We start from the raw sequence: 42,373 nt of genomic DNA on the forward strand, positions 1-42,373 counted from the left end.
GAGACTATGTGACGAATAAAAACTGGTCGGTAAAGCCTATCTAACATAATCTCAGGAAAATTTAAACAGGCTCTTAAAAGAACCTTACCTCTTGAAAAATCTTATTTCTCCTTTGCCAGTGTAAAAACAAACTCCAGTCCGCCGCCCTGATTATTTTTGGCAGAGATGATGCCGCCATGGATAATCACTGCATTCTTCACGATAGCTAGTCCCAGACCCGTTCCGCCTAACTTCCGTGAGCGACCTTTGTCTACCCGGTAGAAGCGTTCGAAGAGACGGTTCAGATGTTCGGGTGACACACCTACGCCCGTATCGGCAAAGCTGAAATAGTAGTAACTTTCATCTTCACGGAAACAGTTGATATTAATCTGAATGTTTGTGCCTGCATATGCAATGGCATTATCCATCAGATTACGGAAAATAGAATAAATCAGGGAATAATTTCCTTTGACCTGTATGCTCTTCTTTAAAGAATTAACCACCGTGATATGCTTCTCGTCTAGTTCCAGTGAAACTTCGTTGATGATATTTCCTACCAGTACACTGATATCCACCCGTTCCATATCAATCATGTTGGCAGCCTCATCCATGCGGGTAAGTACGGAAATATCACGCAACAAGCGGCTCAACCGATTGCTTTGCGCATAGCAGCGTTCGAGGAATACATTAACCTTTTCGCGCGGTATATTCTCGTTATTGACGATAGTCTCCAAGTATCCTTGAATACTGCTGACAGGCGTTTTCAACTCATGCGCGATGTTCTGTGTCAACTGCCGTTTCAGATTCACTTGTTCCTCTTCCTGGGTGACATCATTGATTGAAATCTCAAAGCTTGCATCTTGGAAGATGATACACTCGACGATAAACGTGCGTCCGTTCTTGTTGATGGTGATAGACATTCGCTTCTCGTCTTTTCCTCTTGAACGCTGTTGCTGATTCTTATTTATAAAATGTATAATCTCTTTCAGTTCGCTGATGGCAAAGACCTCTTCCGTAGTTTCCAGGTTAGAGTCGGAAATCAGGTTGCTGTATTGGGTAAAGAGATTGTTGACAAGAATCTCCTTTTTGTCTTTTGTAAATACTCCCAGTCCTTCGTGCGAAATCTGAAGATGGGTAATCAGTTTCTCGCGTTCGATATAGAGAGCTTCTTTCGTTTCGTGCAGCCGCTTGTAGATTTGGATGATATGCTGCGATATTTCTCCCAGCTCATTATGCGGGAAAGCCGATTGCATCGTCATCTCGATAGGTTCGTTCCGGTCGGCACGCATGGCAAACTCCCGAAGTTGGCTGATGGAAGTCCCCAGTTTGTTCGTGAATTTGTAGAAGATAATCATCAGCAGCAAAGTTACGATTACGGTAAACCATAAGTAATGCGGGTCTGCTTGCAGATTATTGATAAGGCTTACATTATAAGGTAATGCCGAACGGAGAATATAATCTTTATAACGTGTAGCCGAATAAAAATAAGGAACTCCGGTTGTTTCGGAAGTACGGCGCACGTCATACCCGTTTCCGTGTTTAAGCGCCTTCTGCACTTCAGGACGGTTCAGATGGTTTTCCATCTGTTCGTCATGGTTCGGATAACTGTCGTAAACCACATTTCCATCCAGGTCGATGAGGGTAACACGCAAGTCTTCCAGAATATGATTATTGATATAATCGTTGATAATCCCGTCGTCAAGCGGTTGTTCATCCATCCGCTCGTAGAGACGGCTGTTGTAATCCTGCAATTTGGTATTCAGCAGTTCTACTTTATACTCCCGTTCACGTTGGTACTGGTATGCAATGAAGCAGATGACGAATACCAGAAATAACGAGATAACCGAAAGGAAAAGCTTCCGGCTGAAAGAAAGGAAATGTCTTTGAGTTACAGGCAGGTTCATGATAAATAGTTATTCAGTTTCAAAACAGTATCCGTATCCGAGACGTGTGACAATGCATTTGCCGTACACTCCTATCTTTTTGCGCAAACGGGTGATGTTCACGTCGATAGTGCGGTCCAGTACATACACTTCGTCGCTCCAGATACGTGCCAGAATATCTTCACGCGAGAATACGCGTCCTTTATTCTGTACCAATAGAAGCAGAATTTCAAATTCTTTTTTGGTCAATGACACTTCTTCGTCGTCGATACTCGCTTTCTTCTTGGTGATGTCGATGACAAGTGTCTGGTAAGTAAGCCGTTCGGGTGCTCTTTCCGTTTCCGTTGTCGCCGTACGTCTCAGTACGGCTTTCACACGGGCTATGACTTCGCGTAGAGAGAAAGGCTTCGAGATATAATCGTCCGCGCCCAGGTTGAATCCTGTTATGGTATCGTTTTCAGTATCTTTTGCCGTGATGAAGATGATAGGCACTTTGGCTGTTTTCTTGTCTTTCTTCAGCATGTTCGCCATTTTGAATCCGGAGATTTCTCCCATCATCACATCGAGGAGAATTAAATGGTAGCTGCTGATGTCCATCTTCAGTGCTTCTTCGGCAGAGTTTGCGGTATCTACCTCATAACCTTCGTTCTCAAGATTGAATTTCAGAATCTCGCAGAGGTCTTCTTCATCGTCGACAACTAAAATACGGGTTTCATTCATAAGATGTATCTAATTAATGTGATATGACAAAGTTACGTTTTTATTTTATTCGATGCAAAGATGAGAAGGCTTTGTTACGGTCAGATGAAACAGATGTTACAATCGCGTTACATTTCTTGGTTTATGGGAATTGATATGGAATATGGAAGTTTTTATGGATTGTAAGAGGAAAAAACGCCTGCTATTTGTTATCTTTGTTAGCGAGAAATGATAGAAATGTTTGATAATAGAAACTACAAACGATGATAAAAATTGACTTGAAACGGCATAAGCGCGAAGTAATAGGTGCGGTTATCGTACTGTTGCTCCTGCTTGGCGGTGTGTCCGTCTTTAAATATACCTCTTTCAATACAGGCTTTGAGATAACAGATGATTTGGGTGGAAACATCTTTCCCTCGGCTATTCTATCCGTAGCCACTACCGATGCACAAGTTATCATACCTTCGGATTCCACCTATTTAGGAAATCCGAAATCATGTATTGCTGTCCGCTTGAAATCAAAGACAGCATACAGCCGTGTACGCATTGAAGTGGCCGAAACTCCTTTTTTTTCCCGCTCCGTATCGGAGTTTGTATTGAACAAACCGCGTACGGAGTATACGGTTTATCCGGATATAATATGGGATTACGAAGCGTTGAAGAACAACGTGCAAGCCGAGCCGGTAAGCGTTGCCGTGACCGTCGAGATGAACGGGAAGGACTTGGGACAACGGGTACGTACTTTCTCTGTTCGCAGTATCAATGAATGTCTGCTGGGTTATGTGGCGAACGGAACCAGGTTTCACGATACAAGCATCTTCTTTGCCGCCTATGTCAATGAAGAGAATCCGATGATTGACCAATTGCTCCGCGAAGCATTGAATACCCGTATTGTCAATCGTTTCCTTGGCTATCAGAGCAAGGCTAAAGGAATGGTAGACAGGCAGGTGTATGCACTTTGGAATATTTTGCAGAAACGCAAGTTCCGTTATAGCTCCGTTTCCAATACCAGCCTTTCAAGCAATGTCGTATTCTCGCAGCGTGTCCGTACGTTTGACGATGCGTTGGAATCCTCGCAAATCAACTGTGTGGACGGTAGTGTATTGTTCGCGTCCTTGCTTCGCGCCATTAATATCGACCCTATCCTTGTGCGTACACCGGGACATATGTTTGTGGGTTACTACACGGATAATTCGCATACCGACAAGAACTTTTTGGAGACAACGATGATTGGTGATGTTGACCTGGACGATTTCTTCCCCGACGAACAACTGGACTCCACAATGGTCGGCAAGTCGCAGAACGAAATGTCATTGCTTACCTTCGAGAAATCCAAACAATATGCCAATAAGAAGTACAAAGAGAATGAAGAAGGCATCCATTCCGGCAAGCTGAACTATATGTTTTTGGAAATTTCCAAAGAGGTGCGCAGGAAAATACAGCCGATAGGTAAATAGTTTCTTATCTATCTTCATGCAATTTCCCTATTTTATTGTATTTTTGCCAAGTAATCATTTAATGAAAAAGGATGCAAGGCAAGAAATTTATCTCCCCCGGAGCATGGTTTTCCATGAACTATCCATCGGACTGGAATGAGTTTGAAGATGGCGAAGGCTCTTTTCTTTTCTATAATCCCGATGTATGGTCGGGCAACTTCCGTATTTCCGCATTTAAAGGCAAGGCCGGTTATGGCAAAGACGCCATCCGCCAGGAACTGAGTGAGAACGATTCGGCTTCATTGGTAAAAGTTGGAACGTTGGAATGTGCGTACAGCAAAGAAATGTTTCAAGAAGAAGGAACCTATTATACTTCCCATGTCTGGATTACAGGCATTGACAATATTGCTTTTGAATGTTCCTTCACCGTCCCTAAGGGCGGAAGCGTGCAAGAAGCTGAAGATATAATCAAGACTTTGGAGATACGCAAAGAAGGGGAGAAGTATCCTGCCGAACTGATACCTGTCCGTCTTTCGGAGATTTTCCAGATTAATGAAGGATACGAATGGGTGGTATCTACCGTAAAACAAGAATTGAAAAAAGATTTTCAGGGCATAGAAGAAGACCTCGAAAAACTTCAGCAAGTGATTGATAGCGGTAAGATTGGCTCGAAAAAGAAAGAAGAATGGTTGGCAATCGGCATCACAGTCTGTATAATTTTGACGAATGAAGTGGAAGGTATGGAATGGAAAACATTGGTTGATGGCAACCGTGAAGCCCCTGTGCTCCAATATGAAGACCGGATTATCGACCCGATGAAACTGGCATGGAGCAAAGTAAAGGCAGGAGGACCTTGTAATGTCATTGAAGAGTATAAATCCGTGATTATTAATCACTAACTACTAACCGACTAATCACTAAATTACGTGGCTGTACCTTATTTACAGATAGATAACCTGACCAAGTCCTTCGGCGACTTGGTTCTTTTTGAAAATATATCTTTGGGCATTGCCGAAGGTCAGCGTGTAGGGCTGATAGCGAAGAACGGCAGCGGCAAAACCACCTTGTTGAATATCATCGCCGGAAAAGAAGGTTATGATAGCGGCAGCATTGTTTTCCGTCGCGATCTTCGTGTAGATTACTTGGAACAAGACCCGCAATACCCCGAAGAGTTGACCGTGCTCGAAGCCTGTTTCCATCATGGCAACAGCACCATAGAACTTATAAAGGAGTACGAACGTTGCATGGCAACCGAAGGGTATCCGGGACTGGAAGACCTTTTGGCGCGTATGGACCAGGAGAAAGCCTGGGAATACGAACAGAAAGCCAAGCAAATCCTTTCGCAACTCAAAATCCGTAACTTCGACCAGAAGGTGAAGCAACTGTCCGGCGGACAGTTGAAACGTGTCGCCCTAGCCAACGCCTTGATTACCGAACCGGAACTCCTGATTCTCGATGAGCCCACCAACCACCTCGATCTTGATATGACCGAATGGCTCGAAGACTACCTGCGCCGTACCAACCTCAGCCTGCTGATGGTGACCCATGACCGCTACTTCCTCGACCGTGTCTGCTCGGAAATCATCGAAATAGACAATCAGCAAGTCTACCAATATAAAGGTAATTATAGTTATTATCTTGAGAAACGCCAGGAACGTATCGAAGCTAAAAGCGTAGAAATAGAACGTGCCAACAACCTTTACCGTACGGAACTCGACTGGATGCGTCGGATGCCGCAAGCACGCGGACACAAAGCCCGTTACCGGGAAGAGGCTTTCTATGAACTGGAAAAAGTGGCAAAACAGCGTTTCAATAACGATAACGTAAAACTGGAAGTAAAGGCATCCTATATCGGCAGCAAGATATTCGAAGCCGACCATCTGTACAAGAGTTTCGGCGACCTGAAAATTCTGGAAGACTTCTCTTATATCTTCTCCCGCTATGAGAAGATGGGAATCGTAGGAAACAACGGAACCGGAAAATCGACTTTCATCAAGATACTAATGGGGCAAGTACAACCCGATAGCGGCACAGTGGACATCGGCGAAACGGTCCGCTTCGGCTATTACTCGCAAGACGGGCTTCAGTTTGACGAACAGATGAAAGTGATTGACGTCATTCAGGACATTGCCGAGGTAATTGAACTGGGTAATGGAAAGAAACTGACTGCTTCGCAATTCTTGCAGCATTTCCTGTTTACTCCCGAAACGCAGCATAGCTATGTCTACAAACTGAGTGGGGGAGAGCGCCGCCGTCTTTACCTGTGCACCATCTTGATGCGTAATCCAAACTTCCTGGTGCTTGACGAACCTACCAACGACCTTGATATTATCACATTGAATGTGCTCGAAGAATATCTTCGGAACTTCAAAGGCTGCGTCATCGTCGTTTCCCACGACCGTTACTTTATGGACAAGGTAGTAGACCACCTGATGGTGTTCAACGGACAGGGAGATATCCGCGATTTCCCCGGAAATTACAGTGACTACCGCGACTGGAAAGACGCGAAAGCTCAAAAAGAGAAAGAAGCCGAAAAACCGCAGGAAGAAAAGACAGCCCGTGTCCGCCTGAATGACAAGCGGAAGATGAGTTTCAAGGAAAAGCGCGAATTCGAACAACTGGAAAAGGAGATAGCCGACTTGGAAGCGGAAAAAGCCCGGATTGAAGAACTCCTTTGCAGCGGCACGCTCTCCGTTGACGAACTGACCGGGAAATCGAAACGCCTGCCCGAAGTAAATGACTTGATTGATGAGAAAACAATGCGCTGGCTGGAACTTAGCGAAATAGAAGGTTGAACCGTGCCGCTATATTGGCACGCTTGTGCCTGTATAGTGGCATCGCAGTGCCTATATAGTGGCACAGTTATGCCAATTCGTTGGCACAAACATAGTTCGGTATATTGCTGTGGCAACCTGATAATGATAATAACCCTGATAACATAATCTTTATATGACGAACCTAACCAATTACCATAGCCATTGTCTGTATTGTGACGGACGAGCCAATATGGAAGACTTTATACGTTTTGCCATTAGTGAAGGCTTTACTTCCTATGGCATCTCTTCCCATGCCCCGCTGCCGTTTTCCACTGCATGGACTATGGAATGGGACAGGATGGACGACTATCTTTCCGAATTCTTCCGTCTCAGAAAGAAATACGCGGATAAGATAGAGCTTGCCATCGGTCTTGAAATAGATTATCTGAACGAAGACAGCAATCCCGCTTCATCCCGTTTCCGGGAACTGCCGCTCGATTACCGGATAGGCTCCGTGCATATGCTATATTCCCCGGAAGGTAAGATTGTCGACATTGACACTCCGGCAGCTCATTTCCGTGAATTGGTTGATGCACATTTTGATGGCGACCTTGATTCCGTTGTCCGCCTTTATTATAAGAACCTGCTTCGTATGGTCGAATTGGGCGGATTTGATATTGTCGGTCATGCGGACAAGATGCATTACAATGCTTCCTGCTACCGTCCCGGATTACTGGACGAACCGTGGTATGACGCTTTAGTCCGTGATTATTTCTCAGCGATAGCCCGTCATGGATATATTGTCGAAATCAACACCAAGGCTTATCACGAATTAGGCACATTCTATCCCAATGAACGTTATTTCACCTTGTTGAAAGACTTGGGTATCCGCGTACAAGTGAATAGTGATGCCCACTATCCCGAAAGAATAAACAATGCTCGTCCCGAAGGCTTGGCAGCTTTGAAGAAAGCAGGCTTCACGTCGGTGGTGGAGTGGCATGGCGGAAAGTGGGAAGATAGAGGCATACTGTAGATAACATGTTTTTCGTCTACATATCTTCCAATGAATAGCCTTTGTATTCTATGTGGTATCTTTTTAATTCACTGATTACCTTTTTTGCCTTTTCTTCAAGTACAGGGATGGAGATTTTAGTATGGTTGATTTTTACTTCTGCTATTGTGGCAACTCGTTCGATGCGATTTACTGCCACAATATCTATTTCATTTCCGCCCAGAGCTGGATGATTGCTTTGTTATATCCATACTTTACTGCTGCTTCGTTTATGTTTATCCATTTCGACATGATGCTTCTTTTCTACGGTTTTCTTACATTGGAAATAGCATCTTTATAATCTTTAGATAAGATTTCATCACACTGGTCTGCTACTTGTCTGATAATTGATAATCCTTTTTTCTTAGGAATACGGATGCTTTCTCCAACTACTAACATATCTTCAATTGTCGGTTTTCCGTGGTTATTGACGGACGTAGCGTGTTCGCCGTTATATCCGGAACATAAAGTAAGGTCGTAGGCGGGAGCCAAGTGCCATTTGTTTCTTTTATAGATGAAACTGAAATTCTTGGCATGGTCATCCTTGTTGTCTGTCAAGATGTTGAAAACCATACGTCGAAACATTTCGTCTACTTGAAGAGGGTCTTGTGTGAGGAATCCGGTAAGGTGTAACAGGGTTTTATAATCTAATCTTGGCTGCAGAATAGATTCATTCAAGAGTGCTCTGGCAGTTGCAATGTGGATGCGTTGTCCTGCTTCTATATCAAAACGTTTGGTGGCAAAATATTTATCATCCAGCAGCTTGAAATCAGATACGTTAATTCCGCACTGGCGTGCTATCTCATTATATCGGTACTCCATTAGCCCCATATCTTTAGGGTCGTAAGTATGCCTGAATTTCACCAACCACGAACCTTCGGTATCATGGAAAAGGCATTTCGGACGACAGCCACCTGAGTTGCCGCTGTTGAAGTAGAGTATATCTTCGTCTTTATCCGATTTTTCAGACAATACGTCCAATGCCATTTGTTGAAGGTCATCCAAATCTGGGAGTGACTTTTCTCCTCCGATATAAGTCTCGGGGATATAGCATAATGCTCCCATACCCGAACAACCAATAATGCTTAACCGCTGAATAGGGGTTAAATCCATATCGTTCACTCCTTGCTTTTTTAATAGGCGATTCAGTAAGTAGCGACCATATCCATCGGGGAGACTGTCCTCGAAGATGCCGAAATTACCCCAAAAAGGTTCGGGTTGAGCAATAAATAAATCGGGCTTTAAAGGTAACTCTAACGGAGAGATGGAGAAGCCGTTTGCCAACCATTCTTTATCATATTGGAAGGCGCAAAGACGGTTGTCGGGAGTCATGGTTAACTCTCCCACGGTCTGTTCGTGGTAAGTTACCGTTAGCTTATTTATCAATTTCATTACGCCCTCTCTTTCTGTTTTTGTTTCGGTTAATAGTATCCAACTCTTCCATAGTGTTATAAAGTGGCTCTGCTAGCAGCCCTTTGATGGCTTTAGAATAGCCTAATGCTTTTGCCAGCGCCACGTACGAAGCCAAAGATATGGTATGCTTTTGTTCGAACTTTGCGATTGTTGGCACAGGAACTCCGCTCAATATGGATAAAGCATCCCTTGACAGACCTTTTTCTAATCGGCGTTGTTGAAGATTTTGCGCTAATATAGTCAGCAATTCTTCCGGGGTATCTATGTCGAAATTGTAAAGCAAAGGCATATTATTGTATCTGTTAATTTTGTTTTATGCTATTATCGAATATTATTATATCTGATACAAAGATAATCTTGCTGTTTGAGTTTTCCAAATAAATCAGATGCTATTTAGCAATTTGCAGGGTATGATATGGGTATTAGGCTTAACTATTTGATTATAAACTCTGCCACATTTTTGTATTTCCCTCTATAATACTTAAAAGTAATACAAAAATGTGGCAAGTTTATTCGGTTCGTTTGCAGGCATTTGCCAGGAAGAACTCGTTCAATGCATCTTCATAGTTTCCATGAACCAGAATATGGTGATTGCCCAATGGATTCTTCAGGAAGTATTCAGCCGGAGTATTCATGCGGATGCGTACTTGTGTACGGCACATATTGATATAATTCGTATTTTCGGATAATGTCCCGGTAGACAGATAATATTCGTCCAGACATTCGCCGCCGCACTTTATGATAGTAACGTCTCCTGTCGGGAGCAATCCCTGGATGGCAATTCCTTTTTCCGTTTCGAAATGATTGCGGATAATATACCTTTCCGTTTGTTTGAGCCCGATGGTACAGTGAGCCAATATAAGTTCGTTGGTACGTGCATTAATCATGGAAGGGTTTGCCATGAATCCGTCTTTTCCGGTCAGTGACTTCACGGCGAGCAGGGTGAATATGGATTGAAGGTCACCTTCGCAGCCCGCCATTATTCCATCGTCGTTTAGCAAGGACAATGCCAGACAGCCGGTAGTGTCGATTTGCTCAATCAGTCTGAAGCAACTCAATGTCAGTGCTTCCAGTTTCTCTTCCTCGCATACCTTCTTGATAGCTCGGTATAGCCGCATCGCTTTGATGATATCTTCGGGAGTTCCCTCGCGGCAGGCAAGAGCTTGCGAAGCGACTGCGGCACAGGAAGCACCTACCTGTTCATCCGTGATTTGTTGAAAATGTTCATAAATCCGTTCCAACGGAATGTCTATGTATTCGATACCCCAACGGCGTTTTGCCAGCAGATAGTCAACATTACTGGCAACCAGCCAGGATGAAGGAGTTCCGATGACTCCGATACGTTTGCCGAATAAGGAACGTTGTGCTCGGAAATTATTATAAAGTGTATGGATACGCAAGATGATAGCTGGTAGTTCACCATGTAGAATCTCACTTTTCATTCCACGTCCTCGCAACCATGTGGAGATTTCCAATGCGGCAGCAAGAGAGTTTTGCATGCCGTCTGCCAATAAAATGGCAGGGCGGGGAAGGCGTTCGAAATGTTGTATGACCAGTCTTTCCACCCCACCAGTAGCAATAAAAATGATTTTGAAATCATCACTACTCAGCTTGTCCATATCTTGATAATCAACAAACTTTACGGTATAATATTTTTCAATTTCGCTTAAAATAGCTTCGTGTGAGCTACGTAGCGAAACTTGTTTGTGAAGGATTGAGGCGAATGAGATAAGGTGTATGGTCATTATGATATTGTTTTAAGTTTTCTGTGTTACAAATGTATAGCTTTCTTTTCATAAAACCATAACGATTTTAACCTTGCTAAGGTTTTTAAAGTTTTTATGTCTCTGTATTCAAATTATTGCGTACATTTGCAGCTCCAAGTAGATAAAGTAAATAGTAATTAAGTAATTTGTAGTTAAAATTATGCCAACTATATCCATTCGCGGAAATGAGATGCCTGCATCTCCTATCAGAAAACTGGCTCCTTTGGCAGACGCTGCCAAGCAACGCGGAGTCCATGTATTTCACCTGAACATCGGACAGCCTGACCTGCCCACTCCTCAGGCCGCGATTGACGCGATACGCAACATTGACCGCAAGGTGCTGGAGTACAGCCCCAGCGCAGGTTACCGTAGCTATCGCGAAAAACTGGTAGGATATTATGCAAAGTTCAATATCAACCTGACGGCAGACGATATAATCATTACATCGGGTGGTTCGGAAGCGGTATTGTTTTCTTTCCTTTCCTGCCTGAATCCGGGGGACGAGATTATTGTTCCGGAACCGGCTTATGCCAACTATATGGCATTCGCCATCTCTGCCGGAGCGAAGATTCGCACTATTGCCACGACTATCGAAGAGGGTTTCTCACTTCCGAAAGTGGAGAAATTTGAAGAGCTGATAAATGAACGCACCAAAGCGATACTGATTTGCAATCCGAATAACCCGACCGGTTATCTGTACACCCGTCGCGAGATGAATCAGATTCGTGACTTGGTGAAGAAGTATGATTTGTTCCTTTTCTCTGACGAAGTATATCGTGAGTTTATCTATACCGGTTCTCCTTATATCTCTGCCTGCCATTTGGAAGGCATCGAGAATAATGTGGTACTGATTGATTCCGTTTCGAAACGTTATTCGGAATGTGGAATCCGTATCGGTGCGCTGATTACCAAGAACAAAGAGATACGTGACGCTGTTATGAAGTTCTGCCAGGCTCGTCTGAGTCCCCCTTTGATTGGACAGATTGCTGCTGAGGCTTCATTGGATGCTCCGGAAGAGTATTCGCGCGAGACGTATGATGAGTACGTGGAACGTCGTAAATGCCTGATTGACGGCTTGAACCGTATTCCGGGTGTTTATTCTCCAATTCCGATGGGCGCTTTCTATACAGTGGCAAAACTTCCGGTAGATGATTCGGACAAGTTCTGTGCCTGGTGCCTTTCGGACTTCGAATACGAAGGACAGACGGTATTCATGGCTCCGGCTTCCGGTTTCTATACGACTCCGGGTTCCGGCATCAACGAAGTCCGTATCGCTTACGTGTTGAAGAAAGAAGATTTAACCCGTGCGCTTTTTGTCTTGCAGAAGGCTTTGGAAGCGTATCCGGGAAGAGTGGATTAATCTTAATCACTAACCGTTAATCACTAGAAATTGTCTCTGTCACTTTTCATAGCCCGGCGTATCTATCGTGAAAGCGATGGCGGAAAGCAGGTGTCACGTCCTGCGGTCCTCATTGCCATGGCGGGTATTGCTATCGGGCTGGCTGTGATGATTATTGCTGTGGCGGTGGTCATCGGGTTTAAAAGTGAAGTACGGAATAAAGTCATTGGATTCGGTTCGCATATCCAGATTACCAATCTGGATGCGGCGAGTTCTTATGAGACTCATCCGGTTATGGTAGGGGATAGCATGATGGCAGCCCTTGCCGCCTATCCTGAAATAAGCCATGTGCAGCGTTTTTCTACTAAACTGGGCATGATTAAGACGGATGATGCTTTTCAGGGCATGGTGCTGAAAGGTGTCGGTCCGGAATTTGACCCTCGTTTCATGCAAGAGTATCTGCTGGAAGGCGAGATTCCCGTTTTCAGTGATTCGGTTTCCAGCAATCAAGTGCTTATCTCCAAGGCTTTGGCTACGAAGATGAAGTTGAAACTGGGAGATAAGATATATACTTATTATATACAAGACGATGTCCGTGCGCGTCGGTTGACTATTGCCGGAATTTATCAGACAAATTTCTCCGAATACGATAACCTCTTTTTATTGACTGACTTGAATCTGGTGAACCGCTTGAACGGCTGGAAACCGGAGCAGGTGACCGGGGTGGAACTTCAAGTGAAGGATTATGATAAGCTCGAAGATACAACGTATGAAATAGCGGTCGATACTGATAACCAACAGGATGAACTGGGGGGCGTGTATTATGTGCGTAACATCGAACAGTTGAATCCCCAGATATTCGCATGGCTTGATTTGTTGGACTTGAATGTGTGGGTGATTCTGATTCTGATGGTAGGCGTTGCCGGCTTTACTATGATTTCCGGGCTGCTGATTATCATTATCGAACGCACGAATATGATTGGTATCCTGAAGGCTTTGGGAGCGAATAACTTTACGATTCGCAAGACCTTCCTCTGGTTTGCTGTTTTCCTGATAGGCAAAGGCATGCTTTGGGGAAATGTTATCGGGCTGGCGTTCTGTATCCTGCAAGCCCAGTTCGGTATTTTCAGGCTCGACCCGGAGACGTATTATGTAGATACTGTCCCGGTTTCTTTCAATATCCTGCTTTTCCTTCTGATTAATATCGGTACATTACTGGCTGCCGTCTTGATGCTGATAGGTCCCTCGTTCCTGATTACCAAAATCAATCCGGCTAGCTCTATGAGATACGAATAACTTTCTAATCTGAGTCTTTGGGGATGCTTTCTTAATTTATCTTCTCATAAAATCCCCTTTGCCACGGAAGAAACGGCACAGCTTGAATTTTAATGATTGCATTGGTTGGAGAATATCGAATACAGGTAATGAGAAATAATACTTCCTGTTGCCACCCATTTCTTTGGCCGTCTGATTGATGATAATGGCTTGCACGGTGTAGCGAATCAGCCAAAGCAACAACGCAATGCCTGCTGCTAACCATTGGAAGTTGAGGATGCCGAATACGATACCAGTGATGCAGGCAACGTAGAATAACAAGCGTGAAAAGGTTTCAAAGCCTAATAAGTAACGTTGTGCTCCGCGGTAAAAGTGTGAGGTGGCTACATAACTGACTTTTTCTTCTTTCCAGTCTTTATAACGGTAAACGGGTTGTATCCGCATGGTTGCGTTGAAGTCCGTTTCTACGCGGGTATTGGAGTTGTTTCCCGTCTGGTTGACGAAGAGGTCATCTTCTCCACGTTGAAGGTTCAGGTATTTGGAATACCCTTTCTGTTTGAAGAATAATTCTTTGCGGTAAGCCATATTGCGTCCGATGCCCATGTATGGTTTTCCGGCCAAGGCGAAGCCCAGGTAACGTAATGATTGGAAAAAGGTGTCGAATGCGACACGTTTGTGCAACCAGCCTTTGGTGCGGTCGTAGCCACTGTATCCCAATACGATTTGAGTTTGCGAAGTGAAGTTGCGTGCCATCAGTTTCAGCCATTGGTTGCTTGCGGGCAGGCAGTTTGTCTCCGTGAACACGAGCCAGTCGTGTTTGCTGGCCTTGATGCCTAAGGTCAGAGCCAGTTTCTTATGGCTGATATAACGTGCGCTGTCCGGTGTGAAGCTGTGGTAGAGATGAGGATATTTCTCTTCCATATATCCCAGTACATCTTCTGTCTCGTCGGTGGAAGCGTCATTGATGACAATGACTTCAAACTGTGGGTAATCCTGTTCCAAGATAGCCGGAAGGACTTTGCGCAGGTTATCAGCTTCGTTGCGTGCACAAATGATAACGGAAAGTGGCGGTAATTCCCGAGTGAAGTGAGTTTCTTCTTTACGTACTGCTTTGTTGCGTAGATGTATCCGGTTGTATAATCCCAGATAGTAAATAAGCTGAATGATAAAAAGAATCCCTGCCGCTGATAACACAATCAGTTCGACAGGATTGAATGTAAATGCTTCCATGAATTATAGTGTCGTTTTTACGCTCACAAAAGTACGCATTTTTTCGATAGTTCTTTCATTTTAGAAGAAGCTTATTTCGCGAATCCAGATATTCTTTTTTGAACATATCGACCAAAAGGAAGAATAGCGATAGCAACAGCGGCCCGAAAATGACTCCCATAAACCCGAATATTGGCAAACCGATGACTACGCCGAAAATAGTGATGAGCGGATGTATGTCTGCCATCTTCTTTTGGAGGATAAACCGGATAAGATTATCGGATTGGGAAATGACTATGGCGCCATACGCAAACAGACCGATTGCATTGAACCAGTCGCCCGTCAGGGCAAAATAGACAGATACCGGAATCCATACCAATGCAGTACCTACCATCGGAATAATAGTGGCGAAGCAAGTGAAGAAGCCCAAAAGCCATATATTGGGGGCGTCGAAGATGAGGTAACCTATCATCGCGACCCCTCCCTGGATAACTGCCAGCAGAGGGATGCCTATGGCATTGGAACGCACAATCATAAATATCTCATTTGTTACTTCCTGCGTATTTTTGTCATTGAAGGGAAGGATGTCATCAATGTAAGCTTCCATTTTTCTTCCACCCATGAGCATGAAATAAAGGATGAATATCATGACGAACAGGTTGATAGCGAGGCTGCTGATACTGCCCATGATAATTTGCCCGATACGTGGTGCTAAAGAAATGAGGAATGACAATGTATCGTTACCCAAAACGTCGTATCCGGTTTTTGTCTTGATGGCTTCTGCGGTTTGCTGGATTGGCCCGATAAAGGTTTGAGGGTCAAGATTAATGTTCTTCAGTAAGTCGACGAGTAGCCATACCGTCAGCCCCACGGGAACTAGAAAAACGAGAATTGTTTCTACGATAATCAATAGTGCGGCAATGCTGCGTTTCATATTTTTCTTGTTCAACAGGTAGCCCATTTGCCCGCGTACAAGAATATAAATGGTAAGTGCGCCCAGCAATCCCCCCATAAAAGGAGTGATTTGTCGGAAAATAATGACTCCCATTAATAATATAATGACAATGAGTGAATATCTCCAGTATTTTTCTTTCATGCTTTTTATGTAATAAGTTCTTTACACAATAACACATAAAAGCATGAAACGGTTTGTTTTATAGCGGTATATCAATGTGAAAAACTGTTTTCCCGGGGGAGCTTTCCTTGACGGTGAGATGTCCGCCGTGAAGGCGGATGATTTGTTTGCAGAGACTTAACCCGATGCCGCTGCCTTCTGATTTGGTGGTAAAAAAGGGAATGAATATCTTTTCCTGTAATTCGGGTGGAATGCCCGGGCCGTTGTCCGCAATGTCGATGGATATGCGTTCGGTTTGTAGTGCGTGGATACTGATTTTCCCTTTTTCTGTTCGTTCCAGTGCTTGTATGGAGTTTTTCAGAAGGTTGAGCAGGAGTTGGGAGAGTTGGTTTTCGTCGCCTTTCATATAAATCGTTTTGGGATGACAGGTCAGTGTAAAGGTGATATTGCTTTCTTGGAAGTCACCGGACAAGAGTTCACGGAGATTCTCCAGGGTTGCCGTAAGTGAGAAAAGTTTCTTTTCGGGTTGCGGCAGGTAGGAGAGATGGCGGAAGGATTCGGTAAATTGCAACAAACGTTCGCTTTGTGCCTGAATGATGCGAAGTCCGCGAACCGCTTTCTCGTTGATGTCCGGATAAGCGGACAGTGTTTGCGACAGGGAGATAATAGGGGCGATGGTATTCATTATCTCATGGGTGAGTACATGGCTTAATTTGTTCCACGATTCACTTTCCTTGTCGCTAAGTTCGTCACCGATATCCTTGATAGACAGAAGGGTAATTGTTTCATTTTGTAGTTTCATCCGGTTTTGCGAAAGGCTGAGATGCTCTTTTCTGCCTTTTTCTTGCAGCAGGGATTCGAGTTGTCGGTATTGGGTTAATTGCTGGCAGCCTAATAAGGAAAGGGCGGTACTGTTTGCCATAATTATCTTTCCGGTAGAATCCCATGCCAATACACCGATGGGTACTTCTTCCAAGAGTGAGTGGTAGAAATGTTCCTGTTTGGAGTATTCTGATTGGGTTTTGGCAAGCAGAAGGTTGATGCGATTGAGAGAGCGGTTCAGCTTTTCCTGTTCTTTGCTGACGTTTTGTTCAGGGAAGTAAAGCATATTGTCCTTATCTTCTATGGCGTCGAAAAAGATACGCAGTTTTTGGTTGAATGAATTCAGTTTGTTTACCAGTCCGCTGATTTGGAGGAAGGAGCAGATAATTAATAGTGTGCCTATCACAAATCCGCGTTGGGAGATGATAAGCCAGATGCCTGTTCCCGCGTTGGCGAGAATAAGCACAACGTGTAGCAGTATAATCCAATAGAGGTGTCGGCTGAATATCATGCAGTTCAGGGTTTGAAGCGTTTTAGTTTGTTGTAGAGTGTCTGACGACTGATTCCCAGTTGTTCGGCAGTCGCAGTCAGGTTTCCGTTGTTTTGCAGGATGGCTGTTTCAATGGCTTGCCTTTCCACTTCTTCCAGATTGGGGACGGTGCTGGTGGTTTGCGGTTTCCAGGTCTGTTTTACCAGAATGTCTTTGGGACGTATCACGTTGCCTTCACATAAGATAACGGCTTTTTCGATAGCGTGCTGCAACTCCCGGATATTGCCTGGCCAGTGGTAAGAACGTAGTTTTTCTATCGTTTGCTCATGCATCCGCATTTCCGGACGTTGGTATTTGGAAGCGAAACGGTGGAGAAAGGTTTCGATGAACAGAAGTATATCGTCTCCCCGTTCCCTCAATGGAGGGATTTCCAAGTGGATAGTGTTGATACGGTAAAATAAGTCTTCGCGGAATAATCCTTGTTTCACCATTTCAGGAATGTCTTTATTGGTGGCGGAAATGAGTCGTATATCAACGGGGACGACTTTATTGCTTCCAATTCGGGTGATATTTCTGTTTTGTAGTACAGTCAGCAATTTGGCTTGCAGTGCAAGGGGAAGATTACCAATCTCATCCATAAAAAGAGAACTGCCGCTGGCGGCTTCGAACTTTCCCGGACGGCTTTCGTAGGCGTCCGTAAAAGCCCCGCGCTCGTGTCCGAAAAGTTCGCTCTCAAAAAGGGATTCGCTGATAGCTCCCATGTCAATACTTAGCATTGAGCGGGGATTACGTGGTGACAAGCGGTGTATTTCCCTTGCCAGCATTTCCTTTCCGGTTCCGTTTTCTCCGGTTATCAGGATATTGGCGTCTGTCTTGGCTACTTTATTGACTACCTTTATTAATTGCAGCATGGCGGGAGAATGTCCTATCAGCATTTCCGGTTTGTTCGGATTGACGGAACCGGTGGTTTGGCTTTTTGATTTTGGGGAACTTTTCCCGTTTGATTTATGATTGTACGCTTCCTTTATTTTTTGAACCAGTGTCCGGTTGTCCCATGGCTTGAGAAGGAAATCGGTAGCTCCGTTCTTCAAGGCTTTCACGGCCAGTTCCACATCTCCATAGGCGGTTAGCATCACCACAGGCAGCGTGGGACGGATTTCGTGAATACGTTTCAGCCAGTACAATCCTTCGTTGCCGTTATTGATGCCTGCCGAGAAATTCATGTCAAGGATTACAATATCAATGGAAGTGGTGGTGAGCAGTGTTGTTATTTGGTTAGGATTGGCGGCAGTACGGACTGTGCTGAACTCATTTTCGAGCAAAAGTTCCAGTGAAGCCAACACACTTTTATTATCATCTACTATCAAAATAGTTCCGGTTTCCATATATGTAAGATTGGGGGTATCTGTCTGGGGTGAATGATTCTTTAAGTTTTCGGGTAAAGATATTCGTTTTTGCTTTTTCCTGCAAGGGAGTGTCCAATAATTAGACGTTTTATGATAGATTTCCTGAAACATGGCTTTATTCTATGTTTTTCGTAAGGAATGATAGGAGTTTGAATGTTGAATAATTGTTGTTTGTATGCAATTTATGCTGGCTCTTTTTTGATAACGTCCAATTTTTAGACGTTATGGTGTTTAAAAATTGGACGGAAACGGTAAGGTGTTTCTTGTTATCTATCTTGTAATCAGTGAATTATATATTGTGGCATTATGTTTGCTTTATTATTCGTATAGAACACAACCGCATATATACTGAAGAATGAGGAATATATTCTTTTTATTGTTTTTATTACCCGCCATTGCATATGCTCAACCGGCAATGAGTCTGGACGAATGTATCCGCCTGGCATGGAAGCAGAACCCTTCTATACGGAACAGTGCTATCGGCATAAAGGAAGCACGGGCGGATTATGCTGCTGCTATCGGTACATTTCTTCCCCGCATAGTAGCCGACGCAGAAACAGGAAAGCGTTTCGGGCGTTCGATAGACCCGGATACCAATGGATATACGGAAAAGACTTTTGAAGAAGGAACAGTAGGTCTTGATATGACTTTGTCTTTGTTTGAAGGATTCTCACGTATCAATCAGGTTCGTTTTCGGAAAATAAACTGGGAACGTAGTGAGTGGGAACTGAAAGACAGGCAGAATGAACTGGCTTATCAAGTGACGGATGCTTACTACAAACTGGTTTTGGAAAGAAAACTCTTGAATCTAGCTTTGGAACAAAGAAGGTTGAGCGAACGATACTTGAAACAAACCGAGACATTTGTGGAACTGGGCTTGAAATCCGTTTCCGACTTGCAAGAGGTGAAAGCCCGCAGGGAAGGGGATATATATCGTTATCAGTCCCGTGTCAATAGTTGTCGGTTGGCATTGCTACATTTGGAACAGTTGATGAACTTTCAGCAGGGCGACACACTTGTCGTTCAGGATACGATTGTCGAATTGAGTAAACTCCCGCTGCTTTCACTCCCCTCTACGGAAACATTGTATGGGCAATCCTTGGAAACACTTCCTGCCCTGCGTATGATTAGCTTGAAGCAGAAAGCCGCGCGCAAGGAATATGCGATGGCAGGCGGAGCTTTTTCTCCTTCTGTGTATGCCCGCTTTACGATAGGTTCCAATTTCTACAATACTGCATTTTCCGCCAGACAATTACGGGATAATATAGGAAAGTATATCGGCATTGGTATCTCTTTTCCTTTGTTGAGTGGTTTTGAACGTCTGACGAATCAGAGGAAGCTGAAACTGAACCTGTATCGCCTGAAGAATGAGGAAGAACTGGAGAAGCAACAGTTATATACCGACATTGAACAAACCCTTCTTTCTCTTCATGCCGGATATATGGAACATCAACAGGTATTGCAGCAATTGAGTGCGGAGAGTCAGGTTTTGAAAGAGTCCGAACGGAAATGGGAAGAAGGGCTTATTTCTGTCTTTCAGTTAATGGAAGTCCGCAATCGTTTTATCTCCGCCAAAGCAGAACTGGTCCGTGTGCGCTTGCAGGTAGAGATGATGCTGAAACTGGAGAAATATTATCGGGAAGGAACTTTTTTATAAAAACAGAATTAATCTTATGGATACACCTATTGAACGCAAGTCCGGCATTACCCGCAAACACCTATATATAATAGGTGGCATAACCTTTGCCATTGCCGTTATTTTATATTTCATGTTCAGAGATACTGCCTCTACCATGACTGTGGAGAAAGAACGTCTGACGATTGCCACCGTTGAGCGTGGTGAATTTAACGATTATATCCGTGTCATCGGTCAGGTAATGCCCAACCGTATTATTTATATGGATGCCGTGGAAGGCGGACGCGTGGAAGAACGTCTGAAAGAAGAAGGTGCCATGGTGAAGGCAGGCGACGTGATTCTGCGTCTCAGCAATCCGCTGCTGAACATTGGCATTATGCAGAGTGAAGCGGATTTGGCTTATCAGGAAAACGAACTCCGTAATACCCGTATCAGCATGGAGCAGGAACGCCTGCGTTTGAAACAAGAGCGTATCGGTCTGTATAAAGACAGGATGATGAAACAGCGCCGTTACGAACAATACAGTCGTCTGATAAAGGAGCAACTTATTGCACAAGAAGATTATCGTCTTGCCAAGGAAGAGTATGATGCGGCCAAGGAACAGTTGGAGGTCATTGACGAACGCATTCGGCAGGATAACATTTTCCGTGAAAGTCAGGTAAACAGCTTGGATGAGAACATACGTAATATGAAGCGGAGCCTCGCCCTGGTGCGCGAACGAATTGAGAACCTGAAAGTGAGAGCTCCTATTGACGGACAGGTAGGTAATCTGGATGCACAAATAGGGCAATCAATAGCGGCAGGTGAGCATATCGGGCAGATTATAACTTCTGATTTGAAGGTGCAGGCACAGATTGACGAACATTACGTGGAGCGTGTTGTACCCGGACTGCCGGCCGACTTTACACGTGACGGTGCCAGCTATAAACTGGAGGTGATAAAACCCTATCCGGAAGTAAAAGAAGGACAGTTCCGCACCGATTTGCAGTTCACTGCCGGACGACCGGAGAATATACGTGCAGGGCAAACTTATCATATTAATCTACAGTTAGGCGACCCCGCACAGGCTATTCTGGTGCCGCGTGGCGGATTTTTCCAAATAAGCGGTGGGCGATGGATGTATGTTGTGGATGAAAGTGGTAAATTTGCTGTTCGTCAGCCCATCCGTATCGGACGACAAAACCCACAGTATTATGAGGTTACTGAAGGATTGAAGCCTGGTGACCAGGTGATTGTTTCCGGATATGAACTGTTTGGCGATAACGAGAAACTGATACTGAAATAACTCCATGATATGATAAATTATCTCTCACAAGTAATACGTAGTCAGCGGGTTAAGAAATCTCTGACACTGATAAATATAACAGGATTGTCTGTCTGTATTGCAACAGCACTGCTCATCATACTTTATGTATGGACGGAGTTGAGCTACGATTCATTCCATGATTCCGAGCGTGTATATCGTGTCGAAAGTCGGTTGTATGAAGGTGAGACGCTGACAGACAACTGGGCGACTACGGCTTACGGTCATGCACCTGCAATGGCTCGTGAAATTGCCGGCATTGAGAAGTATGTCCGTGTGACGGCGCAAGACCGCGAACAAGTGGTGAATTATTTTGAAAGGAGGTTTGCCGAAGAGCATTATTGCTACACCGAACCTGCTTTTTTTGAGATATTCAATTTCCCGGTAATTAAAGGGGATAAGGTCGGGCAACTGGTGCGTCCTAATACGGTGGTGCTGACCGAGAGTGCGGCAAACCGTTATTTTGATGAAGAAGACCCAATAGGCAAGGTGTTGACTTTCAGTACGTCTTCATCGCAGCAGAACTTTGAAGTAACTGGTGTGATAGCAGATATGCCCGTCCGTTCCCATCTGCAATATGATTTTTTACTTTCATATAGTACGATTCCCAAAGAACGGCAGGATATTTGGTACATTCATGGAGTTTACACCTATGTCCGTCTGATGTCCGGAAAGTATCCGGCGGAGATTGAAGAGGCTTTTCTCAATATATCTGATAAGTATAAGACCGATGCACTGAAACATAAGACTTGGGCGGTGGAGCTGATACCGCTGAAAGACATTCACCTCACTCCACAGAAAGCCTACGAGAAAGAAGTAAAAGGGAGCCGGACTGCGGTTCTTATACTATTGGTGATGTCCGTTGCCCTGCTACTGATAGGTTGGGCAAATGCCTTGAATCTGACTGTGGCGCGTTTCTTGGAACGCGGGCGTGAGTTCGGGTTGCGTAAAGTTTTTGGTGCTTCGCGCCGTCAGATTATAATTCAGGGACTTCTAGAATCCGGTTTTATGAATCTGTTGGCTGTGTTGATAGCCCTTGGCTGGCTGGAACTCCTTTTACCTCTTGTATATCGTTGGGCAGGGCAGAACTTCGGGGCGGATATACTGATTTCATCAGCTTTTTGGGGAATTGTAGCCGGAGTGGTTGTTGTCGGCACATTTGTCGTGGGGCTTTATCCTTCTTGGCTGATGGTTACTATACGTCCGTCGGAGATTATGAGGGGAAAACTGTTACACGGCAAACGTGGCAACCGTATAAGGAAAGTGCTGATTGTGGTTCAGTTTATGGCTTCTTTTGTCCTAATTACCGGCACGTTCACAGTGGTTAGGCAGGTGTGCTATATGCAGAGTGAAGATTCCGCCGATTCTCATTCACATATGTTGGTCATTAAGTACCCTTCATTTACCGAGGGGCTGGCGTTGCGTCTGGAAAGTTTCACCAAGCGTCTGAAACAGCGGGCAGACGTAAGCTACGTAGCCGTTTCGGGAGCGGTTCCCGGGGTGGAGGTAGCCAATTATTTCACCAATCGTCCTTACGGAAGCGACCCTTCACAAGTGAAACTGATACAGATGTTTGCCGTAGATTATGATTATCTATCTGCCTACATGCCCGCCATGATTTGCGGGCGGTGTTTCTCTGAGGACTTCGGCGGCGATCTCAACCGGATAGTACTTAACGAGGAAGCGGTCAGGTTGTTAGGTTACGAGTCGCCCGAAGCTGCATTGGGACAGCAGGTTAAAATGGAGGTGGTGGGCGACCCGCTCGAAATAATCGGGGTGGTGAGAAACTATCACCAACAGTCGCTTTCTGTAGCTTACAAACCTATTATATTCTTTTTGAAAGAGCGGGTACCGTTTATTGCGACACCTTATATTTCAATCCGCCTGACAGGTGACGGAGGAGATGGTACTTTGGCGGAAATCGAGCAAATGTATCGTGAATACTTTCCGACTTCTTTGTTCTCTTATTTCTTTTTGAGTGACTTGAATACTTTCTTATATAAATCAGACCGTAATTTTGGTTGGATATTTGCCAGTGCTTCTTTACTTGCGGTGTTTGTGGCATGTCTCGGATTATGGATTGTGACACTGTTTTCAACCTTATCGCGCTTGAAAGAAGTAGGTATCCGCAAAGTGCTTGGTGCAAATAAAACCTGTCTGTTCTTTATCTTGACTAAAGAATTGATGTTGCTTACGGTGTTGGCATCTGCCATCGGCATACCCGTGTCGGCTGTGTTGATGAACGGATGGTTGGAAACGTATGCTTTCCACATTTCGTTGCCTTGGTGGATATATCCGGCTGCTTTCGTGCTGCTGTTGCTGATTGCGTTCCTTACCGTTTTTCAACAAGTATGGCGCATTATCTGTCTGAAGCCGATGCGTATTTTAAAATATGAATAATTAATAAATATTGAACTGATTATGATTAAGACTGAAAAACTGACAAAACTCTTCGCAACCGAAGAGGTGCAGACTAAAGCATTGAACGAAGTCACCTTGCAAGTGGAACAAGGGGAATTTGTTGCTATAATGGGTCCTTCGGGATGTGGCAAGTCAACACTGCTGAATATATTGGGTACGCTCGATTCTCCCACTTCCGGCTCTTATTTATTTGAAGGGAAACAGGTGGATAAAATGAACGAAAATCAACTGACTGCTCTTAGAAAAGGTAATCTCGGCTTTATTTTCCAGAGTTTCAACCTGATTGATGAACTGACCGTATATGAGAATGTGGAATTGCCCCTTGTCTATATAGGTGTCAAAGCCGACAAGCGCAAAGAAAAAGTAAATAAAGTACTCGAAAAAGTGAATCTGTTGCATCGTGCCAACCATTATCCCCAGCAACTGTCCGGCGGACAGCAACAGCGTGTAGCGATTGCCCGTGCTGTAGTGACGGATTGCAAATTGCTTCTTGCCGATGAACCTACGGGAAATCTGGACTCGGTGAACGGTGTGGAAGTGATGGAACTGCTGAGCGAACTGAACGGCCAGGGAACTACTGTTATCATCGTTACCCACTCCCAACGGGATGCTATGTACGCACATCGTGTCATTCAATTGCTGGACGGACAGATTGTAGCCGAAAACATCAACCGCCCGCTGGAAAAGAATATGTCATCTAAAAAAGAAACTGTATGATAGGAAATTATTGGAATAGTGCTTGGCGGAATCTGATGAAACGGAAAAGGTTCAGTTTCATTAATATATTCGGACTGGCGATTGGCATGGCGTCGGCACTGCTGATTCTTACCTATGTGACTTTTGAATTCAGTTTTGATAAAATGCATTCAAAATATGACCGTATCTATCGGGTGCAAAGTACGTTCCATGAAGGGGAGGTGCTGACCGACTATTGGGCAAGCAGCTCCTTCGGATATGGCTCGGCTATGAAAGAGAACCTTGCCGGAATAGAGGATTATGCCCGTATCGGTTCCCTGTTTCAACCAGAACAAATAGTGAAATACGGTGAACTGACCTTGCGGGAGAACCAGATAGCCTATGCTGAACCCGGCTTTTTCCGCCTTTTCGATTTCGAACTTCTGAAAGGCGACAAGAAAACCTGTCTCTCCATGCCGGGACAAGTGGTAATCACCGAACGCATCGCCCGCAAATATTTCAAGGACGAAGACCCTATCGGAAAGATATTCATCTTTACCGGAGCATACGATAAAATATCATGTGAAGTGACCGGAGTGATGAAAGAAATGCCTTCAAATTCACATATACATTATAATTTTCTGATTTCGTATAAGTCTCTGCCCAAGTATGTACAGGAATATTGGTACAAGCACGAGGCTTATACCTACGTCCTGCTCGACTCTCCCGAAAGGAAAGTGGAAATAGAGAAAAAATTTCCCGTAATGGCGGAAAAGTACAAGACGGATGAAGCGTTGAAAAACAAGATATGGGGGGTCTCTTTAATTCCTTTGGCGGATATACATCTTACTCCGCAAGTAGGATACGAAGCGGAGACAAAGGGAAATCGTTCTTCGATGATTGCTTTGATTTTTGCTGCCATTGCTATTTTGGCTATTGCATGGATAAACTATATAAACCTCACCGTAGCCCGTTCGATGGAGCGTGCCAAAGAAGTAGGAGTGCGGCGGGTAGTGGGAGCTTTCCGCAAGCAGTTGATTCACCAGTTCCTGTTTGAGGCATTAGTGATGAATCTGATAGCTTTTGTACTTGCCGTAGGATTGATAGAACTGATTCTTCCGTACTTTAACCAACTGGTAGGCCGTACCGTTACTTTCTCCGTTTGGCTGATGGATTATTGGTGGATTCTATTGGTTCTTGTATTCATCGCCGGAATATTCCTTTCCGGATATTATCCGGCACTGGCTTTGCTGAACCGGAAACCGATTACATTATTGAAAGGAAAATTCCTGCATAGCAAATCTGGCGAACGGACACGGAAAGTATTGGTTATCATTCAATATACGGCTTCGATGATATTGCTTTGCGGTACATTGATTGTCTTTGCGCAATTGAACTTTATGCGTAACCGGTCTTTGGGAGTTAAGACGAATCAGACATTGGTGGTCAAGTTCCCCGGTCATACCGAAGGGTTGAATACGAAACTGGAAGCGATGAAAAAGACGATTGCACGTCTTCCGTTGGTGCATCGGGTCACTTTCTCCGGTGCTGTGCCAGGTGAGGAAGTGGCGACCTTCCTTTCCAACCGCCGCACCAACGATGCCCTGAAACAGAACCGCTTGTATGAGATGCTTGCCTGCGACCCCGATTATGTGGATGCCTATGGATTGCAAGTCGTAGCCGGAAGAAGTTTCTCGGAAGATTATGGAGACGATGTAGATAAACTGGTGATTAACGAAACGGCTGTACGTAATCTGGGCTTCACATCTAATGATGAGGCGATAGGGGAGTTGGTGACCGTTGAATGTACCGATGCTCCGATGCAGATTATCGGAGTAGTGAAAGATTATCATCAACAGGCATTGAGTAAGAATTACACACCTATCATGCTGATTCATAAAGATAAGATTGGCTGGCTGCCACAACGTTATATCTCTATTGTGATGACTTCCGGAGACCCTCGTGAAGTGCTGTCACAGGTGCATGAAATTTGGAGCCAATATTTTGCAGATTCCAGTTTCGACTATTTCTTCCTCGACCAGTTCTTCGACCACCAATATCGTCAGGATGAAGTATTCGGTGTGATGATTGGCTCTTTCACCGGACTGGCAATTTTCATTTCCTGCTTGGGACTTTGGGTATTGGTCATGTTTTCATGTTCCACACGTACCAAAGAAATGGGAATACGTAAAGTCCTCGGAGCTTCCCGTTGGACACTCTTCTATCAGTTGGTTAAGGGATTCTTCCAGTTGATTCTGATAGCGGTTGTCATTGCCCTTCCGATAGCTTGGTTTAGTATGAATGTCTGGTTGAGCCATTACGCCTTCCGCACGGATTTGAAAGCATGGTTCTTTATTGTACCTGTATTGCTGATGCTGTTTATCTCATTCGTAACGGTAGCTTTCCAGACCATGAAGATAATAATGAGCAAACCTGCCCGTTCTTTACGATATGAATAATCTCTGAATCACTCCATCGGGTATTCGTTAATATCCGATAGATTTATGTTAAATGTTAACGAATCTATTGCTTTTATTAAACCATGTTATAAGATGCGCCGCTTTGGTCCGAAAATTTGGAGATATGCGGAAAGTCCGTATCTTTGCAATGTGTTTTTCATAGTATTAGATTTAAGGTTAACAAAAAAGATTGGCTGTCTGGGATAGATAGCCTTTTTTTATGCCCTTTACTCTCCTTCTATTTTTCACAAGTATATCTCAGGGGCAGTCTGAAAATTTGGGGGATTTGATTCAGTATACAGCCATATCCCTAAAAAAAGATTGATTCCGGTGCGGGGCTGAATCAAAGCAGTACTGAAGTAAGCCGAACTATGTACTTGAGTTCCTCAAGTCTCCTATATCATTTCATTAAGTGTAGTACTTGTTGCAGTCAAGTCTCCTACCAAATATAAAAAGTAAAAAACCGCCTTCAGCTCTTCCAAAAAGTCCCTTTTCATCGGTGTTTTGGGCTGAAGGCACTCCTGAATGCGGAAGTGTATAACTTTCCCTTCTTTTTGCTATAATTACTTTCAACAGAGGCTCTGTTTTGTCCAGCCCACGTGCCACCCACTTTTACCTGGCTGATGAATATATATACCCCGCGTGGTGGGCATATAGATCCAGTACGGTGAGTATATATACCTACCACGATGAATATATAGCTCTACTGTCAAGTCTGAAAAAGCTGAATGCGCTGAAAGCACTCCCCCCTGTTTACAGTCTATTCTCGCGGGGGTGCTTTTTCTGCCTTCAGCCGCTATCGCCTTCCAGCAAGGCGTTTGCGAATAAAACTGAAACGGCTGAAACCGGATTATAGCATAAAGAATCAGTAAGAGAGTTTTTAGCCGGTTTGGATACAGATAATTGGAGATTTGGTTCATCTCCGCACGGGAATGAATCATTTTTAAACTTATTCTTCGTATATTTGCTTCGAAATACATTCTAACATTATCATGAAAAATACATTTATGAAGATACTTCGCATTCTGATGCTCTTAGTTTCTCTTTTTTCGGGAGCTATCGGTTATGTAATTTACGAAAATACATTGTCTGAATGGTGGATACCTGTCGGAGTAGCATTGATGATAGCAGCTGCTACATTTCCTTTTTATAAAAAATGGTCATGGCTGACAACAGATGATAGCAAAATATTAAATTTTCTGTGTCATTTGATATGTGTGGGAACTATGAGTTATGCATTGTTTCTTGCAGGCAACTACTGGTTGGTAGATCCAGCTTCCACACAAGAAGAAGAGGTTGTCGTACAGAAAAAATATGTAGAAAAACATAAGAAAACACGTCGGGTAGGTAGGAGGCGCTATGTGGCGGACGGTGTGCGTAAGGAATACTATATGGAAGTGACTTTTGCGAATGGTACGGTAAAAGCATTGCATGTATCACTTTCTACTTATAACAAGACGCGACAAGGTGCTACAAAGACACTGACTTTGCAGAAAGGTTTCTTCGGGCTTCCGGTAATAACGAAGGGACTTTAAGAAAACTGTTTGAAGCCTATAATTTAGAATACCCTTATCCAATATCAAAATTAGAATACAATGAAAAATAAAAAGAACCTATTCGGAGCAATCACCCTTGGATGTTTATTGATTTCATGCGTTGATAATAAAGAAATTCAGATTTCCGGAACAGTGCGAAACATGGAAGGCAGGCAAATCGTTTATTTTCAATCAATAGACGGAATGTTCAATTCGCAATCGTACGATACATTAAGGGTGAATCCGGACAGTACCTATACATTGACTCTTCCTGCCGAGCCATATAAACGAGTGCGTTTTGTTTTATGGGGAAAAAGAGAATTGGGTAGCGTAATTATGAACAAGAGTCAAATTGAGGTCCATCTGGATGGGGCAGCCAAACAGAGCATTGAAGTGAAGGGGCTCAGTGAAAAAGAAGCGGAGATTTCCACTTTATTGAACCGGTTGGATGGTGACGTTTGGAACTTGCGTGCCCGGCGTGGCGACCGTTGGAATATTGCTAAAGATACAGTAGTTGCTTCGGTGATTGCAAAACTTAAGGCTGATGCGTTGGATATGGATGAAAAAATGAAAGGTGTGGATGAGGATTTGTATAAGAAAGCACAACAAGATGTCCGAATGCAACTTATGCTGGCATTTCAGAACCAACTGTTTGGTGTAGAATGGAAATGTTCGGATGCAACAAAGCAACAATGGTTTGACGAATGGAAGAATATGAAAAATTTCTGTTTAGACAATGACTCAAACAGTCCGTTCTCTCCAGCTTTTTATGATGTAGTCTACAACAATGCCGGAATCATTCATTTTGCCAAGGGTGAAGAGGGAGCTGAAGGTGTCGGTAAAGGTCCTAATGAATTGTCTTTCCATTACTACGAACACCATCTCTCCGGAAAAGCTCAGGAGGCTGCGATGGCTCAGTTATTCCTGCGGGATGAAACAGAAGAACAAAACGATCCTGTCATAGTTTCTCTGTCGGAACGTTTTAAAAAGCTATATCCGCAAAGTGCGTGGATGCCGTTGATAGACAAGGCGGTTGCTAAGAATAAAGCGTTCAATGAGACGAAGATTCCTGATTACATTCATTTTCCGAACATAGAGAAAGCAAAGACTTTCAATGAAGTAATCGACAGATATAAAGGTAAGGTAGTCTTTATGGATATTTGGGCTACTTGGTGCGGACCGTGTCGAAGTTCGTTTGCTTATGTCAAACCATTGCAAGAATATGTGAATCACCATGATGACATAGTTTTACTCTATCTGAGTCTTGATCGTCCGAAAGATGATGCAAAGTGGCGCAAGATGGCTGCACATTACGACCTGATGGGCGAACATGTACGTATACAAGAAGCTTTCCATGATGAAATCTATAAAATATTCGGAGATAAACGGGGAGCTTTGTCCATACCGCATTGTGTCATTTTCGATAAAAATGGAAAGGTTCGTTTCAGCGTAGCGGCTTCTCCCGAAAATATGGAGAAACTGAAATTGCAATTGGAAGAAGCGGCAAAGAATAAATAAAATGATTCGTATTCTAAAACGATTTCCGGTATTGTTATTGTCTGTGATATATGTGTTATCGGTTAATGGACAGAACATATCCGAGGAATTGGCGTACCTTCAACTGGATAAAAGTATTTACGAAACAGGTGAAGACCTTTGGTTCAAGACATATGTATTTGACCGCAGTACGCTTACTCTTTCCGGTGAAAGCAGAGCACTGTTTGTTGAGATGATAGACAGGAAGGATAGCATAGTATGGTCTTGAGGGAAAAATGCGTGGGGTGATGTATTGCATGGCCGAAGGCACATGAAACGAAATCCTAAAAGTAAAAATCCCAGTAAAAGAGTTCCCTCTACAGGGAATAGCAGAATTAACGTTGTACAATGAAGCCAAGCAGCCTATGGCGGAACGTTTGGTGTTTTTGCACCCTGGAAGGCAACCTATCAAATCTGCACACCTTTCTTTCGGATGAAATCACCGGAAGACAGATTGTAGGAAAGAAAAGGAAACAGAAGGAAACTGCAAACATCCGGCAGTTGCTTCAAGTTTCAGGGCCGAATGCCGACCCACAGTTCGTCATGACCGATTCTTTAGGACAATTAGAAGGTACGGATGGTATGGGGAATATAGGTTCATCCCATTGCAAGTTTAGGGTAATGAAGAACGACAAATAGCGTGAACTCACGTTAAAAAACATCCTTTCTTCTTTGGAAAAGAAGAAAATAACCATTATTTTTGCCGCGATAAAATGAGTATTCACCCTTTAAAACTGTTGGAAAGGGTATAAATTATGCTGGAACAATAATATTTTCAAATTAGGACTAAGTTGTCTCATCGGGAGGATGAGGCTTTGCAATTTATTCCGTTCATATTGAACGGATAGTTCTTATATTGACCGCCATTCTACTAACGGCGGTAATGGTTGATTAGTCCTGCAATCACATTTTTTATTTTTTGAATAATTCACTTCAATGCTGTGAATGGATGTTTTGTATCCGTTTCTGAGGCATTGGTAATATCGTGTATTACATTATCTGCTGCCTGTGAGGCAGGTAGGGAGTGCTGTATGCGAACAGAAAAAAGTATGGGAATACGATTAAAAGATTTAAGTAAACTGGGATACCGGGATAATGTAGCTCGTAGTCTGGTAGTGGATATTGTAAGTAAACATTGCAAGCATGCCACCAAAGAACAGATTGAAATGACATTGAGCGATATACTTGAGCATCCCGAATCTTACAAAAACAATGAAATATGGAATAAGCTTGCCGAACGCCTTTCACCGACTGTGATAGCGAATGACTTTAGGGCTTATGATTTATCGGACGAGCCGCTGATGTATAAAACCTACGGGGGAAAATTTATTGAGACGCTCGCCAAACAACAAATGAACCTGGCGATGCGTCTGCCTGTGACGGTAGCCGGAGCACTGATGCCCGACGCCCACGCCGGCTACGGATTGCCTATCGGCGGGGTGCTTGCCACGGACAATGCGGTGATTCCGTATGCCGTAGGAGTTGATATTGGCTGCCGGATGAGCTTGACGGTATTTGATGCCGGTGTAGATTTCTTGAAACGGTATTCGTATCAGATGAAGGAAGCCTTGAAGGATTTCACTCATTTCGGTATGGATGGCGGATTGGGTTTTGAGCAGGAACATGAAGTGTTGGATAGGGAGGAATTCCGTCTGACGTCTTTATTGAGGGACTTGCATGGAAAGGCTGTACGCCAGCTTGGAAGTTCCGGTGGTGGCAATCATTTTGTAGAGTTCGGCGAGATTACTCTGCAAGAAAATAACGTGTTGAACCTTCCGGAAGGAAGTTACTTGGCGTTGCTGTCCCATTCCGGTTCACGAGGGTTGGGGGCTGCAATTGCAAAACATTACAGCCTGTTGGCGCGTGAAGTATGCCGGCTTCCCCGTGAAGCGCAGCATTTCGCCTGGCTGGATTTGGATTCCGAAGCAGGGCAGGAGTATTGGATGAGCATGAATCTGGCAGGCGACTATGCCCGTGCCTGTCACGAACGGATTCATTTGAATTTGGCGAAAGCCTTAGGGTTGAAGCCTCTCGCTAATGTTAATAATCATCACAACTTTGCTTGGAAAGAAGAAATTGCTCAGGGGCGTATGGCAATCGTCCATCGTAAAGGAGCCACTCCGGCGCAAAAGGGACAAGCGGGATTGATTCCCGGAAGTATGGCCACCCCGGGTTATCTGGTGTGTGGCAAAGGAGTGGAAGACGCTTTGAACTCTGCTTCTCACGGTGCAGGTAGAGCCATGTCCCGCCAAAAGGCGAAGGATAGCTTTACGCAATCGGCTTTGAAAAAGATGTTGTCGCAAGCCGGAGTGACCTTGATTGGCGGAAGTGTGGAAGAAATGCCGTTGGCATACAAAGACATCGACCGGGTGATGCATACGCAAGAGACGCTGGTGGAAGTGCAGGGTAAATTTATGCCTCGCATTGTACGAATGAATAAGGAGTGATGCCGATGAAAGAGAAAGTTTATTTGCAGATAACTTCCGGCAGGGGACCTGCGGAGTGTTGCCGGGTGGTGGCATTGGTGCTTGAACGAATAGTGAGACAGGCACAGGCGAAAGGATTGAAAGTAGAGATGATAGGACGGGAAATTGGTCCGGTGAACCGGACACTACTTTCGGCTATAATCTCTCTTCAAGGTGCGGCTAGCGGCGAATTGGTTGATGAATGGGAAGGAACGGTACAATGGATTGCCCAAAGCCCGTACCGCATTTATCATAAGCGTAAGAACTGGTTTGTCGGTGTACATTCCTTTGTCCTGTCCGAAAATCAGGAGGCAACAGAGCGTGATTTCCGTTATGAAACCCTGCGGGCTTCCGGTCCGGGCGGACAACATGTCAATAAAACAGAGTCTGCTGTCCGTGCAGTGCATATCCCGACAGGGATGAGTGTGGTAGCTTCCGACCAACGCTCGCAATGGCAGAACAAGAAATTGGCTACGGAACGCTTGCTGGTGAAGCTTTCGTCTTGGACAATGGAACAAGCCATGATTCAGGCACAGGAGAATTGGAGCAACCATAATCATCTTCAACGGGGAAATCCGGTGAAGGTGATTCAAGAGCCGCTCATCTAACTGTGCGATTTAAGAATTTAGTAATTAATTAAAGAAGAAGAAAATGATATCAGAGAAATATGGTCGTACCTATCACTATCCGTTCTCTCCCGGAACGACTAGTGATGACCGGATTAATCATACGTATTGGGAGGACATCCAACGGATTGGGACATTGGTACATACCGAAAAGTTGGACGGAGAGAATAATTGTTTGAGCCAGTGGGGCGTCTTTGCCCGTTCGCATGCGGCTCCCACCACTTCACCGTGGACGAGGCAACTGCGTGAACGTTGGGAGCTGATAAAGAATGATTTAGGCGATATAGAAATCTTCGGAGAGAATCTGTATGCCGTACATTCTATTGAATATCAGCGGTTGGAAACGCATTTCTATGTGTTTGCGGTCCGTTACATGGACAAATGGCTGGCATGGGAGGAAGTGAAGTTTTATGCGGCTTTATTTGATTTTCCTACTGTTCCGGAGTTGAAGATAGAGCCTGTTTCCGGTTTGACGCCGGAGCTTCTGAAACAGGAAATCATCCGTATGTCACAAGAACCGTCGGTCTTTGGTTCTTGTGACCCGTGGACAAAAGAAGCTTGTACCCGCGAAGGGGTAGTCAGCCGTAATATCGAAGAGTATCCGGTGAGCGGATTTGCGCAGAATGTATTTAAGTATGTGCGGAAAGGGCACGTCAAGACAGATGAGCATTGGACGCGTAACTGGAAACGTGCCCGGCTTACCTGGGAATTTGCTAATGAAAAGGAGGAATAAGTTATGGATTGGAAATTGATAGAAGATAAATCGTGGAGCTCACTTGAACAACAGTTCGAGTGGGTGCGCGAAATGAATACCGTTCCGCAGGATACTCGTTATCATGCGGAAGGGAATGTAGCAGTACACACCCGTATGGTGTTAGAAGCATTGCAGCAATCTGCTGTTTATCAGTATCTTTCTGTTTTGGAGAAAGAAATAGTATGGACAGCCGCATTATTGCATGATGTGGAGAAACGTTCGATCTCTGTGGATGAGGGAGAGGGGAGAGTGTCTGCCAAAGGACATGCCCGGAAAGGGGAATACACTGCCCGTACTATTCTATATCGGGATTGTACCGCCCCCTTCCATATCCGGGAACAGATTGCGTCTTTAGTCCGTTATCATGGGCTACCCATTTGGTTGATGGAAAAGCCGGACTCTGTAAAAAAGCTCTGCGAGGCTTCTTTGCGGGTAGATACTTCATTATTGAAGATGCTGTCCGAAGCCGATGTCAGGGGACGTATCTGTGACGATAAAAAAGAGTTATTGGAAGCTGTGGAGCTATTTGAGATTTTCTGCCGCGAACAGGATTGTTGGAACAAACCGAGAGAGTTCGCCACTGATTATGCACGCTTTCATTACTTCCATACAGAAGGTGGTTATATTGATTACATCCCTCACGAACAGTTTAAATGTGAAGTCACGATGTTGTCAGGGCTTCCGGGAATGGGAAAAGATTATTATATCCAATCTTCAGGCATGGATATGCCGGTGGTGAGCTTGGATGCCATTCGTCGAAAACACAAATTGAGTCCTACGGATAAATCAGCAAACGGGTGGGTAGTGCAAACGGCAAAGGAAGAAGCACGGACGTATCTTCGCAAAGGGCAGGATTTTGTTTGGAATGCAACAAACATTACCCGTCAGATGCGTGCACAACTGATAGACTTGTTTGTGGATTATGGTGCAAAAGTGAAAATTGTATATCTGGAACAACCCTATCACATTTGGCGTCAACAGAATAAGAACAGGGAATATGCACTTCCCGAATCCGTATTGGATAAGATGTTGGATAAACTGGAGGTTCCTTTGTTGACGGAAGCGCATGAGGTGGTGTATCATGTGGTATAGTCAAGGAGTATTATACTCCGGCTTTTCAAACTATTCGCAAATCAATTTGCAGGATATTAGGAGAAAAGCCGGAGTTATCTATTTATTTCTTGAGTATTCTTTTTTTATAGTTGGTATTCGTTAAGTTCATTGTCTCGAAAACACCTTTATAAAACACGGCGGGGTTATTGAATACACAAGGCTAGTCTTTTGTCTTTTGAAGTCACAGGTCATTTAGTCTTTTATCTCCGGTACCAATATAAACTTCGTTTCTGGAAAATAATCCTTTAGCCAGCTTTGAATGAAGTTCATCGTATCTTGCTGAATAGTTTTATCTTTTACTGTAGGATAGAGATTATATAATACTGTATCCAGTATAATACCACGTTTTTGTATTGCTTCAAGACTAAGAAGGGTATGATTAATGCTTCCTAATTTTCCGGAAGTGACAAAGATTAGTGGATATTTCTCTTGGGCGATGTAATCTATTGTCAGAAGTTCGGTGGTTAATGGAACCATTAGTCCGCCTGCTCCTTCAAGTAAAACAGAGTCATATCGTTCACTCAATTCTTCAGTAGCATGTTTGATTTTATCGAAGTCGATAGGGCGGTTATCTAGTTGGGAAGCGAGATGCGGAGAGGCAGGATAAGAGAAGATTTCCGGCATAGTGAGTCCTTCTTCATCTTCTTTAGTGAAGGGGATTCCCATGATACGACGATGTAGGTCTATATCTTCGGAATGACCGACGTTTCCTGTTTGGATCAACTTTTGAGTAATGGTACGTTGTCCGTTCTTGTTCCATTCACGGGCTAAAAAACCGGTGGCATAGCTTTTCCCGGCATCTGTGTCGATACCGCTTACGAAATATACATTCTGTTTCATACATTTTTCTTTTTTGCGATGATATAAATAGGGTGATAGGTCAGGGACACTGAAGTGCCTTGGGCAAATTCTTGTGTGTAACGTTCGCTGAATAACTGCAAGTCACGACGTGTCCGCAGTTGTTGGGAAGATGTACCGGATATGCCGGTTACTCCTGTCTGCTTCAAATGATAAAGTACTTTTAGTGGGTTATCAAATGAAAGAGGAATAAGTTCTTCTTCCGAATGGAGTATGTCAAAGTGAGTCGACAAGGCTGCTACAAGCTCTTCCCGTGAACGATAAGGAAGTCCGTTTCCCGTTAGCTCTCGTATTTCTTTCATATTCTCTTTCCCGAAAGTGCTGAAAGCGAAATAGCCTTGTTTGTTGAGTAAAGCATTACATTTTTTGAAAAAGTTCTCGGGAGATTCAAACCATTGCAGAGCCGAGCAGGAAGTTATCAGTGTGCTTTCAGCAGGGAAAGGAACTGTTTCTGCATCTCCCGGAAGAAAGGATACTTGCTCTTTTCTTAATATATCCTCACAGCAGTACTTCATTTCCGGGCAAAGGTCGTTTAGGAATAACTCTTCCGGTCGTAGAGCCTGAAGCAGCATCCGGGAATAAATGCCCGTACCGCATCCGAATTCAATTACTTTAGAACAAGGAAAGGATATGTATTCTGTAAGCAGGTGAATCATTTTATCTGCAATTTGCCGCTGTACGTTTGCTTCCTGCGGATAAGTGGGAATGGCTCTAGAGAAACGTTCGGCAATTAGTTGTTTATCCATAAATCAATAATTAGTTGATTTGCATGATTACATTATCAAAAAGTTCCACTTGATAGTGGGCGGCTTCTGCATATTCAAGGGAATCCACTTTGTTGCTCCATGCCAGCCATTGACTATCCGGCAGAAAGATACGGTCGTTCTTTCCTATGATGGCTTTTTGCCATGCAAAATCCGACGGTGGCAATGATAAGTATTGCTTTTGTATGGCGGCAAGTTCTTCTTTGAGCTCTTCAACGGGACGTTGGGGAGCTACTGTCTGAAAAGCTTTGTAAGCGGCTATTGAACCACACATTCGTCTTTGAAACTTTTGCAGGGATTGGTCGTTCAATCCTTGCAGGGTTCCTTCGAAAATGGCAGGAGCAATCCCTTTCGTTTCGTGTATAGGATAAAGAGTGCCATTGATAGCGATACTTTGGGAAAGGGGCAGGGATGGATATTGTTTCATTATCTGAGAAGCTGCCCATACTCCCATTGACCAGGCAATGAGGGTGATCTCAGAATATTCTTGCAAAATGCCGGCATCGAACTCTAATGAACGATAATCATAACAAACCATCCAGTCTTTATCGGTTGGGTGAATTTGCAGGAATGGAGTTTCATCCATTCCCCAGCCGGCGAAGAAAAGCAATAGATGCTTCTGATTATTCTTTATGATAAAATGCTGTTTCATCCGTTTATCAGTTTGATGAGTTGGTCAATTTCATGTTCTGTGATGTCTGCTGTCAAGGAGAAGCGGATACGTGAAGTCCCTTCGGGAACCGTAGGCGGGCGTACCGGCAATGCATAGAATCCTTTGCGTTGAAGTTCTTCTGCTTTCAATATGGTATCTTCACTTGCTCCTACAATCATTGGGACAATATGGCTAACCGAAGGGCAGTTGTATCCTTTATCAGCCAGTGCAGTCTTTAGTTTGTTGCTGATTCTCAGTAAATGAGTTCTCTTCTGTTGGAGAGCGGGCAGATGTTTTAATATCCACGAAGTCCATTGAATATTTATGGGCGGAAGGGCTGTTGTGAATATAAACGTGCGCATCTTGTTGATTAGATATTCCCGGATAATTTGTCGGCATACAATGTATGCACCTGCTGAGGCTGCTGCTTTTCCGAATGTTCCTACCAGAAAGTCTATATCGTTGATGCAGTCCTGTTCTTCAGCGCATCCTAATCCATTCTCGCCCCGTACACCGAAAGCATGGGCTTCGTCCACATAAAGAAGAATATTGGAATAGCTCTTTTTTAATTGGACGAGAGCGCGAAGGTCGGCTTCATCGCCGTCCATGCTGAAGATGCTTTCGGTGACAATAATGATTTGCTCATACGCATTGTGATTTTCAGAAATCAGTCGTTGCAGTTGGGATAAGTCATTATGGCGATACCGGATACATTTCGCAGATGACAATCTGATTCCGTCTATCAGACTGGCATGTACCAGTTTATCCGCAAGAATCAGTGTTTGCGCATTACTGACGGCAGGAAGAATCCCTGTATTGGCATGATAACCACTATTAAAAATGAGTGCACTTTCTACTCCGAATATGGTTGCCAGTTGTTGTTCCAACTCCTGATAATCCGTGAAATTGCCTGTAAGCAATCGGGAAGAAGAAGTAGTAGGCAGAAATGTTTCGGGGGTTACTGTCTTTAAGAATTCCTCTCTAAGTGATAGGTCGTTAGCCAGTCCGAGATAATCGTTGGAAGACAGGTTCAACATCCGTTGCCCGTTCAGAATAACATTCCGCCCGTCGTGGATGAGGGGTGGGAGAAAACGATAATTCTTCTTTTCCTTTAGAGTCAGAAGTTCTTGGTCTATATGGTTTGATATCATAAGTTACTGATGTATATTATTACGTTTTCCACTGATTACTTTGAGTAATCCAGCAGTTAATTTGCTTAATTGTTCGGGAGTAATGATGAAGGGGGGCATCAGATAAACCAACTTTCCGAATGGGCGTACCCAAATCCCTTCTTCCACAAATCGGCGTTGCATAAATGCCATATTTACCGGACGCTTCATCTCAATAACTCCGATTGCCCCTAATATCCTGACATCGGCTACTTGTGGAAGTTCCCGGGCAGGTGCCAACTCTTCTTTAAGTTGTGCTTCGATTCGTTTGACCTTTTCTTGCCAACCAGATTCCAACAACAAACGTACGGATGCGCAAGCTACCGCACAAGCAAGCGGATTACCCATGAAAGTCGGCCCGTGCATGAAAGCTCCCGGTGCATGATTGGAGATAGTATCTGCCACATGATTACTAGCCAATACGGCAGAAAGCGTCATATATCCACCGGTCAATGCTTTCCCGATACACATAATATCCGGCTCTACTCCGGCATGTTCCCAAGCGAAAAGTTTACCTGTCCGTCCGAACCCTGTTGCTATTTCGTCGAAGATAAGAAGGAGTCCATGTTCCTTGCAAAGTTTTTCCGCTTCACGAAGATACTGCGGATGATAAAACCACATGCCGCCCGCTCCTTGCACAATCGGTTCAAGAATCAGTGCCGCTAATTCTTCCGAATGTTTTTCAATCGTCTCCCGCAAAGGGACAATATCTTCAGGATTCCATTCCCCGTCAAATCGGGAAGCCGGAGCCGGAACAAAATGGCGGACAGGGAGTGCCGAGCCGAAAAGACTATGCATTCCCGTTACGGGGTCACATACGGACATGGCATTCCATGTATCACCATGATAACCGGAGCGGATAGTTACGAAATTATTCTTATCCGGTTTTCCGGTGGCATACCAATATTGTACAGCCATTTTCAAAGCTACTTCCACAGCTACCGAACCGGAATCCGCATAGAATATCTTCTGCATCGACGGTGGAACCAATGGCAATAATAATTTCCCCAATTCAATGGCCGGGTCGTGGGTCAGTCCGCCGAACATGACATGAGACATTTTATCCAATTGGTCTTTTGCCGCTTGATTCAATACCGGATGATTGTATCCATGCACTGCACACCACCAGGAAGACATTCCCTCAATAAGTGTCCGTCCGTCTTCGAGAGTGATAGTGGCTCCGTCCGCCCGTTTCACTTTATATACAGGCAGTGGGTCAGTAGTAGAAGTATAGGGATGCCACAGGTGTTCCCGGTCGAATTGAGAACCTGCGAAATGATAACCCTCTTCCTGAATCATTTGCTTGTCTTCCGATACTTTAGAACCGAGTGTTGTCAGTAAATCGCCTACAATAGCAGAATTAATGCCGATATACAATGCCTTGCGCATAGCTTCGGTAGAGAGTTGTGAACGTCCGCCGGCAAAACGCAGAAAAGCTGTCGGATTGATGAAACGGAACAAGGCAATTGTCCTGAGGATTTCTTCTTCACTCAGAGGCTTTTCGTTTTCCAACGGTGTTCCGGGTATCGGACTTAGCAGGTTGATAGGAATGGACTGGACATTTAATTCTTCCAGAGTGAAAGCGAACTCAATCCGTTGTTCCATTGTTTCTCCCATGCCAATGATGCCCCCGCAACAGATATCCATTCCTACACGACGGGCGGCATCGAGAGTGGCAAGTTTCTGTTCCTGCGTATGAGTGGAGCAGAGTGTTGAAAAGTAGGAAGGTGCGGTTTCCAGATTACAATGATAGCGGGTTACACCTGCATTATGCAAAGAACGCAGTTCTTCTTCGTTGAGCAGACCCAGCGAAGCGCAAAGCTGAATGGAAGAGTGGCGCCGCATATGGCGGACAGTATCACAAAGTTGGGTAATCTGTTTGGGAGAGGGTTTTCGTCCGCTGGTGACGAGGGAGAAACGGTTGACGTCCTGAGCTTCATTATATTTTGCCTGTCGGAGACATTCTTCGGCGGGAAGGAGGTCATAGACCTCGGCTTGCGTCTTGTAGTGAGAGGATTGTGCACACCATTTGCAGTTTTCCGGGCATCGGCCAGACTTGGCGTTGATAATGGAACACATGTCGAATTCGTGCGAAGCACGTGTGACGGTAATCTCATGCGCGGCGGCATATAGCGCCTCGCTGTCAGCCATGTTGGCCAGCCAAGCGGCTTGGTCGGGCGATATGTCAATGCCTGCCAACACTTGGTCTTTTATTTCCTGGAGTGTCATAAATGTATGATAAGGGATAGTAATTTTAGCATTCTGCTTGCGAAGGGCAACGTCCACCACATTGATATGCAGATGACCAATTTGGAATTCACGCCCCATGCTCGCAAAGGCGGCATAGTTCTTTCTGCCCCAATAGCGGAAGCGGGAAAGGAGGGTGCGTGTGGTCTGTATATGGTGTTGTTTCTTCATCAGGTTCTTGTTTTTAAAGGAAAGAACGGGGCAAATGTACAAAGATTCTTTGGATAAGCAAGCAAGTCGGGGATTTCTGATGTATGCATTTTTATTTCTTCTTCCTGTATTCTTTGCGTAAATGGAAGTTGAAGCCTGCATATACCTGAAGTGTACCGAATCCGTTGTCAAGAGAGAAATTATTCCGGTGATAATTATAGTTTTTTCCAACAAAGGACGAGCCGACAAAATACTTTCCGTTATTGTAGACAATGCCTGCACGAACCAGAAAGTCGAGATTGAACTTACTGTACCATTGTTTCCCTTCGTGAGTTTCTGCGTCTACATCAGAAGCCTTATAAGCAATGGCGGGAGTGAGAGAAATGCATGCCAGACAATTGCGTGCGAATACCCAGTTGTAGGCATAACCGAAACTGATATTGGCATTGGTATATTTTATCTTGTTGACTTTCATTCCGGGGTTCATTCTCTTCTGTATATATTCCGGTAGTTGCTGATAATCAAAATCGAGATTATGTTTGGAGATAGAGAAACCAGCGATGAATGTTCCGGCATTGCGCCTTTGGTTGGTCGACTGGCTGAAAGCGGCAGGATAGGAAAACTTCCGGTTGTTGAATATATAATATAAATTCAGCCCTTTGATATCCACTTTCAGCCCGTTGAAGTTTTCGGAATAACTGGAAGGTATCTCGTCATAGAATCCCTTGATTTTGTGAATCTTGTAATTGTTACCCGTACGGCGGTAGAAGATATCTACGCCCAACTTGGAACTGTATAGGCTTAAATCAAACTCTGTCCCTCTATTTTTCCGGTTTGTCTTGCGATAAATATCATCGACGTCGACAGACCAACCTAGGAAAATCCATCTCCAACCGAAATATAATCCTATCTTGTTATGTGGATTAGGAGAAAAACTGAGTTTCTGTGGTTGGGGTAACTCACTGGTGACCGAGTAATATTCGAAGTTACTGAAATGAGTAACCATCAGCGCATAATTATAACGGTTCGGACTGATATAGAGCGTATCGAAATCACTGAAGTTCATGAATTTTTTGATAGCTCTTTTAAAGGCACCCGGTCGGGTGGATGCGAGTGAATCGGCTTCTATATTGTCATTCATAAGACTGTCTCTCTTTTCGGTCTGCGCCTGTAGAGAGAGTGACAGTAGCAAAAAGAAAAATAGAATCATCCGTTTCATCATGAGGTTCTTTGTTACCGTTATAGATGTTGTTCGTTTCACGAAAGTACTATCTTTCGCTGATTTATGCTAACAATCATCTAAAAAATGTTTCGTTTTCTAAGATCCTGTTTAAATTTTCTTCAGTCATAATCTTATAGCTGATATTTTAACTTACCCCGGCTCTTCTTGTCGCGTCCGTCTGTAGTTGGC

The 42,373-nt window shown here is 44.2% G+C and carries 36 protein-coding genes and 1 pseudogene; 19 read left to right on the forward strand and 18 right to left on the reverse strand.

The genetic code is table 11. From position 1 onward, the window contains the following. Positions 1-101: 101 nt before the first annotated feature. Both phoR and phoB read right to left on the reverse strand, forming a co-directional pair. The gene (phoR, locus tag NSB03_RS11600) at positions 102-1,883 is read right to left on the reverse strand and encodes a two-component system sensor histidine kinase PhoR (RefSeq protein ID WP_024987323.1); all 1,782 of its coding nucleotides are present in this window, start codon (positions 1,881-1,883) and stop codon (positions 102-104) included. Between the two features lie 9 nt (positions 1,884-1,892). Continuing rightward, positions 1,893-2,582, reverse strand: coding sequence for a two-component system response regulator PhoB (phoB, locus tag NSB03_RS11605; protein WP_024987322.1), 690 nt, complete (start codon positions 2,580-2,582; stop codon positions 1,893-1,895). Positions 2,583-2,824: 242 nt separating this feature from the next. On the opposite strand from phoB, the gene NSB03_RS11610 reads away from it, so the two are divergent. The 4 genes from NSB03_RS11610 (at position 2,825) to NSB03_RS11625 (ending at position 7,786) form a co-directional block, all read left to right on the forward strand. After that, complete coding sequence (locus NSB03_RS11610) at positions 2,825-4,018, forward strand: hypothetical protein (RefSeq protein WP_024987321.1); 1,194 nt, start codon at positions 2,825-2,827, stop codon at positions 4,016-4,018. A gap of 71 nt (positions 4,019-4,089) precedes the next feature. Next, the gene (locus NSB03_RS11615; protein WP_024987320.1) at positions 4,090-4,896 is read left to right on the forward strand and encodes a DUF3805 domain-containing protein; all 807 of its coding nucleotides are present in this window, start codon (positions 4,090-4,092) and stop codon (positions 4,894-4,896) included. Between the two features lie 27 nt (positions 4,897-4,923). Next, positions 4,924-6,792, forward strand: a complete 1,869-nt coding sequence (locus NSB03_RS11620) for an ABC-F family ATP-binding cassette domain-containing protein (protein ID WP_024987319.1) — start codon at positions 4,924-4,926, stop codon at positions 6,790-6,792. A gap of 154 nt (positions 6,793-6,946) precedes the next feature. Further along, complete coding sequence (locus NSB03_RS11625) at positions 6,947-7,786, forward strand: histidinol-phosphatase (RefSeq protein WP_257466403.1); 840 nt, start codon at positions 6,947-6,949, stop codon at positions 7,784-7,786. A 16-nt stretch (positions 7,787-7,802) separates the two neighbouring features. On the opposite strand, the gene NSB03_RS11630 is transcribed toward NSB03_RS11625, so the two are convergent. The 4 genes from NSB03_RS11630 to NSB03_RS11645 form a co-directional block, all read right to left on the reverse strand. Further along, complete coding sequence (locus NSB03_RS11630) at positions 7,803-7,964, reverse strand: hypothetical protein (protein ID WP_257466404.1); 162 nt, start codon at positions 7,962-7,964, stop codon at positions 7,803-7,805. Positions 7,965-8,068: 104 nt separating this feature from the next. After that, positions 8,069-9,196: a type II toxin-antitoxin system HipA family toxin gene (locus tag NSB03_RS11635; protein WP_257466405.1), complete on the reverse strand. Its 1,128-nt coding sequence runs from the start codon at positions 9,194-9,196 to the stop codon at positions 8,069-8,071. Then, positions 9,180-9,506 (reverse strand): helix-turn-helix domain-containing protein, encoded by a 327-nt coding sequence (locus NSB03_RS11640; protein WP_024987318.1) that lies wholly within the window; start codon positions 9,504-9,506, stop codon positions 9,180-9,182. The genes NSB03_RS11635 and NSB03_RS11640 overlap by 17 nt, the downstream gene beginning before the upstream one ends. A gap of 220 nt (positions 9,507-9,726) precedes the next feature. Further along, entirely contained in the window at positions 9,727-10,962 is a 1,236-nt protein-coding gene (locus tag NSB03_RS11645) for a fucose isomerase (protein WP_024987317.1), read from the reverse strand. A 181-nt stretch (positions 10,963-11,143) separates the two neighbouring features. Here NSB03_RS11645 and NSB03_RS11650 point away from each other — a divergent pair, with 181 nt between their 5' ends. Together NSB03_RS11650 and NSB03_RS11655 are read left to right on the forward strand one after the other, a co-directional pair. Then, positions 11,144-12,343, forward strand: coding sequence for a pyridoxal phosphate-dependent aminotransferase (locus tag NSB03_RS11650; RefSeq protein WP_024987316.1), 1,200 nt, complete (start codon positions 11,144-11,146; stop codon positions 12,341-12,343). A 30-nt stretch (positions 12,344-12,373) separates the two neighbouring features. Further along, entirely contained in the window at positions 12,374-13,618 is a 1,245-nt protein-coding gene (locus NSB03_RS11655) for an ABC transporter permease (protein ID WP_024987315.1), read from the forward strand. A 36-nt stretch (positions 13,619-13,654) separates the two neighbouring features. Here NSB03_RS11655 and NSB03_RS11660 read toward each other — a convergent pair whose 3' ends face one another. Genes NSB03_RS11660 through NSB03_RS11675 form a run of 4 tightly spaced genes read right to left on the reverse strand, consistent with a single transcriptional unit; the run spans position 13,655 to position 18,578 of the window. Next, positions 13,655-14,827: a glycosyltransferase gene (locus NSB03_RS11660; RefSeq protein ID WP_024987314.1), complete on the reverse strand. Its 1,173-nt coding sequence runs from the start codon at positions 14,825-14,827 to the stop codon at positions 13,655-13,657. Between the two features lie 55 nt (positions 14,828-14,882). Next, positions 14,883-15,902 carry an AI-2E family transporter gene (locus NSB03_RS11665; protein WP_135038611.1) on the reverse strand — a complete coding sequence of 340 codons (1,020 nt, stop codon included), beginning with the start codon at positions 15,900-15,902 and terminating at the stop codon, positions 14,883-14,885. Positions 15,903-15,960: 58 nt separating this feature from the next. Next, the gene (locus NSB03_RS11670) at positions 15,961-17,214 is read right to left on the reverse strand and encodes a sensor histidine kinase (protein WP_024987313.1); all 1,254 of its coding nucleotides are present in this window, start codon (positions 17,212-17,214) and stop codon (positions 15,961-15,963) included. A gap of 5 nt (positions 17,215-17,219) precedes the next feature. Beyond that, complete coding sequence (locus tag NSB03_RS11675) at positions 17,220-18,578, reverse strand: sigma-54-dependent transcriptional regulator (protein WP_024987312.1); 1,359 nt, start codon at positions 18,576-18,578, stop codon at positions 17,220-17,222. Between the two features lie 376 nt (positions 18,579-18,954). Between NSB03_RS11675 and NSB03_RS11680 the strand changes: the two genes are divergently transcribed. From NSB03_RS11680 to NSB03_RS11700, 5 genes are read left to right on the forward strand one after another with little or no spacing between them, the layout of a single operon-like run. Then, positions 18,955-20,256 (forward strand): TolC family protein, encoded by a 1,302-nt coding sequence (locus tag NSB03_RS11680; RefSeq protein ID WP_024987311.1) that lies wholly within the window; start codon positions 18,955-18,957, stop codon positions 20,254-20,256. Between the two features lie 16 nt (positions 20,257-20,272). Continuing rightward, entirely contained in the window at positions 20,273-21,520 is a 1,248-nt protein-coding gene (locus tag NSB03_RS11685; RefSeq protein WP_024987310.1) for an efflux RND transporter periplasmic adaptor subunit, read from the forward strand. A gap of 12 nt (positions 21,521-21,532) precedes the next feature. Beyond that, the gene (locus tag NSB03_RS11690) at positions 21,533-23,938 is read left to right on the forward strand and encodes an ABC transporter permease (RefSeq protein WP_217938398.1); all 2,406 of its coding nucleotides are present in this window, start codon (positions 21,533-21,535) and stop codon (positions 23,936-23,938) included. Positions 23,939-23,959: 21 nt separating this feature from the next. Beyond that, positions 23,960-24,676 carry an ABC transporter ATP-binding protein gene (locus tag NSB03_RS11695; protein ID WP_024987309.1) on the forward strand — a complete coding sequence of 239 codons (717 nt, stop codon included), beginning with the start codon at positions 23,960-23,962 and terminating at the stop codon, positions 24,674-24,676. Beyond that, a complete protein-coding gene (locus NSB03_RS11700) occupies positions 24,673-27,093 on the forward strand; it encodes an ABC transporter permease (protein WP_136014672.1) in 2,421 nt (806 codons plus the stop codon). The genes NSB03_RS11695 and NSB03_RS11700 overlap by 4 nt, the downstream gene beginning before the upstream one ends. A 408-nt stretch (positions 27,094-27,501) precedes the next feature. On the opposite strand, the gene NSB03_RS11705 is transcribed toward NSB03_RS11700, so the two are convergent. Further along, complete coding sequence (locus tag NSB03_RS11705) at positions 27,502-27,666, reverse strand: hypothetical protein (RefSeq protein WP_159102132.1); 165 nt, start codon at positions 27,664-27,666, stop codon at positions 27,502-27,504. A gap of 419 nt (positions 27,667-28,085) precedes the next feature. Here NSB03_RS11705 and NSB03_RS11710 point away from each other — a divergent pair, with 419 nt between their 5' ends. From NSB03_RS11710 to NSB03_RS11745, 8 genes are all read left to right on the forward strand, one after another. Continuing rightward, positions 28,086-28,628, forward strand: a complete 543-nt coding sequence (locus tag NSB03_RS11710) for a hypothetical protein (RefSeq protein ID WP_024987307.1) — start codon at positions 28,086-28,088, stop codon at positions 28,626-28,628. A 60-nt stretch (positions 28,629-28,688) separates the two neighbouring features. Then, the gene (locus tag NSB03_RS11715) at positions 28,689-30,146 is read left to right on the forward strand and encodes a TlpA family protein disulfide reductase (RefSeq protein ID WP_024987306.1); all 1,458 of its coding nucleotides are present in this window, start codon (positions 28,689-28,691) and stop codon (positions 30,144-30,146) included. Between the two features lies 1 nt (position 30,147). Continuing rightward, positions 30,148-30,393, forward strand: coding sequence for a hypothetical protein (locus NSB03_RS11720; RefSeq protein WP_024987305.1), 246 nt, complete (start codon positions 30,148-30,150; stop codon positions 30,391-30,393). A 119-nt stretch (positions 30,394-30,512) separates the two neighbouring features. Further along, positions 30,513-30,803: a hypothetical protein gene (locus NSB03_RS11725; protein ID WP_024987304.1), complete on the forward strand. Its 291-nt coding sequence runs from the start codon at positions 30,513-30,515 to the stop codon at positions 30,801-30,803. 410 nt (positions 30,804-31,213) lie between these two features. Next, positions 31,214-32,611 (forward strand): RtcB family protein, encoded by a 1,398-nt coding sequence (locus NSB03_RS11730; protein WP_257466406.1) that lies wholly within the window; start codon positions 31,214-31,216, stop codon positions 32,609-32,611. 5 nt (positions 32,612-32,616) lie between these two features. After that, positions 32,617-33,237, forward strand: coding sequence for a peptide chain release factor H (prfH, locus tag NSB03_RS11735; RefSeq protein WP_024987303.1), 621 nt, complete (start codon positions 32,617-32,619; stop codon positions 33,235-33,237). A gap of 43 nt (positions 33,238-33,280) precedes the next feature. Further along, a complete protein-coding gene (locus NSB03_RS11740) occupies positions 33,281-33,988 on the forward strand; it encodes an RNA ligase family protein (protein WP_024987302.1) in 708 nt (235 codons plus the stop codon). 3 nt (positions 33,989-33,991) lie between these two features. Beyond that, the gene (locus NSB03_RS11745) at positions 33,992-35,101 is read left to right on the forward strand and encodes an AAA family ATPase (protein ID WP_024987301.1); all 1,110 of its coding nucleotides are present in this window, start codon (positions 33,992-33,994) and stop codon (positions 35,099-35,101) included. A gap of 82 nt (positions 35,102-35,183) precedes the next feature. Here the strand turns inward: NSB03_RS11745 and NSB03_RS11750 are convergent. From NSB03_RS11750 to NSB03_RS11780, 7 genes and pseudogenes are all read right to left on the reverse strand, one after another. After that, positions 35,184-35,270: pseudogene (locus tag NSB03_RS11750) on the reverse strand (GNAT family N-acetyltransferase); the annotation flags it as partial. Between the two features lie 44 nt (positions 35,271-35,314). Beyond that, positions 35,315-35,962 (reverse strand): dethiobiotin synthase, encoded by a 648-nt coding sequence (gene bioD / locus NSB03_RS11755; RefSeq protein ID WP_024987300.1) that lies wholly within the window; start codon positions 35,960-35,962, stop codon positions 35,315-35,317. Then, on the reverse strand, positions 35,959-36,726 hold the full coding sequence (gene bioC / locus NSB03_RS11760) for a malonyl-ACP O-methyltransferase BioC (protein ID WP_024987299.1): 768 nt from the start codon (positions 36,724-36,726) through the stop codon (positions 35,959-35,961). Before bioC ends, bioD begins: the two co-directional genes overlap by 4 nt. 10 nt (positions 36,727-36,736) lie before the next feature. Next, a complete protein-coding gene (locus NSB03_RS11765; RefSeq protein ID WP_024987298.1) occupies positions 36,737-37,396 on the reverse strand; it encodes a DUF452 family protein in 660 nt (219 codons plus the stop codon). Beyond that, positions 37,393-38,547 carry an 8-amino-7-oxononanoate synthase gene (locus tag NSB03_RS11770; RefSeq protein WP_024987297.1) on the reverse strand — a complete coding sequence of 385 codons (1,155 nt, stop codon included), beginning with the start codon at positions 38,545-38,547 and terminating at the stop codon, positions 37,393-37,395. Before NSB03_RS11770 ends, NSB03_RS11765 begins: the two co-directional genes overlap by 4 nt. 3 nt (positions 38,548-38,550) lie before the next feature. After that, positions 38,551-40,983, reverse strand: coding sequence for an adenosylmethionine--8-amino-7-oxononanoate transaminase (gene bioA / locus NSB03_RS11775; protein WP_024987296.1), 2,433 nt, complete (start codon positions 40,981-40,983; stop codon positions 38,551-38,553). A gap of 91 nt (positions 40,984-41,074) precedes the next feature. Beyond that, on the reverse strand, positions 41,075-42,184 hold the full coding sequence (locus NSB03_RS11780; protein WP_024987295.1) for a DUF4421 domain-containing protein: 1,110 nt from the start codon (positions 42,182-42,184) through the stop codon (positions 41,075-41,077). Positions 42,185-42,373: the final 189 nt, after the last annotated feature.

This window comes from Bacteroides acidifaciens (genome assembly GCF_024623065.1).
Taxonomy (GTDB): domain Bacteria; phylum Bacteroidota; class Bacteroidia; order Bacteroidales; family Bacteroidaceae; genus Bacteroides; species Bacteroides acidifaciens.

Bases quoted from the DNA above. Each gene is read 5' to 3' on its own strand.
- phoR (WP_024987323.1), bottom strand. From the start codon at position 1,883: ATGAACCTGCCTGTAACTCAAAGACATTTCCTTTCTTTCAGCCGGAAG.
- phoB (WP_024987322.1), bottom strand. From the start codon at position 2,582: ATGAATGAAACCCGTATTTTAGTTGTCGACGATGAAGAAGACCTCTGC.
- NSB03_RS11610 (WP_024987321.1), top strand. From the start codon at position 2,825: ATGATAAAAATTGACTTGAAACGGCATAAGCGCGAAGTAATAGGTGCG.
- NSB03_RS11615 (WP_024987320.1), top strand. From the start codon at position 4,090: ATGCAAGGCAAGAAATTTATCTCCCCCGGAGCATGGTTTTCCATGAAC.
- NSB03_RS11625 (WP_257466403.1), top strand. From the start codon at position 6,947: ATGACGAACCTAACCAATTACCATAGCCATTGTCTGTATTGTGACGGA.
- NSB03_RS11635 (WP_257466405.1), bottom strand. From the start codon at position 9,196: ATGAAATTGATAAATAAGCTAACGGTAACTTACCACGAACAGACCGTG.
- NSB03_RS11640 (WP_024987318.1), bottom strand. From the start codon at position 9,506: ATGCCTTTGCTTTACAATTTCGACATAGATACCCCGGAAGAATTGCTG.
- NSB03_RS11645 (WP_024987317.1), bottom strand. From the start codon at position 10,962: ATGACCATACACCTTATCTCATTCGCCTCAATCCTTCACAAACAAGTT.
- NSB03_RS11650 (WP_024987316.1), top strand. From the start codon at position 11,144: ATGCCAACTATATCCATTCGCGGAAATGAGATGCCTGCATCTCCTATC.
- NSB03_RS11660 (WP_024987314.1), bottom strand. From the start codon at position 14,827: ATGGAAGCATTTACATTCAATCCTGTCGAACTGATTGTGTTATCAGCG.
- NSB03_RS11665 (WP_135038611.1), bottom strand. From the start codon at position 15,902: ATGAAAGAAAAATACTGGAGATATTCACTCATTGTCATTATATTATTA.
- NSB03_RS11670 (WP_024987313.1), bottom strand. From the start codon at position 17,214: ATGATATTCAGCCGACACCTCTATTGGATTATACTGCTACACGTTGTG.
- NSB03_RS11675 (WP_024987312.1), bottom strand. From the start codon at position 18,578: ATGGAAACCGGAACTATTTTGATAGTAGATGATAATAAAAGTGTGTTG.
- NSB03_RS11680 (WP_024987311.1), top strand. From the start codon at position 18,955: ATGAGGAATATATTCTTTTTATTGTTTTTATTACCCGCCATTGCATAT.
- NSB03_RS11685 (WP_024987310.1), top strand. From the start codon at position 20,273: ATGGATACACCTATTGAACGCAAGTCCGGCATTACCCGCAAACACCTA.
- NSB03_RS11695 (WP_024987309.1), top strand. From the start codon at position 23,960: ATGATTAAGACTGAAAAACTGACAAAACTCTTCGCAACCGAAGAGGTG.
- NSB03_RS11700 (WP_136014672.1), top strand. From the start codon at position 24,673: ATGATAGGAAATTATTGGAATAGTGCTTGGCGGAATCTGATGAAACGG.
- NSB03_RS11710 (WP_024987307.1), top strand. From the start codon at position 28,086: ATGAAAAATACATTTATGAAGATACTTCGCATTCTGATGCTCTTAGTT.
- NSB03_RS11715 (WP_024987306.1), top strand. From the start codon at position 28,689: ATGAAAAATAAAAAGAACCTATTCGGAGCAATCACCCTTGGATGTTTA.
- NSB03_RS11720 (WP_024987305.1), top strand. From the start codon at position 30,148: ATGATTCGTATTCTAAAACGATTTCCGGTATTGTTATTGTCTGTGATA.
- NSB03_RS11725 (WP_024987304.1), top strand. From the start codon at position 30,513: ATGAAGCCAAGCAGCCTATGGCGGAACGTTTGGTGTTTTTGCACCCTG.
- NSB03_RS11730 (WP_257466406.1), top strand. From the start codon at position 31,214: ATGGGAATACGATTAAAAGATTTAAGTAAACTGGGATACCGGGATAAT.
- prfH (WP_024987303.1), top strand. From the start codon at position 32,617: ATGAAAGAGAAAGTTTATTTGCAGATAACTTCCGGCAGGGGACCTGCG.
- NSB03_RS11740 (WP_024987302.1), top strand. From the start codon at position 33,281: ATGATATCAGAGAAATATGGTCGTACCTATCACTATCCGTTCTCTCCC.
- NSB03_RS11745 (WP_024987301.1), top strand. From the start codon at position 33,992: ATGGATTGGAAATTGATAGAAGATAAATCGTGGAGCTCACTTGAACAA.
- bioD (WP_024987300.1), bottom strand. From the start codon at position 35,962: ATGAAACAGAATGTATATTTCGTAAGCGGTATCGACACAGATGCCGGG.
- bioC (WP_024987299.1), bottom strand. From the start codon at position 36,726: ATGGATAAACAACTAATTGCCGAACGTTTCTCTAGAGCCATTCCCACT.
- NSB03_RS11765 (WP_024987298.1), bottom strand. From the start codon at position 37,396: ATGAAACAGCATTTTATCATAAAGAATAATCAGAAGCATCTATTGCTT.
- NSB03_RS11770 (WP_024987297.1), bottom strand. From the start codon at position 38,547: ATGATATCAAACCATATAGACCAAGAACTTCTGACTCTAAAGGAAAAG.
- bioA (WP_024987296.1), bottom strand. From the start codon at position 40,983: ATGAAGAAACAACACCATATACAGACCACACGCACCCTCCTTTCCCGC.
- NSB03_RS11780 (WP_024987295.1), bottom strand. From the start codon at position 42,184: ATGATGAAACGGATGATTCTATTTTTCTTTTTGCTACTGTCACTCTCT.